Annotated in this window: 43 protein-coding genes and 2 CRISPR repeat arrays (1 of these 45 running past the window's edge); of the genes, 15 read left to right on the top strand and 28 right to left on the bottom strand. The window is 44.3% G+C overall.

The genetic code is table 11. From position 1 onward, the window contains the following. The 12 genes from EXT48_RS21240 to EXT48_RS21185 all read right to left on the bottom strand — a co-directional run. Window positions 1-556 carry the beginning of a sodium:solute symporter family protein gene (locus EXT48_RS21240; protein WP_130165697.1) on the bottom strand. The gene continues 875 nt to the left of window position 1, outside the view, so 556 of the gene's 1,431 nt are visible here — the first part of the coding sequence; its start codon is at window positions 554-556; its stop codon lies off the left edge, out of view. A 37-nt stretch (window positions 557-593) separates the two neighbouring features. Continuing rightward, window positions 594-980, bottom strand: coding sequence for a RidA family protein (locus EXT48_RS21235; RefSeq protein WP_130165696.1), 387 nt, complete (start codon window positions 978-980; stop codon window positions 594-596). A 31-nt stretch (window positions 981-1,011) separates the two neighbouring features. Next, window positions 1,012-2,478, bottom strand: a complete 1,467-nt coding sequence (locus tag EXT48_RS21230) for an amidohydrolase family protein (RefSeq protein ID WP_130165695.1) — start codon at window positions 2,476-2,478, stop codon at window positions 1,012-1,014. Further along, window positions 2,478-3,350, bottom strand: coding sequence for a MurR/RpiR family transcriptional regulator (locus EXT48_RS21225; protein WP_045988986.1), 873 nt, complete (start codon window positions 3,348-3,350; stop codon window positions 2,478-2,480). Before EXT48_RS21225 ends, EXT48_RS21230 begins: the two co-directional genes overlap by 1 nt. 13 nt (window positions 3,351-3,363) lie before the next feature. Beyond that, window positions 3,364-4,590: an amino acid deaminase gene (locus EXT48_RS21220; RefSeq protein WP_130165694.1), complete on the bottom strand. Its 1,227-nt coding sequence runs from the start codon at window positions 4,588-4,590 to the stop codon at window positions 3,364-3,366. Window positions 4,591-4,696: 106 nt separating this feature from the next. Continuing rightward, window positions 4,697-7,915, bottom strand: coding sequence for a TonB-dependent receptor (locus EXT48_RS21215; RefSeq protein WP_130165693.1), 3,219 nt, complete (start codon window positions 7,913-7,915; stop codon window positions 4,697-4,699). A gap of 406 nt (window positions 7,916-8,321) precedes the next feature. Next, window positions 8,322-8,735, bottom strand: a complete 414-nt coding sequence (gene arfB, locus EXT48_RS21210; protein WP_130165692.1) for an alternative ribosome rescue aminoacyl-tRNA hydrolase ArfB — start codon at window positions 8,733-8,735, stop codon at window positions 8,322-8,324. 73 nt (window positions 8,736-8,808) lie between these two features. Further along, window positions 8,809-10,017, bottom strand: coding sequence for an ABC transporter permease (locus EXT48_RS21205; protein ID WP_045988990.1), 1,209 nt, complete (start codon window positions 10,015-10,017; stop codon window positions 8,809-8,811). A gap of 10 nt (window positions 10,018-10,027) precedes the next feature. After that, complete coding sequence (locus tag EXT48_RS21200) at window positions 10,028-11,359, bottom strand: ABC transporter permease (protein WP_130165691.1); 1,332 nt, start codon at window positions 11,357-11,359, stop codon at window positions 10,028-10,030. 9 nt (window positions 11,360-11,368) lie between these two features. Further along, window positions 11,369-12,058 (bottom strand): ABC transporter ATP-binding protein, encoded by a 690-nt coding sequence (locus EXT48_RS21195; RefSeq protein WP_045988992.1) that lies wholly within the window; start codon window positions 12,056-12,058, stop codon window positions 11,369-11,371. A gap of 12 nt (window positions 12,059-12,070) precedes the next feature. Next, window positions 12,071-13,342, bottom strand: a complete 1,272-nt coding sequence (locus tag EXT48_RS21190) for an efflux RND transporter periplasmic adaptor subunit (protein ID WP_130165690.1) — start codon at window positions 13,340-13,342, stop codon at window positions 12,071-12,073. Between the two features lie 245 nt (window positions 13,343-13,587). Then, complete coding sequence (locus EXT48_RS21185) at window positions 13,588-14,391, bottom strand: chromosome partitioning protein ParA (RefSeq protein ID WP_130165689.1); 804 nt, start codon at window positions 14,389-14,391, stop codon at window positions 13,588-13,590. 92 nt (window positions 14,392-14,483) lie between these two features. Between EXT48_RS21185 and EXT48_RS21180 the strand changes: the two genes are divergently transcribed. Next, window positions 14,484-15,383 carry a response regulator gene (locus tag EXT48_RS21180; RefSeq protein WP_130127548.1) on the top strand — a complete coding sequence of 300 codons (900 nt, stop codon included), beginning with the start codon at window positions 14,484-14,486 and terminating at the stop codon, window positions 15,381-15,383. Here the strand turns inward: EXT48_RS21180 and EXT48_RS21175 are convergent. Both EXT48_RS21175 and EXT48_RS21170 read right to left on the bottom strand, forming a co-directional pair. Continuing rightward, entirely contained in the window at window positions 15,375-15,800 is a 426-nt protein-coding gene (locus EXT48_RS21175; RefSeq protein WP_130165688.1) for a hypothetical protein, read from the bottom strand. The two genes, EXT48_RS21180 and EXT48_RS21175, sit on opposite strands and share 9 nt — an antisense overlap. A 134-nt stretch (window positions 15,801-15,934) precedes the next feature. Then, window positions 15,935-16,231: a hypothetical protein gene (locus EXT48_RS21170; protein ID WP_239359790.1), complete on the bottom strand. Its 297-nt coding sequence runs from the start codon at window positions 16,229-16,231 to the stop codon at window positions 15,935-15,937. Between the two features lie 184 nt (window positions 16,232-16,415). On the opposite strand from EXT48_RS21170, the gene nhaR reads away from it, so the two are divergent. Further along, on the top strand, window positions 16,416-17,306 hold the full coding sequence (gene nhaR, locus EXT48_RS21165) for a transcriptional activator NhaR (RefSeq protein ID WP_130165686.1): 891 nt from the start codon (window positions 16,416-16,418) through the stop codon (window positions 17,304-17,306). A 13-nt stretch (window positions 17,307-17,319) separates the two neighbouring features. Here nhaR and EXT48_RS21160 read toward each other — a convergent pair whose 3' ends face one another. Beyond that, window positions 17,320-18,030 (bottom strand): LytTR family DNA-binding domain-containing protein, encoded by a 711-nt coding sequence (locus EXT48_RS21160; protein ID WP_130165685.1) that lies wholly within the window; start codon window positions 18,028-18,030, stop codon window positions 17,320-17,322. Between the two features lie 280 nt (window positions 18,031-18,310). Here EXT48_RS21160 and EXT48_RS21155 point away from each other — a divergent pair, with 280 nt between their 5' ends. From EXT48_RS21155 to EXT48_RS21140, 4 genes are all read left to right on the top strand, one after another. Beyond that, window positions 18,311-21,154, top strand: coding sequence for a TonB-dependent receptor (locus EXT48_RS21155; RefSeq protein ID WP_130165684.1), 2,844 nt, complete (start codon window positions 18,311-18,313; stop codon window positions 21,152-21,154). A gap of 226 nt (window positions 21,155-21,380) precedes the next feature. Further along, the gene (locus EXT48_RS21150; RefSeq protein WP_130165683.1) at window positions 21,381-23,180 is read left to right on the top strand and encodes a tetratricopeptide repeat protein; all 1,800 of its coding nucleotides are present in this window, start codon (window positions 21,381-21,383) and stop codon (window positions 23,178-23,180) included. A 216-nt stretch (window positions 23,181-23,396) separates the two neighbouring features. Next, the gene (locus EXT48_RS21145) at window positions 23,397-24,557 is read left to right on the top strand and encodes an aspartyl/asparaginyl beta-hydroxylase domain-containing protein (protein ID WP_130165682.1); all 1,161 of its coding nucleotides are present in this window, start codon (window positions 23,397-23,399) and stop codon (window positions 24,555-24,557) included. A gap of 203 nt (window positions 24,558-24,760) precedes the next feature. Then, a complete protein-coding gene (locus tag EXT48_RS21140; protein ID WP_099029779.1) occupies window positions 24,761-25,036 on the top strand; it encodes a SelT/SelW/SelH family protein in 276 nt (91 codons plus the stop codon). A 322-nt stretch (window positions 25,037-25,358) separates the two neighbouring features. Further along, window positions 25,359-27,564: direct repeats of the CRISPR family, unit length 26 nt; unit sequence CGGTTTAGCCCCGTGCGTACGGGGAA. A gap of 153 nt (window positions 27,565-27,717) precedes the next feature. Here EXT48_RS21140 and cas2e read toward each other — a convergent pair. The 9 genes from cas2e to EXT48_RS21095 form a co-directional block, all read right to left on the bottom strand. Further along, a complete protein-coding gene (gene cas2e, locus EXT48_RS21135) occupies window positions 27,718-28,026 on the bottom strand; it encodes a type I-E CRISPR-associated endoribonuclease Cas2e (protein WP_130165681.1) in 309 nt (102 codons plus the stop codon). A 200-nt stretch (window positions 28,027-28,226) separates the two neighbouring features. After that, window positions 28,227-28,952, bottom strand: coding sequence for a type I-E CRISPR-associated endonuclease Cas1e (cas1e, locus tag EXT48_RS21130; RefSeq protein ID WP_240703418.1), 726 nt, complete (start codon window positions 28,950-28,952; stop codon window positions 28,227-28,229). Between the two features lie 66 nt (window positions 28,953-29,018). Next, window positions 29,019-29,696 carry a type I-E CRISPR-associated protein Cas6/Cse3/CasE gene (gene cas6e / locus EXT48_RS21125; RefSeq protein ID WP_130165680.1) on the bottom strand — a complete coding sequence of 226 codons (678 nt, stop codon included), beginning with the start codon at window positions 29,694-29,696 and terminating at the stop codon, window positions 29,019-29,021. Next, the gene (cas5e, locus tag EXT48_RS21120) at window positions 29,689-30,360 is read right to left on the bottom strand and encodes a type I-E CRISPR-associated protein Cas5/CasD (RefSeq protein WP_130165679.1); all 672 of its coding nucleotides are present in this window, start codon (window positions 30,358-30,360) and stop codon (window positions 29,689-29,691) included. Before cas5e ends, cas6e begins: the two co-directional genes overlap by 8 nt. After that, a complete protein-coding gene (cas7e, locus tag EXT48_RS21115; RefSeq protein WP_130165678.1) occupies window positions 30,357-31,514 on the bottom strand; it encodes a type I-E CRISPR-associated protein Cas7/Cse4/CasC in 1,158 nt (385 codons plus the stop codon). Before cas7e ends, cas5e begins: the two co-directional genes overlap by 4 nt. A gap of 14 nt (window positions 31,515-31,528) precedes the next feature. Continuing rightward, entirely contained in the window at window positions 31,529-33,607 is a 2,079-nt protein-coding gene (casA, locus tag EXT48_RS21110) for a type I-E CRISPR-associated protein Cse1/CasA (protein ID WP_130165677.1), read from the bottom strand. A 109-nt stretch (window positions 33,608-33,716) separates the two neighbouring features. Next, window positions 33,717-36,593 (bottom strand): CRISPR-associated helicase Cas3', encoded by a 2,877-nt coding sequence (gene cas3 / locus EXT48_RS21105; RefSeq protein ID WP_130165676.1) that lies wholly within the window; start codon window positions 36,591-36,593, stop codon window positions 33,717-33,719. Between the two features lie 515 nt (window positions 36,594-37,108). Then, window positions 37,109-37,942 carry a YafY family protein gene (locus EXT48_RS21100; protein WP_130165675.1) on the bottom strand — a complete coding sequence of 278 codons (834 nt, stop codon included), beginning with the start codon at window positions 37,940-37,942 and terminating at the stop codon, window positions 37,109-37,111. Window positions 37,943-38,395: 453 nt separating this feature from the next. Then, window positions 38,396-40,379: a CRISPR direct-repeat array (repeat unit 29 nt; unit sequence CGGTTTAGCCCCGCGTCTGCGGGGAACAC). A 156-nt stretch (window positions 40,380-40,535) separates the two neighbouring features. Further along, window positions 40,536-41,018 (bottom strand): GNAT family N-acetyltransferase, encoded by a 483-nt coding sequence (locus EXT48_RS21095; RefSeq protein ID WP_130165674.1) that lies wholly within the window; start codon window positions 41,016-41,018, stop codon window positions 40,536-40,538. A 142-nt stretch (window positions 41,019-41,160) separates the two neighbouring features. Here EXT48_RS21095 and EXT48_RS21090 point away from each other — a divergent pair, with 142 nt between their 5' ends. The 4 genes from EXT48_RS21090 (at window position 41,161) to EXT48_RS21075 (ending at window position 44,989) form a co-directional block, all read left to right on the top strand. Next, window positions 41,161-41,688, top strand: coding sequence for a chalcone isomerase family protein (locus EXT48_RS21090; protein WP_130165673.1), 528 nt, complete (start codon window positions 41,161-41,163; stop codon window positions 41,686-41,688). A 95-nt stretch (window positions 41,689-41,783) separates the two neighbouring features. Further along, a complete protein-coding gene (locus EXT48_RS21085; protein ID WP_099029777.1) occupies window positions 41,784-42,314 on the top strand; it encodes a DUF3833 domain-containing protein in 531 nt (176 codons plus the stop codon). Window positions 42,315-42,545: 231 nt separating this feature from the next. Continuing rightward, window positions 42,546-44,687 carry a prolyl oligopeptidase family protein gene (locus EXT48_RS21080; protein WP_130165672.1) on the top strand — a complete coding sequence of 714 codons (2,142 nt, stop codon included), beginning with the start codon at window positions 42,546-42,548 and terminating at the stop codon, window positions 44,685-44,687. Window positions 44,688-44,746: 59 nt separating this feature from the next. Next, window positions 44,747-44,989, top strand: a complete 243-nt coding sequence (locus EXT48_RS21075; RefSeq protein ID WP_130165671.1) for a Rho-binding antiterminator — start codon at window positions 44,747-44,749, stop codon at window positions 44,987-44,989. Here EXT48_RS21075 and EXT48_RS21070 read toward each other — a convergent pair. Both EXT48_RS21070 and EXT48_RS21065 read right to left on the bottom strand, forming a co-directional pair. Continuing rightward, a complete protein-coding gene (locus tag EXT48_RS21070; protein WP_088532757.1) occupies window positions 44,975-45,436 on the bottom strand; it encodes a GNAT family N-acetyltransferase in 462 nt (153 codons plus the stop codon). The two genes, EXT48_RS21075 and EXT48_RS21070, sit on opposite strands and share 15 nt — an antisense overlap. Window positions 45,437-46,122: 686 nt before the next feature. After that, window positions 46,123-47,853, bottom strand: a complete 1,731-nt coding sequence (locus EXT48_RS21065; RefSeq protein WP_130127540.1) for an ABC transporter ATP-binding protein — start codon at window positions 47,851-47,853, stop codon at window positions 46,123-46,125. A gap of 125 nt (window positions 47,854-47,978) precedes the next feature. Here EXT48_RS21065 and EXT48_RS21060 point away from each other — a divergent pair, with 125 nt between their 5' ends. Beyond that, on the top strand, window positions 47,979-48,869 hold the full coding sequence (locus EXT48_RS21060; protein WP_069018700.1) for a TetR/AcrR family transcriptional regulator: 891 nt from the start codon (window positions 47,979-47,981) through the stop codon (window positions 48,867-48,869). Window positions 48,870-49,000: 131 nt separating this feature from the next. Here EXT48_RS21060 and EXT48_RS21055 read toward each other — a convergent pair whose 3' ends face one another. Then, a complete protein-coding gene (locus tag EXT48_RS21055) occupies window positions 49,001-49,381 on the bottom strand; it encodes a nuclear transport factor 2 family protein (protein ID WP_130165670.1) in 381 nt (126 codons plus the stop codon). A 328-nt stretch (window positions 49,382-49,709) separates the two neighbouring features. Between EXT48_RS21055 and EXT48_RS21050 the strand changes: the two genes are divergently transcribed. Then, window positions 49,710-52,454 (top strand): ATP-binding protein, encoded by a 2,745-nt coding sequence (locus EXT48_RS21050; RefSeq protein WP_130165669.1) that lies wholly within the window; start codon window positions 49,710-49,712, stop codon window positions 52,452-52,454. Continuing rightward, entirely contained in the window at window positions 52,451-52,807 is a 357-nt protein-coding gene (locus tag EXT48_RS21045) for an Hpt domain-containing protein (RefSeq protein WP_010603970.1), read from the top strand. Before EXT48_RS21050 ends, EXT48_RS21045 begins: the two co-directional genes overlap by 4 nt. On the opposite strand, the gene EXT48_RS21040 is transcribed toward EXT48_RS21045, so the two are convergent. After that, a complete protein-coding gene (locus EXT48_RS21040) occupies window positions 52,804-53,586 on the bottom strand; it encodes an MBL fold metallo-hydrolase (RefSeq protein WP_130165668.1) in 783 nt (260 codons plus the stop codon). The two genes, EXT48_RS21045 and EXT48_RS21040, sit on opposite strands and share 4 nt — an antisense overlap. A gap of 202 nt (window positions 53,587-53,788) precedes the next feature. Between EXT48_RS21040 and EXT48_RS21035 the strand changes: the two genes are divergently transcribed. Both EXT48_RS21035 and EXT48_RS21030 read left to right on the top strand, forming a co-directional pair. Next, complete coding sequence (locus EXT48_RS21035) at window positions 53,789-54,787, top strand: DUF4097 domain-containing protein (RefSeq protein ID WP_239359803.1); 999 nt, start codon at window positions 53,789-53,791, stop codon at window positions 54,785-54,787. 1,306 nt (window positions 54,788-56,093) lie between these two features. Next, on the top strand, window positions 56,094-57,671 hold a 1,578-nt coding region (locus EXT48_RS21030), incomplete at its 3' end, for a contractile injection system protein, VgrG/Pvc8 family (protein WP_276320169.1).

The raw sequence follows: 57,671 nt of genomic DNA, 5'->3' as shown, positions 1-57,671 counted from the left end.
CGGCCTGAATAGCATCCGTCCAGACTACCGCCGAATATCCACCTAAGGTCACATATACCGCAAGTCCCAGTCCAATAATCAGTTTTGCACTGTTCTCATCTAGCCCAGTAAGCCAGGCTAAATACATGCCCCCGCCAATCAAATGTGCGCCAAGCCAGCCGACACTTGCCGCGTAAATCAATATTGCTAAGAGCTTTTTAACGACTTGATGATTGCCTACATAGCTTGCTAACTCTTCACTCATTGTCGCGAAGCGCTCAGCCCTAACCGGCGCAAACAACCAAGCCAGCAATAAAATACCCAGCGCGCCGCCAATGCCATAAAGCGTGCCCGCCCAACCGTGTTGATAGGCAAAGCCGACCGCTCCCATCGACGAGCCGGTGCCGACCATAGTGGCAACGGTGGTGCCTAGCGTCAGCATCAGCGGTACTTTTCGCCCAGCTAATAAATAGTCGCAATTTGACCGTTGCCACCGAGATGCCAGCCAACTCACCATTATCATGGCAGACAAATACAACAGAAAAATAAGCAAATACACTTGCTGACTATCCGTCATGCTTCTCCTCCTGTGAACATTGTTGTTCGTATAACGTCTATTCGCCTTTGTAACAGGTGACATCGACCTCAACTTTACAGTCCACGACTAAGTCGGCCACCATGCAAATTCGCGCAGGAGGATGCGCTGAAAAATACTCTGCAAAAACCTTATTAAAGGACTGAAAATATCTTGCGTCAGTTAATACCACAGAAACATGCGTAACATGCTCAAGGCCATAACCTGCCTCGGCCATAATCGCGATACAGTTTTCTATGGTCAGACGCGACTGCTCAACAATGCCACCCTCAACCACTTCACCATCTCGCATTGGCGTTTGCCCCGAGACCTTTAACCAACCGCCAGCTTCAACCGCTCGTGCAAAGGGTAAGTGTTGTCCACCAGTACCCGTACCGCCTTCAGCACCTATTCTTCTTATTGTCATGTTAACCTCTTGATGATTTTTTTGATTTTTATTAGTTTTGACGCGTTAAAAATCGTCCTGCTCGGCCGAAATCGACAATGGTGTCTGCATTCGCGCCCTCAACATAGCTGAGCTTGCCATTCACCCAAACCTTCACAATGCCTGAGGCAAGTTGTTTTGGATTACTGTAACTTGCTTGGTCTAGAACCCGATTGGGGTCGAATAACACCAGATCGGCAAAGTAACCAATTTGAATATTGCCACGTTGCCGCAGCTTAAAGCGCGCTGCTGGCAACGCTGTCATTTTGTAGATAGCCAATGCCAACGGCAGCGATTGTTGTTCTCTACAATAATGTCCTAGCACCCGCGGAAATGTCCCCCACAGTCTAGGATGCGGATGCGGATCGCACGGCAAGCCATCAGACCCCACCATGCTGTGTTCATAACTTAAAAATCGCTGCACATCATCTTCCAGCATACAGTGATACACAGCGCCCGCTGGCTGCAAGCGCTTTGCTGCTTCACGCTGAGACACTTGCCATTGCGTAGCAATGTCTGCCAAGCTTTGCTGTGCAAGTTCTGGATGAGACTCCGACCAAGTAATAAAAATGTCCGTCTCCTCCGTCACTTGATTAAGATCTAAGGTGCTTGAACTCGCGGCGTAAGGATAGCAATCGCAGCTCACTAGGTGTGTTTGCCTATGCTGTTCAAAATGCGCTAATACCTCAGACGCTCTGCCCCAATTCTCTCTACCTGCGCATTTTATATGTGAGATAACCAGCGGCAGTTTGGCATGCTCTGCCGTTGCAAAGGCTTCGTCCATGGCTCGGATGACTCCTTGAAATTCTGTACGTAAATGCGTGGTATAGATACCATCAAATGGTGTAACAACCTCGGCCAACGCATTCACTTCAGCTTGACTTGCCCCCTTCGCATTGTAATAAGCAAGGCCAGTACTAAACCCTATCGCCCCCTGCACCATCGCTTGGTGCAGTAAGGTTTTCATCTGTTCAAGCTCTTGCGCATTAGCGGCTTGAGATAAATCCGTCATGACCTGCGCTCTGAGCGTTGTATGACCAACTAACATGGCTAAATTGACACTCGGAGCGGCCTTATTAAAGGCATGTTGATAATCCTGTAGTTCACGATAGGCGAATTCTGATCGCTCCCCGAGTAAGTTAATGGGGTCGAGCGGCGCTTGATTTGTACAGTAAGGCACTGCGCTAATGCCACAATTCCCAGCAATGACGGTGGTGACACCTTGGCTCACTTTGCTCAGCATATGCGGGCCTCGCAACACTTCAAGGTCATCATGGGTATGTACGTCAATAAAACCCGGCGCGAGCACTAAGCCCGTAGCATCGATGCATTGCTGTGCTTGCAAATGGTTGCAGTTGCCAAGCGCAACAATTTTGTCTTTGCTAATCGCAACATCCACCACTTGCGCTTCAGAGCTTGGTTCAAAATACACCGTTGCGCCTTGAATGAGGGTATCAACATAAAGAGATGAGCTCAGCATTAATCCCCCAAAGGAAAGCGTTTATCGGCAGGTGGCATATTGCTGTTTTTATCTCGATGCTGATCTAACTGGGTTTTAAGCCGTCGGAGTTTTTCTCTTGAGCGCTTTTGATTACGGATAGCAACTTCGCTCGACAAAATGTCCACCGCTGCCATCATGGCATAGCGTGCAGCGCTGGGCTTAAATATGTAGTCACTTTCTTGAGTTTTGATGGCTAAGTGGTGATCGGCAATGTCCGCTAAGTCGCTCACTGGACAAATAGCAATAATCTCGGCACCATACTCTTTGGCGATAAGCGCCGCCGCTTTCACATCAGGAGAAACACCACTAAGCGAGAGACAAATCACCACATCCCCTTTATTCACCGTTGCCGCAACCATGCGCATCATCATAGGATCGGAGTGAGCATTACTAAGTACGTCCAAGCGAAATAAGCGATTTTGACATTCTTGTGCCATCAAGCTGCTACCACCACCAACCCCAAAAATTAAGCAATGACGTGTGGCGCAAATCACTTCACTCGCCTGCTCCACAACCGCTTCATCGATGAGTCCCGCATTGAGCGTGAGGATCTCCTGAATAGAGGTATAAACATGAGAAATCTTTTCTTTTTCAATTGGCTCAGGATTTGTAAAACGCTCACCAATTGCGGCTGATTGTGTCAGCTGAAACTTAAGGTCACGTACATTGGTACAGCCTAGGCTGCGCGCTAACCGTGTGATGCTGGCATGACTGACCTGTGCTTTTTCGGCTAACTCACTAATGGATGCGCTTGCGGCAAAGTTAAGCTCAGCCAAAATAAGCCGGGCAACTTTTTCTTCCGCAGGGCTAAAGTGCCCCAAACCTTCCTTAATTTTGCTAATAATGTCCACAGCTTCGCCTCAATTAAAAATAGGTAGAAATGGTTTGGGTGATCACCCAATCTCGCTCGACAACACCAATTTGTCGCCACTTATCAAAGGTCAAGCAAGGATGAGAAGTCGAAAAGCAGATCATATCGCCAACCTGTACCTCGCACCCAGATGCAATACTTACCATAGCATGTTGATCCATGATTGTTTCGACCTTTACCGCGCCGTCTAATGAGCACAGCTGCTTTGACGGCGGAGAGTAAATCAGCTCTGGTGTGGGCATGCCAGCATCAAATGCGACATCCCTTTTACCCATACCAATTATCGCGACACCCGGCTCTGGAGTCGAAAGCACGTAAGCCCATATGCTTAAGCTCGACACCAAACTTTCCCCCAAATCGCAAGCGAGATTGCTCCGTGATAACACAGCTTGCTGCGCATCCTGATAGATCCCGGTATCGTGAATAAGGTAGCAGCCGGGACGGATCACAAATCGAAATTGCTGAGCCTGTTCACTTTTGTTTAGTGTCTTTGTCACAACATCGTACCAAGCAGACCCCGCCCCCGTGATAATAGGTAACGCCTTTGAAAACACGTTTTTTTGTCGTAAATCTTCCGCTGTTTTTATTACTGAACTAACGAATGTGGCGATCCTTTGTTCGGCATTATCACCGTGGATCACGCCTTCATAAAATCCGATGCCTGCTACCTCTAAGCTAGCATATTGTTGGCATACATTGACCAGCTGCACTAACGTTGCAAGATTGCGCCAACCAGCGCGACCGCCTTCAACCCCCACCTCGAGTAAAATAGAAATACGCAGCGACTGCCGGGTAAAAAATGTGCCTAAGGCATGGGCATTTGCAATAGAGTCAACAAAACAATAGAGCTCAACGTCAGTATCAGTTAGCATGTTTGCAACTTGCTTCATATGATATTCGCCAACAAGTTGATTCGCTAAGATCACTCGTTTTGCGCCCGCGACTATGGCCACGGAAACTTGTGGCACAGTCGCTACCGTGACGGCCCATGCGCCATGTTCAAGCTGTAGCTTAAATAGCGCTGGTGACATCGTTGTCTTGCCGTGGGGTGCCAATAATACTTGGCTTTCCTTTGCAAAATTCGCCATCCAATTCGCGTTGTGGCTGATGGCGTCTTGCTTTATCACTGCAACTGGCAAACTTACCTGCTCTGCGAGAATATCCCAGCCGCTACCTTCTAGTTGCAGTGGGTCGCCAGTGCCTTTCGCTAATATTGTCATTGTTTATTCAAATCCTTGAGTTTAAACATTAGTTCCCCACGTCAAAATAGTACATTGACTTACTGCGATTGGTATCAGGCCAAGCTGCACTTGGCCTTTGCTGACATTAGAAAGTCGCACGGACGCTCAATGCAAAACGTCTATCCGTGGTAAAGTTGAGTGCCTGCGTTTTTGTCCCAGCTTGGTCCATCTGATACTTGGTTTTGGTTTCCGTATCCAATAAATTGCTGGCTTCAAAACCCACTTTCCAATGGTCGTTGATGGTGTAATACAAGCTTGCGTCCATCATACCCGACGCCTCTGCATAAGCAGGGACATACTCTTCAGATTCCCTAAGTGTGAGCAAATACTCAGAGCGCCAAGTGTATGCAAGGCGAAAAGAAATGTCCTCGTATTCATACATACCGATGATATTAAAGTTTTGGTCTGAGTAACCTTGTAGCGGCAAACCTCCAAACACTCGGAAGGTATTACGATTATCGGTCAGCGGGTTACCATTTTCATCGAAACCAAGCGTGCCTTTAGAGACTTCATTTGGATCTTCAAGTCCATCTTGATCGATATAGGTAAAGTTAAGTTGCAAACCTAAACCGCTCCATGCTCCCGGTAACATGTCGTAGAATTGAGAGTAGGAAAACTCCATCCCACGAATGGTGCCAGAGCCCGTGTTAGCGGGGCCGTAAGCAGAGACATCATAATCTTCGCCGCCATAAGACACATCAAGATCAAAGGCGCGGCTACGGATTATATTATCTAGCTTTTTGTGGAATAGCCCTACCGTCACGTAACCTGCGGACGCGAAATACCATTCGGTAGTTAAGTCAGTATTGATCGCTTCTTCAGGCTCTAAATATGGATTCCCAGAAAGTGCGGTTAGACTGATATCGTCTAGCCCAACAACGGGGTTAGTTGCCTCGTCATAATCAGCGCCGGGAGTTTGTAGCACGCGAGTGTAATCCAAGTTAAGAATACTGATATTTCTGGCATCAACTAAATTTGGGTAATACAGCGCTTTTGACGCACCAAATCGCACCACTACGTCTTCTGATACACCAAAACTCAAATTTAAGCTCGGAAGCAAAGTGCCGTAATCTGTACCTTCAACGGTACTGAGTTCAGACTCTCCCCCAGCAATGTCGTAATATCGCTTATATTCTGCTTGCTGCATCACATTATTAAGTGATGTCCCCTCTTCACCACGTTTGATGAGGGCGGGTTGCACCAAAGCGCCCGTAGACTCAAGTTGATAGTTTACGTAGCGCAGGCCAACATTGCCCACCACAGGAATGTCTTGAAACTCGAAGTCAAAATCACCACGAATGTAAAATTCAGTACGCTTCTCGTTAGTCGAACTTATATTGTGTGCGGCGAATGGGCCTTCAACGCGATTGGGTTTGTCTTCATAAGGTACATAAGTGCCAGAGCATGTGCCGTTGTTTGCCGCACTGTTGGTGGCATTGTGCCAACCATCACGACAACCTTGGCGCAAAGACTCGGCGTAGTTTTTCACCAGCTCCATGCTTGGGAACAAGAAGTTATTGACCGGCCCCTGTAATACCTGACCATTGTAATAATCTGAAAAATCAACGCGCTCAAATAATTCTGGACGATTTACCGCCGCGGCGGCATTTCGGTCATCTTGGATCCAAGGGGTGCCAATTGCAGACCAGCCCTCGTAAGCGGTATCTCGCACCGTTAGGTCTTTATTTGACATATAAAAACCGGAACTGACACTCGTGAAATGACCGTCTAGCTCATACTTAAAATCCAGTTTAACACTGTCTGATTCTGCCGTGTTGCGCTCAACCTGCTCCATACCGCTGCCCAAAAACAGGTTAGGCACAGGTCCATTCCAATCTTCATTGGGTGACCAACCTGCCGTTAGAATATTGTCACTGAGAAACTCTACTGTCGGCCTTGAGCCACGCATATCGAGGAAATAAGGCGAGACAACGTGGACATGGTTTCCCCGTGTTTGACCCGACATACTGTAGTTTTGCACTTCTTTGTCGGAGTCGATCCGCTGGTAATCAAAATCAACCGTCAATCTATCTATTGGTTTTAACGTTAGTTTAAATGAAGTGTCCTTCACGGTATTTTCGTTGTAATTCCAGCGGCTACGATAAAAGAATGGCGTTTCGGGGCTCACGCCAAGTGCAATACCGGAAGTCACAAAACCATCATCTGTAGTGAGTGGATGGCCACTTTCCGTATTTTCAGTCCAATTTTGTGAAGACCCCATGAAACCTTTAAAGCCTTGAGCTGCTTGTCCTATTTGGCGCTCGTTCCACTCAAGAGATGCTTCTGAGCGAATGTGCTCTAATGTCGCAACTATGGTCTCATCGGCATTTGCCCACTGCAGTGAAGAGGTTAAGCCGGTACGTTCACGGTCATTGGTTGCTGTGCTCATATGGATAGCGACAGGCACATGCCATACACTGCCAGCTGGTTGCCCAGGTAAAGCGGGGCCATCCACAGGCGATGATGGATCAACACCTGTTATGCCACCCCATTGATCCAAGGTAGGAATAAAGGAATCGCCTCGAGAGTGGAAGTTGCCAAGGCCAACACCATCTCCTCGAGTCTGATATTCTGATGAAGAAGCTGCAATTAAAAATCCGAACTTACCTGCACTGGTTTCCCAACTGTCGGAGAACAGCGCTGAAAACGAAGGCGTCACTTCTTCTCTAAAGTCGCCATAATTGGCCTTTGCATTGAACGAGATAAGCCGCTCATCAGAATCGAATGGTTTGCGGGTGATAAGGTTTACCGTGCCAGATATACCGCCTGAAATAAGATCTGCAGTTTGGTTTTTAACCACTTCCACTGCGCCTAGCAATTCAGCAGGAAAGTCTTCATAGCTCAAACCGCCTGACGGATTTGCACTAAAAGCGTCTCTGCCGTTCACCTCAGAGCGAACCCTGTCTAGGCCACGAACCAGCACGCCTGTACCTTCATCAGCATAATGTTTAGGGTCATCGGATGATGCAAATCGCTCAATCGTAACACCCGGCACACGCTGCAGCGCTTCAGTCACCGATTTGTCTGGTAATGCCCCGATATCTGACGCCGTGATCACGTCTTTGACCGTATCAGCGAAGCGCTTAATGTTTTGTGCGCTATTGATACTGCCTCGGATCCCGCGAACTTCAATGACTTCAACCGCTTCGTTCTGTTCCGAGGTTTTGACATCGCTGTCATTTTGACCCACAGTTTCAGCGGCAACCCAAAGTGGAGAAAGCCCAAAAAGTACAGACGAAACCGCAAGGCTCAGTTTGCTTCGTTTAGGGTTATGTTTACCAATATCGGTGACTAGTTTTGACATTTTGTTGTTCCTTTCTTCTTTTTAAAAACCAGTGAAAAAGCCAGCAATGCCATCACTAGCACCACAGCTCAAAAACCTACCACACAGTGATGTGCTCTAAACGCCCCAACACATCAAATGTTACTTACTAACAAAAATACAATATTACCTTGTTACTTTTTAACATTACAGACTAAAAAGCAAACACTTTTTTGCGTAAAATTTGGCTATGTGGACTATGGTTTTGAAATGTAAGGAATTAAAATTAGTTACATCTAATCTAATGTTTAAGAGAAAATATTGACAGTTACGTTTACATATCTGGTTAATGACTTGTTCAAACAGCTTTAAATCGAATGAGTTTTGTATTCAGTTTGCCGTACATTGGCGGGAAAATTAAGAAACTACATTACTAACAACTAAGCACTTACCAGTTCACCGAGCCCCTCAGTGATTTGGTTTGGCCACGTTTGCTCTTTTGATTCAGGCGTTTCTTTTGCGAGCTTTTTGTTGGCTTGGTTGCTCTGCGTGTCTTTTCAACTTTGGTGGCTTCTAAGATCAGTGTTTTTAGCCGCTCCAAGGCATCTTCCTTATTTTGCTCTTGGGTGCGAAAGCTCTGAGCTTTAAGCACAATGACACCCTCTTTGGTCACTCTAGAGTCTTTAAGTGCAAGCAGGCGCGCTTTGTAAAAGTCAGGCAGTGTTGAGCGGTTGATATCAAACCTAAGATGAATGGCACTTGAGACTTTATTAACGTTTTGCCCACCCGCACCTTGGGCGCGAATAGCGGAAATATCGATTTCCCACTCTGCTAGAGTGACATTATTTGAGATTTTAAGCATAGTAATTTCAAGCCTCCGTTCGCCATTTTAGCAAAGTAACGGAAGGCTTGAAATAGCAGTGGTTAGCGTGTAGCTATGCTGTTCGAGTTGCGATAGCTGGTGGCACTCTTGCAGCAGCCACAGCAGGGTAAGTAACCGCCAACTGACCTGCGAGCAACATTACTACCGCACCTGCAATCAAATAATCACTGGGTACACTGGTAAGCCCAAAGTAATTAACCAAATAAATATTCGCAGTGATTGCGATGATTATGCCCAGAGCAATGCCAAGTAAAGACACCACCGCATTTTCAATCATAAAGTAACGTAGAATGTCGGCCTGAGTTGCCCCAAGAGCACGACGAGTACCGATTTGCTTACGACGTTTATAAACGGTGTATCTTGCCTGACCAAAGATCCCCAGCATAGTTACACACGCCAGAGCTGCGATCACCGCTTTTAGCGTTTGGCTCACCGCATAATCTGCTTGTAAATTTTCCGTTTTTATTTGCTCGAAGGATTTAAAGGCATCAAGTTGACGGCCAGGCTTTTTAAGCATTAAGGCTTGAACTTCATCCATTGCAATTTCTCTTTGACCAGACTTTGCTTTTACTACTATGATGCTTTCTTCATAATGTTCTCTAACCGAACTTATTACGGTCATATCGTAAGCGTACCAAAACCGCCAAGGTGACTTCATAGTTTCAACGATACCCACAACCTTTTGCGGTACCGATTCAACATAAATAGTTTCTCCAATCACACTGCGCCAATCGTTAGGACGAATTTTATGTGCCAAGTCCTGCGAAACTAACACGCTGGCTGATTCCGTATGGCCATCAAAATACGTGTGTACTACATCATTATGTTGTAAGTTTCTACCCGCAACCACTCGCAGTCCAAGCGTATCTACAATGGTGTCATCCGAACCATAGTAGCCTGCGTGAGTTATCCTTTCATCTTCCTCAGGGGTTAAACCAACATCTAGTGAACGGCCCCAGTTAGTAAGCGGCATACTCGTGATCGTACTTACACTCTCAACACTGGCTAGTGCACGGATATCGGCAAGGTCGGTATCAAGAGCTGCATTTTTTTCTTCATCGCTGCCTTCAAAATGAGTTCTAAAGCTGAACAACTGGCTCTCGGCTAACCCTGTCGGTTGCACCAATTCTTGCTCTTTAAGTATCATCATATAAATGGCATTAACCAAAATGGTAAATGTAAGCGCAATTTGCAAAACGAGTAGTAGCGGAGAAGTCTTATTTTTGTTTAAGGTTTTTAAAATTGGCAATAAATCTCTCATGGTCACGCTCCTACAGGCTTTTTAGCTGACTAGATGGTTGTACTTTTGCCGCATGTAAAGTCGGTAGCAAACCAAAAGTCACAGCACTCGCCACAGCCAATACAATCGTCATGATGACTATACCTGCGGTCATCTCAAGCATCTCAGCATAAAGATGGCTGTATAATTGCGCAGTGATACTCAAACCAATTTGCGCAAGTAATAGCCCAAGTATCCCTCCCAAGAGCCCAATAATACAGGTCTCAACAGTAAACTGAGTGATAATATCTTGTTTAGAAGCTCCAACCGCTCTACGAAGCCCAACTTCACCAGCTTTACCATGAAACTTTGCGACCATCATTGCCATACAGTTAAGCAGACAAACCGCAAGAAATGCGAATGCAAGCCACACAGCTACATTGCCATCATCTTTGATAATTTTTCTTTCAATTAATTGCTCCTTCACATTAAATAATTGATGTAAAGGCTCTCGTAAAAAGCGACCATACTCTCTTTGTTCCATCGAGTAATTAACCAAAAAGTCCATGTAATTATCACGCTCTGACGCGGAGTTTAATTCAACCCAGTAGGAGACCCATACGCATTCAGATGCTAAAATTGCCGAAAATGAGTCATCAGCGGGTTCTTTCCAGCATTGATAAGACACGTCGGAGCCTGTCCACAACTTATTATTAATTTGCGCTTGGAATGGGACAATAACGTCTCTAGGTTTGTTGAAAGCACGAGTTCTGTAATCAAAAAACTTGGGGATAGGATACCAATCGTCGGTAACACCAACCACTCGGTACTGTAAATCTCCTAAGAGCAATGACTTACCGACGGAGTTTTCTCCATCAAATAACTTATCATTCAGCTCGCTACTGATCACCGCAACTTGCAGCCCATCCTGATCGGCAATCTCATCCCATGCACCACCAAACTTAAACGGCACCTCAAACATGGTGAACATGTCTCGGTATGCACTTCTAATTGAGGTCATTTTTGCTTCAGTGATTGACTGCTCTGTGGTGCGAGTCATCATTTTGAAACTACCAAGAGGTGTTTGATTAACGCCCTGTTTTGCTTTTTGTAGATTGATTGCATCTTGATAGGTAAGAATAAAAGGTGGAACTTCTTTCCCTTGGGAAATATTGAACGGCTTATCTGGGCCGTAGCTATTCAATCGAACATTAAACAAGCGATCACTTTTTGTAGGGATCGGATCTTTTTGTAGCAGATAACTCACTGTATAAGTAGTCATTGCTGCGCCAATTCCAATCGCGATTGTCATAATCATTAACAATGATAAAAAAGGCGTTTTCCGCAATGAGATAAGCGCTAATTTAAGATAATAACTAAACATAACTTATCCTTAAGCAATGGCCTTATCGTAGTTCTTTCTCTCGCTCAACATACCATCACGGATTTCAATAATACGCTGAGCTTTTGCCGCTTGTTGAGCATCATGAGTCACCATCACAATGCTTGTTCCCTGCGCATTGATATCTTTGAGCAGTTCCATAATACCATCGGCCATTTTACTATCTAAGTTGCCCGTTGGCTCATCGGCGAGTAGAAAGGACGGTTTACCAGCAATCGCTCGAGCAATTGCTACCCGTTGCTGCTGACCTCCAGACAGTTGCGATGGGTAATGCGCTTTGCGTGATGCAAGACCCACTTTATTCAACGCATCCATGATCCGTTCGTGACGCTCTTTTGATGATAATTTGCGATAGCGTAAGGGCATGTCGACATTATCGTAAAGATTTAGCTCAGGAATTAAGTTAAAGCTTTGGAAAATAAAGCCGACTTTTTCGTTACGCAGCTTTGACTTGGCTTTATCACTTAACTTTTCAACATTAATACCATCCAGCTCATAACTGCCATCGCAGAAATCCTCTAATAAGCCGGTGATATTTAGAAAGGTCGTTTTGCCTGAGCCTGACGGGCCAATAACGGAGACAAACTCGCCTTGCTCTATTCTCAAGTCAAATGGCTGCAAAGCTTGAGTTTTTATTGTGTCTGTATAGTAAGCTTTTGATAGATGACGCATGGATAGCATGTTGCAGCTCCTTTATTGAATTATTTTCACACTGGGAGCATCTTTAAAGATCCGCGCGTCAGAGGTGATAACCTGATCGCCGATATTAAGCCCCGATAGTACTTCTACTTGTCCAATACTTCTCAGTCCAATCTTTATTGGCGTTTTGACGGCCGTGCCTTCTTTTACTACATAAGCAAACTGTCCATTGTACGCTTCTAAATATTGACCATGTGGTAGGTAGGCGATATTTTCTTTTTGCTCGAGTACAATTCGACTAGTTAACCTTTGGTTTTGCCTTAATCCCTGAATTGTGTCGTCTCTAAATCGGATTTTCCCGGCAACGCGGCCATTTTCAATTTCAGGCGAAATGGCAACGATTTCGCCACTATAAACATCACCATTGAGGTTCACCTCGGCTAACATTCCTAAGGCTAAATCATCTGAATAGCTCTCAGGTATTTGCACCTCTATCTCGTATTTGGAGAGATCGACCACGCTTAATAGTGGCTGATTTTTAGCCACTGAATTTTTTTGCTCGACTACTAAATTACCAACGAGTCCCCCTACTGGTGAGACAATTTTAAGCGCATCGACTTGCCTTTCAAGCTCTGCTACTTTGACTTTTTGTGCTTCAAGTTCAAGCTCTTTGGTCCGAATCTCAAACTTCTGACTTTCTTTTTGCAATTCAACTTCTTTAATTGCCAGGCGGTATTCTCGAAGCGCATTTTCGAGATCATCTTTGGCTTTTTGATAATCAATATCGCTGACAACTTGAGTTTTTAAACCATCTTCAGAGCGACGCATTTCACGCTTAGCAGCATTCAATACAACGGTAGCTTTACCTAAATAATTTTCCTGTGCTAAGTCTTGTTTTTTAGCTTGAATGATTTGTCGCTGAAGTTCAGTATCTAACTGATTTAGCTTAGCTTGATGCTGTGCAAACTCGCTCTTTAACTCCGGACTATCTATTACGGCAAGAGTTTGACCTTCAATAACGCTATCTCCCGATTCGACCAAATAGGTCACAGTCCCTTGAGCAGGGCTATATATTGTCGGACGCCGTGCTGCGACGACTTTTCCCTGAACAGAAATATCGCGAACAAAGTCACCTTGTTTAACTGCTGAAATATGAATTTTATCGCTTGAAACTGCTGTTTGACCACTTGCCCATTGCTCAACAATTGGTGCAAAAAATAAAACAGTAATTAATATCAGAATACTTACTACCGCTATCAATATTTTATTTTTTTTAGGTCTTTCAACCTCAGAGTCTTGAGCACTCGTATCTGAAATATAGGCCATGAAATAATCCTTTTACCACTGCCTTAGTTATTGAGAAATATGCACTTTACAAGTACTTTTCACAGCTATTAGCTCAACTAGCGTTAACGTCACTTGATAGAGTTTGGAACCGAGCAAGTGTATCTTTCTCGCCACTTTTCAAGTGAAGCAAATCTCAAAAGATAAAAAGCAAAACAGGTAATGTGAGTGCCTAAACCTTACACAAACTCAAGACTAATGTCACGAAAAATAAAACACTTTGTTAACTATTTGGTTTGATTCTTGACGACTTCCAAATATCGGCTTTCTATAAATTTTTTCTCTTTGGACAAGTGCTCAAGTGCATCTCGGGTTTGCTCCAACTCTTTTTGAATAGCTTGCAACTTTGGACCATCTTCAACCTCTTGTTCTTGAACCATTAGCTGTTGCAGAGCCTGGCTTTGTTCGGCAATTTGTCTTTTGTATTCATTGATAGTTTGAGACATATCTTGGCGCTCTTTTTCAAAGGTTGCGACCAGTTGCTCTAGCTCTTGCTCGGATGTACCTCCCACAGACTTAGAGGCTTCTAGTTGCTGCTTTAATGTGTCATTTTCTTTTTGTAGTTCCTCTGTAGACTCATATTGGTCATATAGCTTTCTTCTCGTTTGCTTAAGTCGCTCTAAACTTTTCGACAAATCTCCTCGAAGTTTTTTTATTAGCCGATGCGATTTAAGCAACTGACTGTTTAAATCATCCATGCGGGTTTGCTCTTCTGGCGAAATATGATCCTGTGTTGAGCGTTTAACCTCAGCTAGTTGCTGTTCTAAGTGAACTTGTAAGTTAGCCAATTCTTGAATGGTGTGTTGGTTATCTTCGACAAACTTCATTGACTTGTTAATTGCATCGCGACAGTGCTGAAGCAGATATTGTTGCTCTGCGTTGGATGTCCCAGCTCCACCAGCAGTCTTTGCAAACAATCTAAATTCTCGAAGGATTAACAGCAAAATATAAAACCAAAAAACTAATATCAGTAGCCCGATATTCACCGCCATATAGATAAATACATCGACTGGTAGTTTGCCTAGAAACATATTATGCACTCATTATTTTCTTACTTTCATTTTAGTATTGGTTAAAAATCGTGCCTATAATAAATCTATATTTTTCAATAAAGTGGTAATGTGTGAAGATATTGCTCGTGGATGACAGTGCCGCAACACTTGAGATTATTCGTCGCGGTTTAGTACGTTTTAGATATCGTAAGCTGTTGATAAAGAAAGCACAAAGTGCAAAAGAAGCACTAAAGATTATTGGTTCTTGGCATCCAGATATTGTATTGACCGACTGGCATATGCCCGATATTTCAGGACTCGCTCTCGTCAAAGCAATCAAACAAAAACAGCTTGATGTCACCATGGCGATGGTAACGACTGTCGACGATCGTGAGCAAATTAAGCTCGCCCTTGACTATGGTGCCGCGTTTGTACTGTCAAAGCCGTTTGCTGACGACGACCTTCATAACAAAATCATGCCGCTGGTCAAAGCCGCAGAAGAAAGCAGCAAAACGAGAGAAATTCATACGCTACATAAAGGCGTGCCCTTGCCTCAAGTTGGGCAACTTGAAAAGCTAATGAACAAACATATTGATACAGAGTTGAGACTCTATCAGGTGCATCAAATGGAATATAATCCCGATAACCTTCCGTGTGTTATGGTCGCATACGAAGATCCGAGCAGCCAGAAAGTTCGCGCAATCGGAATATTTGATGTGTATTCGGTCTGTGTGCTTGCCGCATCCACAGGGAATTTAACTGATCAAGCTGGGTTTGAAGCGATTCATCAACATCAGATAACAGACGACATGTTAAGCGCCTGCCACTCAGCACTAAACTCTACGTCTTATGCATTTCTAGACGGCATAACCAGAAGGAGCCTTAGAGTAAAAACCCTACAGTTGGTCACTAAGCCTTTTCCTAAGTTAAAACGCTTGTATAAGTCCGCCGCAAACATGCGCATAGATTTATGTTGCCAACGTCCAAATATGGCACAAGGTAAAATATTGTTGGTTGGGTTTTTAAGCTAACGCTTTAAGCAAGATGCCAGGATCAGTTATCCCAGCTTCTTTTAAAGCTTTTTGGATATTTTGTGTTAATTCAATAACTTGATTCTGCATACGTAAAATATATTCAAGTTTTTGTGTAACTAGCTCCGCTTTCATTTCATCTGAATAAGCGTTATTTGCTTTTAGCTCTTCGAGTAATTTTTGCTCTTCTTTTATTTTCTCTCTGAGCTCTTCTAGCTTTTCAACCATTTTTTGAATGTGAGGTGGTAGTGCTGCTTCTTCCTGCTCCTCTCTTACCTCTTCTCCAGATAACTTAGACATATCTTTTTCTGATAGTCTGAGTGGTTTAGATTCTGTCGTTTCTTCAACCTTGGTTTTCTGCTCCATCTGACTCGTGGTTGATTGAGCTGGTGAGTGAATTAAAAAGTTCACGTTCATTGTCTTAGGCCAATATGATTTCCTTTGACCTATATATCGGTAATTTATCGACGATCTTTAAGAAAAATTGCGCGGCTTCCTTGCCGCTGCAAGTGCTTGGGAATGGAATCACTCGGTACTGAAAACTAACCGAGTTAAAAATAATTCTGTTTTAAGATTTGCTTGCAGTTGCTCAATGCCCGATTTAATGCCTGCAACAAAGTTTTACCTTTTGCCTTGACCTTTAACGTTGGTAATCCGGGTAATAAAAGCTCAACTTGGCATAAGGTAAACTTGCCAATCTGCTTGTCCACCTGTTTTTCAATTCGTACATTTATTTTTCGAATATTGTTTGCATAGCCGCACAACGCTTCATTTATTGTTTTAGCAAAAGCCACTTTACTTGACACCGCTATCGGCTCATTTACACCAACAAGGTTCAATTTCATCATTACCTCAGACAATCGCATCACATATAACTTTGTTGAAAACTTAGAATGACTCGAATTAAAAACGCTTACGCTATCCGCTACATTCTCTCAACTTCTACTTGCGCCATGAGATCAAATCTACTAATGTTCAATAAAAGATAAAAGCTGATTATATCTAACTAAAAGAAAGATTTTTACGAACAATATGAACATAAACTTCAATCACCTTTACTATTTTTGGCAAGTAAGCAATGAAGGCAGTATCGCAGGTGCAAGTAAAGTCCTTCATTTGACGCCTCAAACCATCAGCGCGCAGCTATCAAGCTTAGAAGATCGGCTGGGGAAACCTTTATTTATAAGAGAGGGCAGAGGACTCAGGTTGACTGACTTCGGCATTTTGACCAAGCAGTATGCGGACGATATGTTTTCGATTGCCAAAGAATGGTTAGAAACAACACAAGATGGTGCAACAGCCATACATCGCACATTAAAAGTAGGTATCTCAGATGCCATTCCAAAATCCTTAGTATCAAAATGGCTTGCGCCTTTGATAGAAAATGAGCAAGTTGCCAACTTGCACTGTATTGATGGTCAGCAGTCTGAATTATTGGCTCAGATGGCGATGCATAAACTCGATATCGTACTAGCGGACAAACCACTTGATAGTAATCTGCCATTTAAAGTATTTTGTCACGAAATAGGAAAGAGCCAGATTGGCTTTTATGGTTCAATTTCTTGTTGTGAAGAACTTAGGGCAAACTACCCAAAGTCATTACAAGCGCAACCAATCATTCTTCCAGCGAAACACAGCCCAGTAACGAACTCGATTCAATTTTGGCTACAAGAGCAAAATATAGAAATCAAAGTCGCAGGTCATGTGGATGACAGTGCCTTGATGAAGGCATTAGGTCAACAGGGGTTTGGCATTTTTCCTGCCCCACTTTCGATAAAATCAGAATTGCAACGGCACTATGATGTCTGCCTCATTGGCACTATAGAAAGTACGTATCAAAACTATTACGCTTTCACACCCGATAGATTAATTAAAGACTCTATCTTCAGCGAGTTCGTAAATTTTGCCAAGGGAGTAAGCTGACGCTACAGTCAGTTTATGTTGGCTGTAAAAGAGAAGATAAGTTTTGTTTATAACGTCTTGATAGGTGGAGTGAATCTCCGTTTTCTAGAATAACGTCGTAATCTCCATTATCTCTTGTCTTAAGTTCACTGATAGCATTCAAATTAACGAGTGAAGACTTATGGATCCTAGAAAAGCCAAAGGTTTTAAGACTTTTTTCCATTGATGACATCGTGTCCCTATGCAAGATTGAGCGCTGCCGATTGATCATATGAAGCTCGACATAGTTTCCCGCACCACCAACCCAAGCTAAGTCTTCCACTTTTATCACATGAATGTGCCCCGAGTCTTTTACAATCAATCTTTGATTAGGGACATATTCTAATGAAGCTTCTTTAGAGTGCGAGAATGCCAGCTGAAGAATATTGGTGATCAGAGCACCTTCCGTATCTTTACCATCAACACTCATTGTTGTAGAAGCATTTAATTTAACATCTGTCGTTATTTTAATAGTTGGCACAGAGTCAAAATTTCTGGTGATTAATTCTTGCTGTCTCAGGTCAGTATCATGTGAAATATCAATTAACAAACAGTCGATTTCACCCACTTCAATAGTTTCCAAAACATCAACAATATTTTGATAATAAACAAACTGGGAACAAACTGCGACTTCTTTTAACTTTGTACTTATTTCGACGCCAAGCTCAGATAAATAGCTAGGAATAGAGATCGTCACTCTTTTCATTCATCACCTTAAACACATCAATAGGTTAACAAGGATACTAATACTTTGTATCTTATTTCACAATAGTTAACATATTATTGTTATAGATTGTTACTATGTAATCTGCAAATTAAATTTGATCTTTTTTTTCTCGCCTGTCGTCACTGATTCCCATCGCCTTACGTATCTCAACTGGCATATTCCAAGCTTCCGTCATAACTTCGTCGTGATACTAATAAGCCTTTGTGATGAGTTATTAAACTTACCGAGGGTATCTAAAACAAACCTATCAGGGGATATCATGAAACAATTCAAGCGTTCTAAGTTAAGTATGCTTATCACTTCCGCGTGCCTAATCGGTGGAAGTCTAAGTATCCAAGCATCAGCCGAGGAAACAGCTGATGGTGCTAATGAAGAAGTCGAAAGAATTTCTATTACAGGCTCTCGTATTCAGCGTGTCGCATTAACTGCGAAAACACCGGTTATCGAACTAGACGGTTCTGAGTTTGCCATGTCGGGAAACTTAAACGTTGAGCAAAAGCTTGCCGAACTGCCGCTAACAGTTCCTTCTTTCGGCCCAAGCTCAAATAACCCTGGTGACGGTACCGCTCGAGTAGACTTACGTGGTCTTGGCAACGAGCGCACTCTTGTTCTTGTTAATGGTCGCCGCTGGGTACCAGCGACACAAACAGGTGTTGTCGACTTAAACACTATTCCAGCGTCTCTTATTGAAGGTGTAGACATCATTACCGGTGGTGCAGGTGCGGTATACGGTTCTGATGCCCTAGCAGGTGTTGTAAACTTTCGTTTGAAAGACGACTTCGAAGGCGCTGAAATTTCTGCGTTATACGACATCACCGAAGAAGGCGATGGGGAAAAGTTCAACACTGACCTTACCTTGGGTGGAAACTTTGCCGACGGTAAAGGTAACGCTACTGTTTATATCGGTTACGCCAAACGTGAATCAATCTTCCAAGGCGACAGAGACTTTACTAGCGTAACACTCACTGAAGGCGATACAGGTTTAGTACCTGGTGGTTCGTCAGGTATCCCTGGCACTCGTGTATTCGCAGGTCCAACGCTTCCTAACGGTACAACTTTAGGCCGTTTTGGTCCTAACGGTGAAGGCCTACCATATACATCATCAGACGCGTTCAACTATGCCCCTGATAACTACCTGCAATTACCGCAAGAGCGTCTAACACTTAACTCTTTTGCACACTATTACATCAATGATGAAACTCGCTTATATAGCGAATTATCTTTCATCCGCAACGAAGTTCCGCAACAGCTAGCTCCAACTCCTGCATTCGTTAATGGCTTGGTAGTTAACCCTGACAGTCCATTCTTCGGTGCAGATGTTCAAGCTGCAATGAAAGCATTAGTACCTGAACTTGATGCTGAAGGTGAACCAACTGGCAACATGGTTAGTCAACTTGACGCCGATGGTAACTTTACATTCGCTACAATCGGTCGTCGTATGGTTGAAAACGGTCCACGCCAAGCGATTGATACACGTAATGCGATGCGTTTATTGGTCGGTGTAGATGGCTTTATCGGTGACTGGGCATACAATGCTTACTACAGCCGCTCTGAACTAGACCGCTCTAATCTACTTAATAATGACGTTTCTGAAACGCGTTTCAGACAAGCTATTTTAGTTACTGATGACGGTAGCGCATGTCAAGACACATCTGGTGGATGTGCACCATTGAACATATTCGGTGAAGGTAATATTTCACAGGCTGCGATTGATTTTATCAATGTTGGTGCATCTAACGTAACAAACATCAAACAAGAAATCTTCCACATCGATTTTGCTGGTGAGTTACCATTTACCGTACCATCTGCTGACATGCCTATAGGTTTCGTAATTGGTTACGAAAGCCGTTTTGATGATTCAAGCTTCCGCCCTGATGAATTCTTAGCATCTGGTGATGTTTTGGGCTTTAACGCTGGTGAACCAACAGTTGGTAGCTATAGTGTTGATGAAATCTTCACAGAGATTGATATTCCATTAGTAACTGATGCGGCATTTGCTGAAGACATTACACTATGGTTTGCGGGACGTCTTTCTGATTACTCAAACATTGGTAATGCTTCTTCATTTGCAACCACGTTAAACTGGAAAGTAAACGAATACGTTTCGTTCCGAGCTGGTTATCAAGAATCTGTACGTGCGCCTAACATCGCCGAGCTATTCCAGGGCGCTGCAAATGGTTTCCCAAGCGCAACTGATCCATGTAGCGTAGACGGTTTTGAAGAAGGAAAAACTGATAGAGCGCTTTGTGAGGCTCACGGTGTTGCGTCTTCTCAAGTAGGTGTATTTGAACAAGCAAACGCGCAAATCGAAGGTAGCTTCGGTGGTAACCCTGACCTGAAAGAAGAAACATCAGAAACGGTTACTCTAGGTCTTGTTATTACACCGACCGAAAACTTTGACATTACAATCGATTACTTTGATATCACAATTGATGATGCTATCGATGTACTAGGTGGTGGCGTAAACAATATTCTAGATATTTGTTACAACCAACTTAAAGATCCTAACTCAGAGTTCTGTCAAGCAATTACTCGTCGTCCTGACGGTAACGTTGACCTTGTTACAGCGCTTAACGCGAACATCGCGTCGCTAGGCACAAAAGGTTATGACGTTAACTTCAACTGGACCACAGAGCTTGATTTTGGAATTGGTGAGAATGGTTCAACCCTGAACATTAACTCTAAGAATACCATCCTAGATGAGTTCTTTAGAACGCCAAGTGTTGGTTTCACTGAAACAAATTACTGTGAAGGTAAATTCGGTAATACCTGTGGTACGCCACGTCCTGAGTTCCAAAGTAATAACCGCTTTACTTGGACTTCAGGCGACTTAAGCATCACAGCTCTAGCCCGCTACATGAGCGAAGTTGATGACGACTCAGGCACTAACGAAATCGCTCCAATTTCTAAAGCAGAATGGTATCTTGACCTTAGTGCAAGCTACCACTTCACAGATAATGTACAAGCAACATTTGGTATTAAAAATGTGTTAGACACTGAGCCAACGCCATTAGGTGATGCTCAACAACAAGCAAATACATTCCCAGAGTTGTATGACGTAATTGGCCCACGTTACTTCGTGAGTGCTGTGTACACGTTCTAATCAGTTGATACTGAAAGACTAGGGAGCTTCGGCTCCCTTTTCTGTTGTTGCTGTATTAAGTCCTTTATCTACAGTGAGTTACTAAATTTTCCATCGCGTTTACTGAAAAATTGATAGAAACCAGCAAAACTTCAAAATAACAACACTTTACTCGCAACTAAGTCGAGTTTGGCTAAAATAAAAAGTATGCAGCTCAGTCTAATTGACCGTTTAAGAAAAATATAATATGAAGCAAGCGCCCGAAATTACTATTGCAGTTCAAGATGCTTTCAAATTGATCCAACAAAAACAATATCAACAAGCGTTAACTAAGTTACAGCCTTTTACTGACTCGCCTCACCCCGATCTGCATTACCTTTTAGGAATTTGCTATAAATCACTAGCCGAGTGGCAAAGCGCAATAACCTCATTAAGTGATGCAGCTAAACTCGCTCCACTTAAAACTGAAATCTTAACTCATCTAGCCAAATGTTACTGGCTATCGGGTGATTTACACCAAGCAGAGGCCCATTACCTTGCGCTGTATGAAGCTGAGCCCAAAAATCTAGATTTACTTAAAAACTTGTCGCTTCTGTATCTTGAACAAAACCGGCTCGACTTGGCAAGTGAGTGGGCACTCAAAGGACAATCTCTAGATGATTCTGGACAACTCACCAAAATACTCGGGGACGTTGAAAAAACAAGAGGAAACCTCAGTGAGGCGATCAGTTACTATCAACAAGTTCCCCAACACTCTCCGGTTGTCTTTCGGGCAATACACAATTTAGGCCTTTGCTATAAATTACAGGCTAAATTTGACCAAGCAATTCAATGCTTTAAATTTGTGCATCAAAAAGCACCTGAGCACTATGAACCGCTTTACAACCTCGGCGACTGCTTTTTTGCAAATGGTCAATTTGAACAAGCACAACAAGCCTACAATCTGGCATTAAAGCAAGCCCCATACAATCCAATCATACATAAAGCGATTAACGAGCTTTATTGGCAAAGTGGGCAGCATCAGCTTTTTGCTACCAGTTTACTAAACGCGATGGAGTCAGCAAATAACCGCCTAGAACTCATAGAGTGCCTAGCTGAACTTTACTGGAATACCAATCAGTACAGGTTATGTGAGGAATGTATCCAGACGTCAGGTTACGCCGATACTTCCGCTACATTACTCGCGTTAAGAGGGCGTCTGGCGGCCACAAACAATGATCTAAATGCAGCCTTTGAGCATTTCGATAGTGCCAATAAGATAGTCATTAATTACGACAGGATATGTGAGCAAGCAAAATTTGCAATCCAGCTTGGAGAGTTCAGTACCGCACAATCCCTGCTCGAAAAAGTGTTGCAAGCGCAGCCCAAATCACAACTTGCTTTAGCTTGGCTAAGCGTAGTATATCAAGCCACAGATAAACAAAAGCACCAAGCTCTATGCAACCCTGATTTTATTCTGACCACAAACTTAAGTGCTCCGGGCGGCTATCAAGACACTGAAGACTTTCTTAAAGCATTGGAGTCATGCTTACTAACACTTCATCAAGGTAAACAAGCTCCAAGTGAACAGACCTTAGTAAATGGCTCACAAATTTCAGGAGGTTTGCTTAATAGAGATATCGAAATCATCTCTAAAGCGCGAACTCAACTGCTGCGAGATATAGATAAATGCCTTAATAAGTTAGATTTAGATCCAGAGCATCCATTTTTAGCTCATTTACGCAAAGAGAAATGCATTACAGGCTCATGGTCTGTCAAACTGACGGAGCAAGGTTTCCACGTAAGCCATATTCATCCCGCAGGTTGGATTAGTGTAGTTTTATATATCAACACGCCAAATGACGATAGCAATAATGGTGTAATTGAGTTTGGGCGGCCACCACTGGCACCACCCTACGATTTTCCACCATTCAAAACCGTAAAACCCCAACGAGGGCAAATCGTGATTTTCCCCTCTTATTTTTGGCATGGAACACAGCCATTTAACCCTACGGGTAATAACTATCGAATGACTTTGCCATTCGATATTGGCGTTCTTAATAAATAACCTGAGGTTTGGATAAGGAATGTTCAAACTCATTGTTTCTAAAGAACAACTTAGTTTTTCCTTGTCTAGCCAGAGAGTTTTAGGGAAAACAAGGCGAATTTACGCACCAATAGCTGGCTATTGGAAGTGAATTCAACGCAGTTAGCGCTAAAACTGGCTGCTAGAAAGGCATTAATTATCCGCAGCTCAGGTTAAATAGAAAGAGAAACCACTTTAATGACAAACGAAGAGACACAACCTCTCAATATAGATTCACTTTTACAGCCAATTCTCGAATGCGAGCCACAAAATAGTTGGCCACTATTATTATCGAAGCTAATCGATAGCTATCCTCAAAGTGCTGAACTAAGCTATCGGGTTGCTGTAATTTTAGAGCAAATTGGAGCGTTACCTGAAAGTGAAAAGGCCTACTTTCACTGCCTCACTCTGGCACCCAAAAACTACTTAGTGTATCTCTACCTTGGACATTTATTAGAGAAGAAGGGAGAAGACAGTACAGCACTCGTATGTTACACCTTATGTGAAGCACTCACAGGCAGCTTTAAGCGCCTTCAACTCGCCAATAGTACCGCCCCTCAAACACTTGAGCGCTTCCAAAAAGCTTGGCAGTGTATGGAAAAGAACCTTGGTACAGCATCAAGTATTGAGTCGGGTCGCTGGGTGCAATACAGTAGTAAACCTTTTGAAACAGCCCAAGCACCACACCTTTTTTACGTTGCGAATCTAAGTGCTCATCCTATCTGGCCCGCGGAGCAATTTGCATGGTATGAAAGCTTTAACGCTACGATCCCCGACATTATCAAAGAGTTTCACAAGACGTTTAATAGCGCATCTTCACACCTTACGCCTTATTTGTCGGGTAAAGAGTATGAAAGCGCATTTCCAATGCTCGCAAACAGTAACAACTGGCAAGCGTTATCCCTTTTTAAAGAGGGTGTGGAAAACGTTTCAGTGTCAAAGCACTTTCCTATACTCAAAAAGGCCTTAGAGAAAGTACCTTGTTATGGCTTAACAGCATCTCCATACGAAGTGTTTTACTCTAAATTAGCCAAAGGCCAAACCATCACTCCACATTACGGCCTTTCGAACCACAGCTTAACAGTGCATTTAGCCATAGATATTCCCCATGACTGTTACCTAGACGTCAATGGCGAGCGTGCTTCATGGCAAGAGCATCAACTCACCATCTTCGATGACTCCTATTTGCATATGGCACATAATGGCAGCGACCGTGACCGAATTGTACTTATATTCTCAATTTGGCATCCTGATCTAACATCGACTCAATGCCAGGCAATACAATCAGAATTTAAAAATAGACAACGCTGGATTGATAATTTAAACGCAACTTTGGATCAATATAGAAACGATCACTAGAATCCTAATTTTCGTCACGTCTCCCCCCCAACTTACCACAAAAGGGGTTGTTACTATGTGAATAACCCGTAACTTAAAGTCTGACCTTATGATTGAGGTCTCCCTGGATAATTTCGGGGGGTAACCCCCGTTTTTTTCATACTAGCCACACCATAAATCACAGTGCTAAAATCCAACCACAATCTTCAAGTTAATGTAAATTCATGCAAAAACCGATCATTACAATTCATTACTGCGTGCTTTGCCAATGGATGCTGCGAGCTTCTTGGCTTGCACAAGAGCTGCTTTCAACTTTCTCCGACGATTTAAAACAAGTTGCGCTCGCGCCTGCAAGTAAAGGCGTATTCGAAATTTACTACAACGATACGTTAATTTGGTGCCGCAAAGCAGATGATGGCTTTCCAGAAGCCAAGGTGCTCAAAAGAAGAGTGAGAGATTTATTAGATCCTGAGCGTGATTTAGGCCATGTAGATAAGTAACCGGCGAACAAGGGTGGCTATCACTTAATCCGGAGCGTGTATGAGCAAGTCCAAAGTCGCCACCGGTTAACAGCTTCATAAATAAATTCCAGCACATGATCCAGACCTGAATAACTCCGATTTAGTCCCGTTCGTACGGGGGCGAAGTAGGACCGACAAAAATATCTGGAATATTTTTGAACAGCTCTGCTGACCCGAAGGGCGAAAGGCAGGAAGTCTGGAGTCATCATCGTTTCGCAGCCTGCTGAGGTGAGCGCATGGATGCGTGAGGGATGCTGCTTCACGGACGATTTACAGCACATGATTCAGACCTGAAAAACTCAGGTTTAGCCCCGTGCGTACGGGGAACACCAACAATCAGCTCGATGCTTGTCCCCGTCGTTCGGTTTAGCCCCGTGCGTACGGGGAACACTGTTACTTTATCAATGAACGATGCGATAACATCGGTTTAGCCCCGTGCGTACGGGGAACACAGAAAAGAAGGGGATTATTAAGGGGCGTGCCCCGGTTTAGCCCCGTGCGTACGGGGAACACGCTTCTTATATCACACACTGAAGCATTCATTGCGGTTTAGCCCCGTGCGTACGAGGAACACTATTGCTATGCTGCTCAACTAAATCAAGCAACCGGTTTAGCCCCGTGCGTACGGGGAACACCATATCCCATCCAGAGGGCACAGCGTACTTAACGGTTTAGCCCCGTGCGTACGGGGAACACAAATGCATGTATCAGCGATGATTTGGTGAACGCGGTTTAGCCCCGTGCGTACGGGGGAACACCAATGTCAGGGATTTGATAGTGAATGCGTACGGGGAACACTTTCAGCGGAAATTTAAATTTGGACTAGGTATCGGTTTAGCCCCGTGCGTACGGGGAACACTTTAGAGGGATGTTAGTAACAATTTTTCGACGCGGTTTAGCCCCGTGCGTACGGGGAACACCACGAGGTGTGGACAGCAGAGAGTTTGAACGACGGTTTAGCCCCGTGCGTACGGGGAACACTGATCGTTTCCAACCCTTTGTTGATTAGTATTCGGTTTAGCCCCGTGCGTACGGGGAACACACCTCTGATTGACAGGGAACCCAAAGCGTAACCGGTTTAGCCCCGTGCGTACGGGGAACACATGAATTGCTCAAAAATCCAAATAAAAACATCCGGTTTAGCCCCGTGCGTACGGGGAACACAGCCGGTAAGCCAGTACCTAAACCAAGCATGACGGTTTAGCCCCGTGCGTACGGGGAACACAATACAGCGTGGAGGGCCTGTTTGATGAGTGACGGTTTAGCCCCGTGCGTACGGGGAACACAAAGGGTATATGGTCCACTATGTTAGAAATGACGGTTTAGCCCCGTGCGTACGGGGAACACACATAGCTATTCCTCATATTGTATAGTGAAATCGGTTTAGCCCCGTGCGTACGGGGAACACATACACTACCCCACTAACACTCTGACAAATGGCGGTTTAGCCCCGTGCGTACGGGGAACACTGGCCATGCGATGCCTGTTACTGGGCTACGCTCGGTTTAGCCCCGTGCGTACGGGGAACACCAAAACCAGAGGAATTTCTGGCCTAGGGGATACGGTTTAGCCCCGTGCGTACGGGGAACACCAAAACCAGAGGAATTTCTGGCCTAGGGGATATGGTTTAGCCCCGTGCGTACGGGGAACACCTAAACTGTCCATACTTTTTAATTTTAACCATCGGTTTAGCCCCGTGCGTACGGGGAACACTTTATAGAGCTTATTGTTGATTCTTCTATTGCCGGTTTAGCCCCGTGCGTACGGGGAACACCGCCGCCGCTCATCATGCTGGTTATGTCAGCCCGGTTTAGCCCCGTGCGTACGGGGAACACGGACAAATCTTTAAGTCCAGACCAGACACTCTCGGTTTAGCCCCGTGCGTACGGGGAACACGCGCCTGAATGGTCTCAGCGCGTAGCTGTGTGCGGTTTAGCCCCGTGCGTACGGGGAACACGTATGGCGCAACTAGATTGCTGAGGCCGTGGTACGGTTTAGCCCCGTGCGTACGGGGAACACCCTGCTAAGGCTACACCAACGAAATTTTTAGTCGGTTTAGCCCCGTGCGTACGGGGAACACAACGAAGGTGTTAGCGAGTATAAAATATCGGACGGTTTAGCCCCGTGCGTACGGGGAACACATTATCAGAAAACTCAAAACCATATAGCAGGCCGGTTTAGCCCCGTGCGTACGGGGAACACTTCGATTGGTATTGAGATCGTTGTTCTGTTTGCGGTTTAGCCCCGTGCGTACGGGGAACACACCAATTGCGCCAGAGTTGATGCCCCGTGTCACGGTTTAGCCCCGTGCGTACGGGGAACACGAGCACAAAAGTAGCCCAAGATTTGGTGAATACGGTTTAGCCCCGTGCGTACGGGGAACACTGCGCTGGCTATGGCAACCAGCGCCCCGACTACGGTTTAGCCCCGTGCGTACGGGGAACACTCCGTTACATTAAGGATTTTGTCATTAACACGCGGTTTAGCCCCGTGCGTACGGGGAACACTCTAAAATTATATACTTGTTTTTAATAAAGAAAAATCACCTAGTAAAAGTTACCGAAAATTTTAGGTACAAAAGCACCTCTCATTATGAGGTAAAAATCTTAATCTCCAACTTGTTAAAGAGCATTAAATCGAATTAAAAAGTGGGGCGTTCGCTAATCTGCCCCCTGGCTATCATCTACTCTGGGCGTGTACTTCACCAGTCTCAGGCCCTGAAAATCGACTGGCATTCTGGCGTTTTCGCCGTAAGTGATAAAATCAAAACCCGACTCGGTATTAGTTGCCCAAGCCATAACCGCATTGCCGTCTTCCGCCAGCTCACTGACCTGAAACCAGATCATTTCGCGAATGCGTTTACTTACATCCCCCACGTACACACCCGCACGGATTTCCAGTAGCCACACTGCCAAGCGACCTCTTAACCTAGGTGGCACTGCCTCAGTAACAACCATGCACATACTCATAGTGGTCCTCCGCTGCGATGACCTTCGTCACCAATGGATTCAGGTTCAGGGATAGCGGGCGGTTGTGCGTCAGCATAGGGCTCGGGCGGTGTTACCTCTCCGGCGGCTAATACTTCTTCAATCAGCGGGATAAGGCGTGGTAATACCTTGTCTTTACGGAACGCTTCGCGACAGGCGATGCGTACTTCACGATCGGGGAATTATGGTCGCCGTTTGGCAATTTTAAACGCCACAGGCACCACGGTATCGAACTTTATAATGTCTGCAATATCATACACAAACGACAATGGCTTTCCTGTATGCAAAAAGCCAATGGCAGGCGCATAGCCAGCGGCCAGCACTGCGGCTTCGGTGACGCCATACAAGCAAGACGTGGCGGCGCTGATACATTGATTGTTCACATCGCCCTTCGCCCAATCTTTAGGGTCATAACGTCGTCCCTGCCAGCTTACCTGATACTGTTTAGCAAGCAGTTCATAGGTTTTGCGTACACGCGTGCCTTCAATGCCCCGAAGCTGATCAACCGAGCGCCGCTCCGGTGCCGGTTCGCCAAAGCGTAGCTCAAACATTTTGCGCACGACTTTGAGCCGCAGGTTTTCATCCAGCGCCAGCTTGGCCTGATAGAGCAACTTATCGGAGCGTGCACCACCGGGCTGCCCAGCAGAGTATAGCCTGACGCCCGCTTCGCCCACCCAGATAAGCAACGTGCCCGTGGTTGCAGCCAACTTGACCGCCGCATGACTCACCCGGGTGCCCGGTTCCAGCATAATGCACACCACAGAGCCCACTGGAATCAGCATCCGTTCACCGTTTACTTCATCAATCACAACAAATGCGCCGTCGCGCACGTCAATACGCCCCATACCGATAAAAATCATTGAGTTACGATCTTTAATTGGAATAGGTTTTAAAGGAAGAAATGCCATTCCCTGCACTCCCAAATTAAGTAAAAAATTAGGAAAAAGGCGAGTCTCCCCGCCTTACAGATTAGATTACAACGGCTTGATCAACATCAGCCCGCAACCAAAAGCTTTGGATCGACCGATGCCGTTGAATAATGCCTGCTCCAGTTTTTGCACATCGGTGATTTTTGCCACGCCAAAATAATCCAGTGTACTGAGCTGAATTGGCCTAGCCCCGTCTTTTTTAACCACTTTGTGCTGCTTGTAATTGCTAAACTCAATACACTGAGTCAGCAACTCCAGGCCACCCTTTTGCAGCTTTCTGTCTAGCCAGGCTTTTGCCGCTATATCGACTGCTTCATTCACATTACTATTTGCTTTTTGAGCCTGTTTTTTGGCATGCATCAAAACATCGTGACGGCGAGTTTTCTCTCCTTTTGGCGTAATATCTACCGTTGGGTTAGCTCGCAACGAGAACTGAACCAGCCCTGCTTCTTTGAACTGTTCCTGCTGTGTTTGAGTGACTATTTTCCAGCTTTTAATCGCTTCTTTTAACTGACGCTTTGAGCGAATAAATACTGTTGGTACTGGCAGGGCCATATCCACACGAAACATAAAGTCAGCCTGAGTCAGCTCGCTTTCAACAAAACAACGCCATACCCACTGATGCTGCTTGTATAGATCATCGGGATGTAAAAACCCTAAATCTTCTCCATCCTGATCAGGATCAAAATACAATCGGCTTTCATGCCAGAGATTGTCAGACATATAGCACTTCCTCCGTATCCACCAACCCCCAACTGCTTTTAACGCTTCTAAATGTAAAGGCCCTGTGGTTTATCTCAAAGCTCAGTGGCACGTCATGTCGTTGCTCCGTGCCTTCTTGTGCCTCGCTGTCTATGATGTATTTCACCGGTGTTCCGTCTGCCTTTTCATGCTCGGCTTGCATTCTTGGCGCTTGTTGTAGTGCCCGCTCTAAACTCAGCTCAACACGGGCGTTATGCGGATCAACTAAGGGAACGCCCGGCAAATAGGACTTACGCCCTAAAAATTGTGGCCAGACCGGGTTTAACAGAGCATGATGCAGTTTTTTAAGCAAAACCGCGTCGCCTTCAAAGCCTACCCAAAAGGCGGCATCTGCCAGATAAGCACGATGTGACAACTGCGTATCCGGCTTGCCACCGTCAGCCTTTGCCACATTCAGCGCCGTTTGGTAATCAAATGCCAGATCGCCTGGTTTATCTATGCGCACGCCCATTCGCAATGCAGTAAGATCATTCAGAGGCTCATTTCGCTCACGCCCTAGTGATGCACACAGCAAACCGATCACACCACTTTTTGTCGGATCAAGCTGAGTGTTGCGCAGTTCAAAGGCACTTTTTAGCCCCCATGACTGCATTGGTCCGGCTAATCGGATCAACAAAGTACTCATTGACACTCCAAAGCACCTTGCAGTGCATCAAGCATCTGAGCTTCCAGTTGTGCAATGGTGCCACTGTCTTTGTCCTGATACTCTTCCAGATTATCGATATAAGTGCTGCGGCCCTCAAAAATAAAGCCCGATTCACCATACATACCTGCAAGCTTCTTAGCGAACATTTCCAGTTTTTGTGCTGACTGTTGCTCAAGCTCCGCTTCATCAGGCTTGTCTATCATTACTGCCTGAGTAAATGCGTTGCTCAGAGACCAGGGCGCGCCATCTTTGCGCACATTCACTTTGATATAGCTTGGCGGATTCTGCGCCGCAAAACTGTTTTGTTTACCCGAAGGCACCGCCTGAACTAACGCCCGGAAAAATCCTTTTACCGCGCCAGTCACCTGTTCCTTATCCTGTCCAAGATTGGCAGCCAGTTTATCAATATTGATCTGGGCATAGCGGTAATAACAGGCACTGTTAAAGTAAACGCCACCCATCATGCCAGAGCCTTGCTCACCCGCCTGCAACTCGTCGTCCACAGCAGTGAAAAAGTCCATGGCTGGCGTAACAATATTAGTTGAAATTGCATGAGCCACCTGGCACGCCGCATCAACATTGATATTGTTGTTGTCCGCGACCATACGGCCGAATAGTGCGATATCTGCGGCGAAAGCCTGTTGATGCTTACCAAATACTTCACCCACTAGTTTTGCGAGCTTTTTATCTAGCTTATTTTTATCCTCCTGATTTAGCTCATCAAAATTTTCAAGTGCAATATTCTTTAGCGCTTCGACTTCATTCAACCCTAGGTAAAGCAAGTATTCAGTTTTGAACTTATGTTTTTCTTCTTTTTGCACCAACTTCAGCTCAGCAAGTCCAAGTAAATTTTCACAGACTATATTACTTGCATCTTCAGGTTTGCCATTGGCAACCAAGAAATCTCTAATCTTAAAAGCTAGCTTACGAGTGCGTACAGCGCGGTCGCCCTGATGCTCTACAACAGCATCGTTAAATGCCCCATGCGTACGAATTGCGCGCTTCTGACACTGGCTTGAGATCCGCGCCCGTTGTGAACCACCAAACACACAAGATTTAGGCGTATTGGTATCGTCGCGGTTTAAGTTGCTTGGGGCAAAGTTCTGTAATACATGAAATTCGATAAAAGACATAAGGTAACTCCTTTTTAATTTGTCGCGTCTGCTGAGTCTGTAGACTCGTCGGATTGAGTTGGTTTGGCCCAGTAATCTCTGGCCCATTTAAGTTGAATGCGTTTGTCATCGCTATCCCAGTGATAGAGATCTTCCATCAGGGTTCGGTAATCAATGGCAATATCTTTGCTTTTTAGAATTTGTACCATCTGGCGCAGCGTTTGCTTTAACTGCTCACCTTTTGCCTCCAGCAGGCACTCAAAGCGAAAGCTCATGCCGCGGCGCTGATCTTTATCCGCTTGATACCAAATGTGACCAAAACTGCTGTGTTGTGCTTCTTGATACACTTTGGCGTGACTTGCAAATAAACCAGCAATAAAAGCCTGCACTTTGGAGCGTTCATCCTCACTGGAAAGTAATGGCCCTAAGTAAGATATCGCTGTCAGTTGAGAGCCTTTTTGCAGATCCAGAGACTTCCTAAGTGCAGCCAGAATATCTCTTTTAGGGAAATCCGGATTGCCCCACTGATATAACTGCCTGATGATTTCTTGAGTATCCTGACTCCAGTAAACATGACGCTGCCATGTTCTCCCGTGTAATGACTCTTCCAATTGTTGTTTGGCGATACTCAGGCCCTTTTGTGCTCTGACTCCACCATAACACCAGCTATGCGTTGCACCTTCAAATGCAGCAAATGCTGTTTCCTTGCACACTGTACGCCAACTAGATTTAGCCTCTTCACTGTTATTACTTAATGCCCAAATAAATTGTTCAAACGACTCATTGAGTTTAGGCCAGTAAAAACGCGCAGGGTTGATCGACTCAACTTTTGTTGAAATATCTTGTGCCCTAGCACCATCTGGTAACAGATGAGAAGCAAAGGTTCTTACTGCCCCCATAAGCTGGCTATTAATGGCCTCTGCGGTTTCCAGACCTTTAACCAGATGTGCACTGTACTTGTTCTTTTGTACTTGGTCTTTTTCGATCAAATTAATCGCAAGTGGCAAGCGCTCGTCAAACCAACATAAGGGGTTGGCTTTGTTATTATCTAAACCAATTAACTGACAATTAAGATGAAGCTTATCAATTAATTCATTATCTTCCGCAGCAAGCAATTGGATACCAGCGGGCCTTAAATCTGTGGGCTCTATACCCACTTTAGTCGACCTGGCATATTGCAATAAGTTAGCCGTATCTCGCCAATAGGCTCGTTCAAAACTCAACCTAATCGGCAATTTCTTTTGCTCTTTATTGAGACGGTAAGCGAAGTAAGGCTCCTGCTCCATTTCTTTTGGATTAGGTAATCCCTGTGCTATGAACATGCGGGCAACGCTGCCATCTTTTTGGGGCAGTAAACGCACATGACGAGCACGCCAAGTAAGATAATCACTCAGCCCTCGCATTTCACGAGCCTGAGGCTGCTCAGGCTCATTTTGCTCCCATACAGGCAGGTCCGTTTTACGATCGAGCCACTCTTCATTTTTTGGCATATGTAAATTGAGCATCAAAGTTTGGAACAGGTTTTCGCCCTCCACCATTACAACTGCACCGCCAACTAATGGGGCATTGGTCAGGTTTGGGTGCTTACCAAACTGCACCGAACTACCACTCACCCCACCGCCCAAGCTAAAATACTGACAAACAAGTAACTGAAGTGCGGCTTCATTTGCCGGTAGTGAGAACTCATGATTATCAGCAATATGATTGAATAGGGTTTTATTGTTACCGCTCGCCAGATCAGGCGAGAGCTTTTTGACCGATGTTGTTACGCCCTTTTCTTTCGTGAAATTTGCTGTTTGAAAGAAGGGGTTTGATTCTGAAAAAAGGTCAAACCGTTCTGCGCACTCAGCCGAGTCAAGATAGCTGGAGACTTGCTCATCGAACTCTCCAGCTGCAAAAACCTCATCCCACTCGTCCGGTTCCAGATAGCCGTAACTGCGGTACAAAATGGCCAGTAACAAGCGTTGTACCGATGCCACTACAAGCGGCTTTTCGTGTACTATCCGCTTTAGCTTTGGGGCTGCCTCAAGCAAAGATAGTATTGAGTATTCATTGGTTACCCCCTGTAAATCCAGGGCTGGTATCCAGCTTTCAGTTAATAAATCGTATTTCATATTCCCTCACACTCTGTAAGTAAACCAATTATTGCTTACCAATTTCATTAATTTTGGACAAAGCTCCGCAGTGTTACTGCCACTTTTAACAAAACCGGAAACTCCACTTTTAAACTTTTTTTCTATCCACCATAAGCCCCAATCGAGGATCTAACCTAAGTGCTCCCAACCCACTATTGGAGTAAGTTAAGTCTTGACCCAAAACAACAGGAATACAGTTAAACAGTGTTGGCGAACGTCGCCAGGTTTCTTTAGCGACAAAACTAAACGGCCAGCACTCTTCTTGCTCCTTAAAGTGCGTCACCCACTTGGCGTGACTGAGTGATATTTGTGCCTGTTTTAAGCGAGCAATATCTGCTTTTTTAAGCCTTTCTCCAGCTCGCCAATCAATCGCTTCTGATTCTGCATATTCCTTTACCCTCTGTTTAAGCGCTTGCACATTTTGTGTATAGGACGGAAACTCTGTTACCGGAACAAGCACTCCTTCTCCGTTATCAACAAGAAAAATCAATTGAACGCTGACACTGGTTAAACGCGTGCTGAGGACAATGTCATCGTTTTCAATTTCACTATTCGTGTACTTTAATAGAGCCCTGACGCTCGACTTATCCGCATCAAACATCATTTCTTTAGCCAAAGTATATTGCGTCCGCTTATCCAGCCTGAATTCAAATGCCTTGTCGTATTCCTGCTCAAGCCAGGTTATTTGTTGATCAACATCGGCATACACTTTATTGATCCATGTATCCATATCGCTATTAATATGAATGGCAAAGCCACCCCCACTTACTTCCTCATTCCTCTCCCAAAGCAAGCGAGTTGTTACAGCCAGTAGATGTGAGGGGTAGATAAATATTTCACCGTGACCAAACCACTCTCCATAGTCCTCGGGAATTTTATCCATTGAAGGCAGATAGACATTTAGTGTGGGTGTTTTAATAAACTTGGAGCGAACAGCGTTATTGACTTGATGACGCCAAACACGGCCAACTCTTTGCAAAAGCAGATCAATTGGTGCAATTTGGGTAAACATCTCGCATGCATCATAATCCAGACTTTGTTCCAGGACCTGACTCCCTATTAGGATCAAACATTTATCCTTCACTGGTCGGTTAGGGTTGATGCTACGATGATCCGCAGGATGTTTGCCAACCTGATATTCAATCATCTCCTCAATGGACAAACGTGTGGCCAATGGATACTTTGCATGGAAAGTTAGATACTCAACTCGACCATCACTTTCGCTGCAATGTCCTGCAATGAGCCTGGACATTTCCTGAACTTTATCAACAGTATTCAAAATACAAACAAACACGCCACAACCTGCGTTATTGGCCGTCGTTAAAACATCATCTGCCATATTATTGATACACAACTTTGGAGACGTTGAGTGCAGCTTTATCTTGTAGGTTCCGGGTGGGCTGGTTAAGTCTTCTTTTTGACTATCACTCTCAGTTTCTATAATTGTGTGAGACCTTGCCAGAGCACCTGAGCTGTATGTGGTGATCCTTGGATAGGGTTTATCTTCTACTTCAATCTCTGTTTCAGATGCTTGCCCATACGCCTGAACCAGCTCAACCAACATAGTTCGGGGCAAGGTTGCAGAAAGAATGATGACTCTGACATTAAGCTTGGCCATCCAATGCAGCGTATTTTTCAGCAAATCTAGCTGAAAACTCTGTAATGAATGCACCTCGTCCAGTACCAGAACTTTATTTGAGAGCCCAAATAATCTGACAAAGTTATGCTTATAGCGCATTGCAGCCATTAGCAACTGGTCAATAGTCCCCACACAGACACCGGCCAGTAAGCCATGTTTTTTTGGCGTGAACCATTGATTTGCTACCACTGAGGGAGTGGTGTTTTGCTGATGCTGATAGTCGATACTTTTTAATTTTAATGCTTCATATTGCGGCTCAAAATCTGCGTTGCTGTGTTTTAGGTGGGTTTCTATATTCTGATACCCAAGCACATCTTTTTTAAGTAACCTTAAAGTCCGTTTGAATAACTGATTTGCTGTCGCTTGTGATGGCATGGCCACATACAAACCCGAGTGGCCCAGGTGGCGAATGAAATGATCGGCTAAAACCTGCGCCGCTTCTGTTTTACCACTTCCCATACCGCTTTCAATAATCGAGAGCCAGGGCAGCTCGTTGAGCTTGATAAGCTCTAATACCTTTAATTGCAAAGCATTAGGCTTAAAACCAAAAACATCTACGAAATCTGCCTTGTTATTTGAAGCTGTGACATGCTTGATATTTAATAAGCTCACAAGCGCATTGGCAGTATCCATTCTTTGCACAGCATTGTAGTCACTGGCTGTACAATACCTAAACTTTGATTCATCTGAACCAATCCAATCAGCAACCGAACACAGCCCAGCCATATAAGAGTACCAGGCTGGCGTTAAGGTTTGTGCTGCAAGCTGGTTAAATAGATAAAGGTCAATGGAAAAGTAATCGGCTAACCATTCTATCGTATTGCTCTGCACCTCGCTCCATTGCTCATCGCCGCACAAACCACATTGCTTTTTATTCGCTACAAATACACCATGATGACTGGCTACTGCAGAAAATATTACTCTCGCAACACTTTTATCTACTCCATACTGTCCACACAAGTAGTCATGCAAAATAACAAACCCTGAATTGCCATGTTTGGTCTCAGCGTCTCCACACACTTTGAATGTGTTAATGTCGAATAAATCCTTTACCCGGCCCTGCAACTTATACTGAAAACCCGGTGTGATCTTACCAATATCATGCAGGGCAATAAGCAACACTACCATAGCAATCGCGGTATCTTCATCAACGCCTTCAATAGCTAAAAGCGGCTTGAGTAAAATAGCCCGCTCCTGAGCTGCCAGCTTGAGAATAATCGCCCAGGCCACAAAGGCCACATCCAGCATATGGCACACTGCGGGTAAAGTATTTTGTTCGTCGGCCTTGCCCCAGAACTGAAAAATCTCGCTATTAAAATCACACACACTATTACTTCCTTGCTTTTTATACACTCAGCTTACGACGCAAATAAAATGCCGACAATCCTGCAATTGCAACCAGTAAAAAATTTATAGGTCGAGTTGAAAGTTGCCGACTACATACTGGCAACTATGTTTTCTACAGAAATATTTGGCTTACGGTATTCAAGAAGTAGCCTGCGGAGCCAAACACAAAAGCAGTGGCAATTAAACCAAATATAACTTTTGTTTTTGAATCAGAATTACTTAACGCCGTAACTAGTTTTGCAAGGTACCGAAAATTCAATGATATCTCCTTTAGTTCAGTGTGAGTCACCTCAGATGTACAATTTACAGCCAAACAGAAAAAAATCAAGTAGAAATTAACTCACTTAACTTTGCATTATGTGAGAGTGGGATTCTTGTCAAACTCATGTATAATAATGTCTTCCCTTGATTTTAGGGATGAACCGTAGAAGTTAAGACACTTCAGTAGTTCCCCGTTATACGGGGCCGCTGGTCGAATTGCTCGGCCAGCACCTTCAACCATTCCATAACAAACCTCTGACCCTCAGCTCCCGATAGCAAGCCGGTTTCATCACAATTTGCTGCGCTTCCGGGTGTGGATGCTGAACATCCAGCCTCAAAATGCTGATCAGGTAATTGATCAATGTAGCGTTGGTTTTTATCTGCTTTTGGTGGTTGTGCATATCAAAGTCGTGGGCGATAACTTGCTGGGCGTACTCGCTGAGTCTTGGGTCGGGGATAATGGTCAAAGTGACTTCCTGCTGCCAGGCTTCGTCGTCTTTTTTGTACTTTTGTGCTTTGCTGATAAATTCTGGTGAGGCAGAGACGATGCGCGATAATGAGAAATCCCTGAAGCCTCCTGCATGTTCACAGTAGGCTCTCAGGTGGTAACGCAGCCCAGAGTTGATCAAGGTATGAGGGCGGATCACGCGCTCGGTTTCGCCACCTTCTTTTATTGACTGATAGCGAATATCCAGCACGCTTTGTCGCCGACAAGCATTCAGTATGGGCCGCAAAATGGTTGGATTGAGCTTTCTGTGTGGTAATACCAGCGCGGTGATGGTGGAGGAACTCAAGTCGTGGACGTACTGTTCCCCGATGAGACTAGTATACTCAGTAAAATCCTGAGAGATGTAATTAGGTGTAAAGGGGCTTGCCAACACATAAGCTTTCTCAGACTCATTATAACTTGCGGCAATCTGATAACGCTCAATAAAGTCGGTGACATAACGCCGTGCGCTGGGCCTTAAAAGCTTAAATTTGCTCTGGAAAGTACCAGTCTGGATTTCTCCCTGCCAAAACAATACCGCTTCAATATCTCTAAAATACAGCTCTTCCTTAGCCTGCATAAAACACTCTGGTAAAATTTTCGTAAAATAAATGTATCAGAACAAACAAAGTAAGTCATTGACCTGAGACAAACTGACAGAGAGATCACGCTAGCATTTTTTTGATGGTAGATTAATAATCAACTATGGCGGCAGTGTTTCCAATGGGTAACGGTTATATGCAGTTTATATATGATGTGAGTTCGAGTCTCACCCTGCCACCACTTCCAGCCAAGCTGTCCACCGCCTCTTTCCTACTAAAATGTCCTATTGGTTAGCCCCGTGTGTACGAGGGCGAAATAGGACCGACAAAAATATCTGGAATATTTTTGAACAGCTCAGCTGACCCGAAGGGCGAAAGGCAGGAAGTCTGGAGTCATCACCGTTTCGCAGCCTGCTAAGGTGAGCGCATGGATGCGTGAGGGATGCTGCTTCACGGACGAATACAGCACATGATTCAGACCTGAATAACTCAGGTTTAGCCCCGTGCGTACGGGGAACACAAATCGCTAAGTAATAAATCAGGCGTTTCGCTCGGTTTAGCCCCGTGCGTACGGGGAACACGAATATATTTAGTGCGAAATCGATCATTGATACGGTTTAGCCCCGTGCGTACGGGGAACACGCGCTAAAAAACCCCGTTAGCAGTTTAAAGGCCGGTTTAGCCCCGTCCGTACGGGGAACACGTTCAATTGGTGTGTATCAAAAACGCCTAGACCGGTTTAGCCCCGTCCATACGGGGAACACTCAGTCACAGGCAAGTTTATTAGTTTCGTTGGCGGTTTAGCCCCGCGTCTGCGGGGAACACTTACTCCTTAAGTTTAAAGAAAGGAGATTATCCGGTTTAGCCCCGCGTCTGCGGGGAACACCTCGTTAATGGTCACCACTGTCCTATTTGGTACGGTTTAGCCCCGCGTCTGCGGGGAACACTTCCTTTTTTAACATTGAGTGTGTGTTTTATGCGGTTTAGCCCCGCGTCTGCGGGGAACACTGGAATCGTTCGGCGTTGGCCGTTGGGGTGACCGGTTTAGCCCCGCGTCTGCGGGGAACACTGCCGCTATCTTAGCCGGGGTGGGTATATTAACGGTTTAGCCCCGCGTCTGCGGGGAACACACCTTATTTGAAAGATTTAAGTAAAAAAGTATCGGTTTAGCCCCGCGTCTGCGGGGAACACTGACGGGTCGCATGGCGGCGTTGGGTCACACTCGGTTTAGCCCCGCGTCTGCGGGGAACACTTTATGAGAAATTGGCTCGTGTGATTGTTTCGCGGTTTAGCCCCGCGTCTGCGGGGAACACAAAAACTCCGCTAAGTCTCGTACGCTAAAATTCGGTTTAGCCCCGCGTCTGCGGGGAACACACTAACAAATAAACAAAGCGGCATAGATTCAACGGTTTAGCCCCGCGTCTGCGGGGAACACAAAGCTTTGCTATAAAGAGCATGAAGAGCTCGCGGTTTAGCCCCGCGTCTGCGGGGAACACGTGGGTAGATTCATTGACTGTGACTCATCAACCGGTTTAGCCCCGCGTCTGCGGGGAACACTCAGATGACAAACCAACGGTTTGAACGTTCTGCGGTTTAGCCCCGCGTCTGCGGGGAACACGTTCTTCTTCTGCAGTATAAATTTCTGCGTATCGGTTTAGCCCCGCGTCTGCGGGGAACACAAAAAAGCGGCCATTCCACCAGCATCCTGAGTCGGTTTAGCCCCGCGTCTGCGGGGAACACTATTCTACGTTGTTTGCATAGATTCCAGATCCCGGTTTAGCCCCGCGTCTGCGGGGAACACACGTACAAGCATTTGCTCAAAATGCCCTAAGACGGTTTAGCCCCGCGTCTGCGGGGAACACTTAATGATTGCAAAATGTGTGTTTTTCCCAGGCGGTTTAGCCCCGCGTCTGCGGGGAACACGGCTCAAGTCCAGTGCTACATCGCTGCCCACACGGTTTAGCCCCGCGTCTGCGGGGAACACCAATGCCAACTTCCAGCAGCTCAGCCTCTATCCGGTTTAGCCCCGCGTCTGCGGGGAACACTCATGTTGACAGGGTTCACATGTGAACCCTATACGGTTTAGCCCCGCGTCTGCGGGGAACACTCAAATTCACAACAGTAAAGTTAGACATGTTACGGTTTAGCCCCGCGTCTGCGGGGAACACGAAACCACACAAGATGCAGAAGGTAACGAAGTGCGGTTTAGCCCCGCGTCTGCGGGGAACACGTCCTATGTTTGCCTTTCCGGTGGTTGTGGTCACGGTTTAGCCCCGCGTCTGCGGGGAACACACTCATCAGAAGGATTTTTTTGTGATAGACCTCGGTTTAGCCCCGCGTCTGCGGGGAACACGCCCGTCGGCTCGATTGCTTATGATGCTAACTCGGTTTAGCCCCGCGTCTGCGGGGAACACGGCAAACAGCTCGTTGAGCGTGTTCACCAATCCGGTTTAGCCCCGCGTCTGCGGGGAACACTCTAAATATATAGTATTGTTTTTATTAACAAAAATCACACTTACAATGTTCACCAAAAATATTGGGTACAAATTCTACGTATGTTTACTCGGCTCAATTGTTAAAGATCGGGGTTTCTCTTCAAATAATGTATAGCCAACAGGCCAATAAACTTCACTATACTTGCTCAGCAAAATCGATGAGCTCTTGCCCTGATAGGCGATAAATAATCCATTCGTTTTGTGCTTTAGCACCAATACTTTCATAAAAATCGATTGATGGTTTATTCCAGTCAAGCACCACCCACTCAAAGCGACCGCAGTCATTTTGTAGTGCAAGTCTTGCGAGGTACTTCATGATCCCTTTACCTGCGCCAACACCGCGTTTGTCTTGTGACACATATAAGTCTTCAAGATAAAGTCCGTGCTTGCCAAGCCAAGTAGAATAATTAAAGAAATACACTGCGAACCCGATTGCTTCACCATCTAGTTCACAAATAACGCTGTGTGCTCTGGCTTCTTTACCAAACAATTTCTGTTCTATTTCTTCCACGGTATTGAGCACGGCATCTGGCTCTTTCTCATAAATTGCAAGTTCGTTAATAAAATGCAGTATTGTCGCGGCATCAGCTACTTCTGCTGGGCGAATTGAAAGGCTCATAATAGCTCCTGTATGTAGATTTTGGCTAGCTTAGCAAATTGTAAAGGGGGATGACAGCACCTTTCAGACAGCAGCAAAGTGAACAAACTCCCCAGCTCGTTCGTATAAGAAGCTAACTGTTTTTATATAGGAAGAGGTTAGTATGCAAAGGACCATCTTTGCCTTTTTGATGTTGCTATTCAGCACTCAGGGTTTCGCAAGCGCCAGTGATCTTGTATATCAATTTATAGAAAACCCTCAACAGGTCGGTAAAACAAGTCGAATGACCTATTTGTTTTGGGATGTTTATGATGCCAGCCTTTATGCCCCCAAAGGAGCGTACTCTCAAGACCAACCTTTTGTATTGGCACTACATTATTTACGCGCGCTTGATGGCAAAGAGATAGCAAAACGATCACTGAAAGAGATGGAAAAACAAGGGTTTAATAATTCGAGTCAAGGTGAGCGATGGCTGGCAGAAATGGAAAAGATTTTCCCCAATGTCTCTAAAGGGACCGTGCTTTTTGGCGTGAGAACACCCGAAGGAGCTACACAGTTTTACCAAGATAAAAAGCTTATTGGCGAAGTGAAAGATTCGGAATTTACTATCCGTTTTTTCAATATTTGGCTCGGTGAAAAAACATCCGAACCAACCATGCGAGCCGAGCTTCTAGGTCTAAAGCGGAAGTAGCATATGGCTTTTTTCCATTAATTTCATCTTCGCTATTTGGCTCATATATAAAAAGCAATAGCACTCAAAGAGGCCTCTAGCCTAAGGAGAAAACAATGCGCATCACTCTTGCAGTACTCACTCTATTTTTATTATCTGCTTGTAGTTCGGGCATTGACGGTAAAAAATACTCGACACTTAAACCGCAATTTGACCCTTATGAGTTTTTTGTTGGTGACATAAAAGCATGGGGGATAGTCCAAGACAGAGATGGTAACTTAGTGCAACAGTTTACCGTCGATATCAAAGGTTCAATCAATAACCAGTCAGAGCTTGTTTTAGATGAGTCCTTCAACTATCTGCTCGGTGATGGCGTCAAAACACGAGTTTGGACTATTACAAAGGCATCAGGCAACCAGTATTCAGGCCGCGCCGACGATATTCTCAACTCAGCATCGGGTGAAACCTACGGCAATGCGATGAATTGGCAGTATAGAATGGACTTACCCGTTGACGACACCAGCTACGAAGTACACTTTGATGATTGGATGTGGTCGTTTGACCAAACCACTCTTATGAACCGCTCTTATATTGAAAAGTTCGGTATTGTAATGGCTGAAGTCACAATATTTATGCAAAGGCAATAATAATTACGCCAAATCAACTTCAATTTAACCTTCTTACTCGTGTATTTGTCTACAATTTGTAGACAAATACACGAGCTTCACTACAATCCACAGCAATTCTAGTAGCGTAATCATGTCCCACACTGATAAATGCTTAACAAAAAATGCCGTATCGAAAAGTCTTATTGCTGAGTAAGGCGCAAGAAACTGCGGCGAGATAGTAGCTAATAAGAACCAATAGGAATCCCCACAATGATAAAGAAGATACTAGCTGGAGCCATTGCTCTTGCGCTTGTCGGATGTGTTAATACCGAAAATGAACAATCTAATAATGCGGCATTGACGCAATCTGTGAAATATCCAATCACTAAAACAGGCACAGTGGTAGACAACTACTTTGGTACGCAAGTGGCGGATCCATATCGCTGGTTAGAAGACGATAAAAGCGCAGAAACCGCTGCGTGGGTAAAAGCACAAAACGAGACTACTCAAGCATATTTATCGCAGATTCCATATCGTAAAGACATCGAAAAACGCCTCACCGAACTACTTGATTACGAGCGTGTTTCTCAGCCTTTTAAACACGGCAACTATACTTATTTTTACAAAAATGATGGATTGCAAAACCAAAGTGTTTTGTACCGCCAAAAAGAAGGTGGTGAGGCTGAAGTATTTTTAGACCCAAATACCATGAGTGACGATGGCACAACATCGCTTGCAGGATTAAGTTTTAGTAAAGACGCCTCATTGGTGGCTTATCAAATTTCCGAAGGTGGGAGTGACTGGCGTAAAGTGATTGTGCTAAACGCCGAGACTAAAGAGCAGGTCGGTGAAACGCTGGTCGATGTGAAGTTTAGTGGTATCTCTTGGTTTGGTAATGAAGGCTTTTACTACTCAAGCTATGACAAGCCTAAGGGCAGTGAACTTTCTGCAAAAACTGACCAACATAAAGTGTATTATCACAAGATTGGTACACCTCAAGATCAAGATAAGGTCATTTTTGGTGCCACTGATGCGCAAAAACACCGTTATGTTTATGGTGGTGTAACCGACGATAAAAAATACTTAGTGATCTCTGCTGCGGTATCAACATCAGGTAACAAGTTATTTATTCGTGACTTAAGCAAACCAAATAGTGACTGGGTAACGATTTTAGATCATACCAACTCTGATACCAGCGTGATCCACAGTGAAGGCGACACATTGTTCTTAAGCACTAACTTAGATGCGCCGAACCGTCGTATCGTTAAAGTCAGTGCGAAACAGCCACAACCAGAAAACTGGCAAGATGTGATCCCAGAAACCGACAATGTACTATCGGTTTCAACAGGTTCAGGTTATCTATTTGCGACTTACATCAAAGATGCAATTTCATTGGTAAAACAATATGACTTCACAGGTAAGCTGATCCGTGACATTGCGCTTCCAGGTGTAGGCACTGTGAGTGGCTTTAGCGGTGAGGAAGAAGACAAAGTACTTTATTACTCATTCACTAACTACAACACCCCGAGATCTATCTTTGCTTTCGATGCAGAATCAGGGCGTAGCGAGTTATATAGTTCAGATAAAGTAGATTTTGATTCAGATGCTTACGTGTCTAAGCAAGTTTTTTACACCTCAAAAGATGGCACCCGCGTACCGATGATCATCACCCATAAAAAAGGGCTGAAATTGGATGGTAACAACCCGACTCTGTTGTACGGTTATGGTGGATTTAATGTCAGTCTTAAGCCTTATTTTAGCCCTACACGTGCAGCTTGGTTAGAGCTGGGTGGTGTTTACGCGGTAGCAAACTTACGTGGCGGCGGTGAGTATGGTAAAAAATGGCACAAAGCAGGTACTCAAATGCAGAAGCAAAACGTCTTTGATGATTTTATTGCTGCAGGCGAATACTTAGTATCTGAAAATTATACTTCAAGTGAAAAGCTTGCAATTAACGGCGGTTCGAACGGTGGTTTGTTAGTAGGTGCGACGATGTTACAACGTCCAGACCTATTCAAAGTGGCTGTACCTGCGGTAGGGGTACTTGATATGCTGCGTTACCACACGTTTACTGCTGGAGCTGGCTGGGCTTACGACTACGGTACGGCGGAAGACAACAAAGAGATGTTTGAATATCTGAAAGGTTATTCACCTGTACATAACGTAAAGGCTGGCGTAGATTATCCAGCAACCATGATCACAACAGGTGACCATGACGACCGCGTAGTACCTGCACACTCTTACAAGTTTGCAGCTGAGCTACAAAGCAAACACACAGGTGCTAATCCGACGCTTATTCGTATCGAAACCAATGCTGGGCACGGCGCAGGCACACCGATAAGCAAGACAATTGAACAGTATGCCGATATTTATGGCTTTACGCTTTACAATATGGGAATTAAGTCTCTCTAAAGTCAAGTTCGAAAAGCCACCTGAACAAGCAGGTGGCTTTATTCAATAAGGACGTATCTATGATCAGTTGCCAACAGTATGATTATATTGAACTGGCGTGTATAAAACGCCTTGCGGTTACTATTGAGATGAAAGATGGTGACGTTGTGCGTGGCAGGTGCAAAAACACGGCCATAGTCGGCAAACAAGAGTGTTTAGTTTTAGAGCGAGAAAATCAAACTGTCGCTGTGGTGCTTGCAGAGATTGCCTGTATCTCTGCCGATACCGACAATCCCTATTTTACTACGTTAAGATTTCAGTGATAACGCCATAAAGACACTTAACGGGTTGTCACGATACATACCAAAGCGTTCACATCGCTCAAACCCCAAGCTCTCATAAAGACTTATTGCATTAGCTTGCTTAGAGCCGGTTTCCAACCGAATAAGTGGGATCTGCGCTTCACCCGCATAGTGAAGCAAAATTTGCATAATACGTTTAGAAAGCCCTTTACCTCGATAGCTAGGTTTTACGTACAAGCGTTTAATTTCACCGTACAAGGTTTTATCAAACTGCTTTACAATCGCACCGCACGCTACAATGCCCTCTTCATTTTGTAAGCCAACGGCATACACGTTAGGTTGGTTAATTTCTTCTATTGATAAAGACTGTGCACTTGCGATTGGATATAAGCTGTTCATAAGCTTATCGATTTCAGAAAACACCGCGACTACTTGTGGGTCATCTGACTTTAACTGAATTAATTGCATACCTGCCTCTGAGAAGTAAGGCCAATTTGTCCCATGCTCATAAACCGAGCAATATTATTACTATCCTGGCCGACGTCAAACTATACCGAGTTAGAAATAATAAGCAAATTATAGAGGCAAGATGATAGGCTGAATGCCTACGGAAACTTTATGATGGTGTTAGTTCAATATAATAACTATCTGTTTTAAATAAATAAAAGTTAGTAAACCTGAACTGTTACAAAGTGTAAGGTGATGGTGTGAATTAGATACTTTTAGGTAAATACGAATTTTTCATTCTTATTCTGTCTGGCGGACTTCATGCTTTATCGCGCCGCTCTTATGTATTGCTACTTTGGTTTCTACCGACTGTTTGCTCTTACTTGGAAAGCTCAGTAAAGTCAGTAATAACAACACGCTTGTTAGCGCTACAATCAGCGGGATAGAGGTATGCGAACTTGTGTGTGATGCTCTATGGGGCATAAACAAACCTACGAAAATTAATTTGTCTTCCCTAAAAACCAATCCTTTTTAACCAATAACAAAAATAGCACTTAGTTAAATATGATTACTTTCTATCACATCTAAACTTTTAGTGCTATATAATTTTAAAAAAACACCAAAAAGTATCAATACAACCATTTACCAATGACATTACTGTTCATTCACTTTCCACCTATCCAACCGACGGACCCCAACCAAAGTTATTAGCTTGCAGCTTGAAGGCTAAACTGTTTGTTCACTAGGCTTTGGTAAAGTGAAGAATGTTGCATCAGATACTGATGGTTTCCCTGTGATTCAATCTCACCTTTGTTAATGACGATAATATTATCAGCATCCATAACCGTACTGAGCCGATGCGCAGCGATAATTGTAGTACGACCTTTTTTTGCATTTTTAAGGGCAATTTGAATAGCGGCTTCACTTTGTGAATCAAGGCTTGCCGTTGCTTCATCCAACAGCAGCAATGCAGGGTCTTTTAATAGTGCTCGCGCCAATGCAACTCGTTGCCTTTGTCCGCCAGATAGAGTAATGCCACGCTCACCAATTCGAGTATTCAACCCATCAGGTAGTGTCGCTATAAACTCTGCTAAATCGGCCGTGGCGATGGCATGCTGTAATTGTCCATCATCTATTGTTTCATCAGCACCGTAGACCAAGTTTTCGTATAAGGTGCCACACAGCAGCGGGCTCTCTTGCGCAACGTAACCGATTTGCGCTCTCAAATTGGCTCGGTCTAGCTCTTCAACATTAAGCCCTGCAATTTCAATGTAACCACGCCTCACTGGATAAAAGCCCTGCAACAAAGCAAAGAGTGTAGACTTACCAACTCCTGATGGCCCAACAATAGCGGTCGTTTTTCCACTTAAGAATTCACAGCTCAAGCTTTTAAATACTGGTTTATCATCAGTATAACTAAAAGATAAATTTCGAACATAAATTGACTTATCAGTCAGGTTAATCGTATGACCACTTTCATTTTCCGGTGCCGTTGCTAAGATCTCATTAATACGAACGGCCGCTCCTTTTGCTTTATTAAACGCAGCTACCACCATGCTTAACTGCCCCATCGGCAACACGATGTTCAGTAAAAACATAATAAACGCAACAAAAGCGCCCAGAGTCATTGCACTATTGGCAACCCTTGATGCGCCAAATCCTAGTACTAACACTATCGAAGCCATGATCACTAAATTCACCAATGCGCCCATGGTCGCTAAAAGCGTATGTTCTGACATTGCAGTTTTATAGAGTGACTTCAATTCATTGTTATTCTTTTTAGCTTCTATTTTTTCTGCACCTTGTGCTCTTAGTAAGCGGATATTAGCAAACAGCTCGGTTAACCTTCCTAGCATAGAGGCTTCAGTATCTTGTAATGACTTAGACAGATCCGTTAGCCTCACGGAAAACGGTAAGATAATCAGAAAACTAGCCGTCACTGCACCAAGCATTACAAGTGTCATTTGCCAGTCTAAAAACCATAGAATAATAAAAGAGCCAAATAATGAAACCACACCAGATATAAAAGACACAGACTGCTCGCTCACAAGGTTTTCAATAATTTCAGTGTCTTTTACGATACGATTCGCGGGCTCCCCAGCTCTAGTATTATCAAAGAAGGAAACAGGCAAACGAATGAGGTGCTGAAAAAGGTCTCCGCGTAATTTAAGCTTTTGCTCATTGCCAATTTTACCCATGATGTAAGTCATCAGCCCTGTTAGCACAGCGGAAAACACTAACACCATAATTAATATGACTACCTGTTCATTTGAAAAATGACCATTTTCTCCGAGTTCTTCCAGCAACTTTTTCGTTTGCAAAGGCACCAACAAACCTAAAGCACTAGAGATAAGCGTAAATAAAACCAGAGTGGATAGTAATAGGCGGCTTGGCCGCGTGCGCCTGACTAGCTGTATTAAAGATGATGTATTGTTCATAATTATGATGTTCCCGTTGAATAGACAACATAATAATTGACCACATTTTAAATTTAGTCAATTTAAAAATGACCTATTGGTCATTTTTAAATTGACTGTATACTGCAATGTGAACAGGAGGAGCTATGTCTGATAAGCGGAAATTAATACTGGCATGCGCGGAGCAGTTACTTTTAGCAGAGGGCGATAGTGCCTTTAGCATGCAAACCATCGCCAATAAAGTGGGCATTTCGAAAGGTGCTATCTACCTACACTTTAAGTCAAAAGACGAACTACTATTAGCCGTTTTTGAGCGTCAAACAGCGGATCTGCTAGATAAAATAAGAGCAATATTAGAAAGTGATAAATTGACACCAATTGCTAAGCTAAAACAACAAATCCGCTTCCAGCACGAAGATTTAAAGCAGTACCAAGCGATGTTTCAACTCTTATTACAGGAGGAGTCACTGAGCTTTTCAAATAACTTGATCATGTTCTATCAAGAGTTTCGCTTGACGTGGCTTACGCTACAAGAAGGCTTTTTACTTGAAAACTATGGCGAGCAAGTTCGTCCATGGAAAACCGATCTCGCGATGACGCTTGATGGTATTATTGCTAATTATCTTTCGCTGCCCGTGATCGAAGGTATTGATTTCGACACTGAAAAGCTGGTTAATTGGGTGGTGTCATGCATGGACTCAATTTGTACAGCGCTACCAAATCAAACACTGTTGCCGGTGTTAACCGAACAGGATTTTCCGTCCCAAAAAGAGATCGAAGCTAAAAAACGACAACTCCACGAACAAAAAGTCCAACAAGCTTTTTTACAGCTCCAAGAAAAATCCCAAAAGCTAAAGCTTGCACCACAAAAGCGTGAGATCGTAGACCATACAATCGCTCTGTTGGAGGCTCAACTACAAGGTGAAAACCCTGATACCGTATTAATCAGGGCGCTTCTCGCAGGACTTCGAGACTACAGAGGACTAAATACTGAGCGCCAGCTACTCGCGGAAAGACTCAATGTAGAGGCAGTGTAAACCACCGAGTATGTGGTACTCGTATGGTTAGAGGAAAGCAAAATATTGCTTTACACTGCTGACTATTTTTCTTTTAAGAATAAGACTCTCTTAATCAATACATCGACGACTTCATAGGTTGCGATGGCTTTCTACTTTAATTTATATTCCTCACCATCACGCATTAGACAAAACTCTATAACCTCAGTATCTACAACGAAGCGCCCTTGAATCTCTCTGTTACTTATTTTGGCGCTCAGGCAAGTGACCCTACTAAAAAGCTGTGTATAGGTTTTCTTCAGTTTTTCTTTCCCGGAATACGCTATTCCACCAGGAAAGTAGTGAATTTCTACATCATCGTGATACGTTGCGACGAATGCATCGATATCTCGCTTGTTATAGGCCGCTACCTGTTGCTCAACAATCGCGGTGATATTCTCCTCATTAGTCTGGTCTAGCTGTGCATAAGCTTGACCACTATACATAAGTGCGTTGAGTGAGCCTGCGATGACCACAGATAAATAACGTTTCAACTTGGATTCCTTTTATTATTTTTAGCCATACCACCCGTTTTGGGGTACAAAGACATATTACAGTTTATAGACTCGATATAGCAAATCGCTTAGTTTCAACGTGAAGTCGGTCATCGTTTATAGCCGATTATTTCTAGGCCATTCGCTCAGTTCATTATTACAGTGCGCATCGGTATGTCTGTGGGTCTCATGAATACAGTACTAAGACTCAAACTTCTACGATCTACAACCTTTACCCATCTTCCTAAACATCACTAGATTGACTATAAATCCAGCAAGTTAATCATGAACTGCTATATTGTTTTATGAGGATATTATGGGGGATACGATGCTAACTGCGCTTAAAGACAGTATGCCAATTTTGATTGTTACATCTGAATGGTATGTCAGTCATACAACCGCCGTTGCGGAAAAACTGTTCGCACCTGTCGATAACGTCATCAATAAGCATCTTGAAGACTTATTTATCTTTCCTTTATGCGTAGAAGAGCAGCAAAAGACGATTGCTGATGGTTCTTTGGTACAAGTGTCGTTGCGCACATCGCCAAATGTACAATTTTTACTGTCATTTTATGATGTTCGCAGCAACGAAATATTTGTACATATTGCCGAGCTCTCTACGTATTATTGTCAAAATCCTTTGGAAGACGAACAAACTCGAATTTTGCGCCACGCCGTCAACAGCGCAAACCTAGGAGTTTGGTGCTACGACCTCCTTAATAAAACAGCGTATTTCTCTCCTAAATTCAAATCACTGATAGGCCTCCCAGCCTCGGCAGAACTCGACTGGGACACCTTAAAAAGCATGATTTACCACGAAGATCAGCCACTATTTGCCGAGCTACTCGCTCACCATATTGAACAAGGTCTTATGCTGCATTTTGAGTTCCGGCTTGAGGTAAGGGGAACAATTCATTGGTTTGAGTTCAAGGGAGAACAAGTTAAGTATTGTATTCGCACACACAGTGTTTATGGGATTTTAGCTGACTGTACTCACGAAAAAGACATGCTAGTTGCATTACATGATGCAGAAGAAAGCAAAGAACTTGCCATGCAAGCGGGGAAAATAGGCACTTGGCGAGCAATACGAGTGGCGAATCAATGGATCTGGAATTGGGATCATCAAGCGAATGAAATTTTTAAGCTTTCGGAAGACGATATTGGCAATTTGCATCTTTGGGAAGCAAGCCTTCACCCCGACGATAAAGCACGTGTTACTCAAGCGCTAGAAGCGTCGCTAAACTCAGGTGAAACCTTTGAGCAGCGTTATCGCGGCTTGCTCAACGATAAAGACATTGTTGTAGTGTATGCCAAAGGTGTTGTGGGGCTTGATGAACAGGGTCAGCCAGCACGTATTGACGGTGTTGTTATCGATCAAACCGATGTATATATTGCCCAGAAAAAACTCCAGCACATCAATCAAGAATTAGAGCAACGCGTCGCAGAGCGCACCGCCGATCTTGAGGCTGCTATTATTAAAGCTGAGCAGGCCAATCGCACTAAATCAGACTTTTTGTCCATGATGAGCCATGAACTTAGAACCCCCATGAATGGCATTATCGGCTCCTTAGATCTCATGGCGCTATCAGAGCTTGATGAAGACAATCAAGAGCTTTTAGAAACCGCGTCTATTTCAGCCAATAATTTAGTCTCAATATTAAATGATATTTTAGACTTAGCCAAAGTTGAGCAAGGGAAAATGGAGCTTGAGAGCTATCCTTTCTCCCCTTCTAAAATGCTCAATAACATCATCAAAACCTTCGAAGCCCACGCGCGCGACAAATCAGTAAAATTAACGGTGCATGAGGACATAAAACTACCGCTAGAAGTGATTGGCGATGAAAATAGAGTACGGCAAATTATCTTTAACGTTGTCAGCAATGCCATCAAATTTAGCGTTGCAGATCGCGAAGGCGGCGCGAAAGTCACCATCAATGTGCACTGGGCATGTGAAGGCGTAGCCTTATCTCACTTGATATTTAAGATAGAAGACAATGGCATTGGCATTGCACCAGAAGTACAAAAGAAACTGTTTACCCCCTTTACACAAGCCGAACGCTCTATCACGAGAAAATACGGTGGTACGGGGTTAGGGCTTGCAATATGTGGCAAACTTATTGACTTAATGGGCGGCAAGGTCGTCTTAAAAAGCAAATCCGGTGAAGGCTCAACTTTTACCATTACCATTCCTATTTGGCGCCCAAGAACACAACAGCAACCCAATATTCTATTTAATACGCTCTATTGGTTAAGTGATATCCCTTGGCAAAGTTCGTTGGCGCTGACTCAGTTGTACAATGCCTGCACGCATTTTTGCAATGAGCTCAAAGTCATCGAGTCACCCAATGAAATCAAAGAGACAGACGATACCGCACTTATTCGTGTTGTCACAACGCAAGCCGGAGCCTCTGCAGAGCAAATACGATCACCTATTCCAGAGTTAGTATTTCTTGATGAAAAGGCATTTGCTAACTTGAACAGTACAGCGTTAACCACACAAAAACCAAAACCAATTGCACCGCAGACTCAATACGCCATCGGTCAATTACTGAGTAAACTTAAAGCAAGTCAGCAAAGTGACGAGACTGATTTAGGTGAATTAAACGATCTCAGTGAACTAGATGCGCTACTTTCACTAGACGATAAAGTATCTAGCCCTACCGATGATGAATCGGATACTAGTGGTAAGCAGCATATACTCCTTGCCGAGGATAACCCCTTTAACCAAAAACTCATCGTCAAACAGCTTTCTAGACTTGGCGTTTCCTGTGATATCGCCAATAACGGTAAAGAAGCCTTGGCGATGTATAAAAGCCAGCAATATCAGCTTTTGTTGACGGATTGCCATATGCCAGAGATAGATGGCTATGAATTAACTAAGTTAATTCGCGCATTTGAGTCCAGTGAAGAGCGCAGTGCGATTCCAATTGTTGCCGTCACAGGCGCCGCTATGAAAGGGGATAAAGAGCTTTGTTTAGATAGTGGCATGAATGACTATGTTAGCAAACCGGTGCGATTACAAGAGCTTAAAAACACCTTAGGTAAATGGTTAGATATGGACTTTACACAATGAGCAAAACCCTCAACCCTCAGGTGCTTATCGATTTAATCGGTGATGATTTTGCTACGGCGAAAAAGTTTTACACCGATTTTCTAGTGCAATCAAAATCTAGCTGCGCAAAAATTAAAACTGCATACCAAACTCGTGCTTTTCAAGCGTTAAAAGACGAAGCCCATTACCTCAAAACCTCCGCCAAAGCAGTGGGTGCAGAGGTACTAGCTGAACATCTACAGGCGTTAGAATATTCAGCACTTGATAACAACACCACTGAGTGCGCCGAAAAAATAAAAGCGATACACCATGAGATCGGCAGCGAGTTTGTTCGAGAATTAAAAGCCTATTTAACCTCTCAGTCGCAAAATTAAAGCGCAATCGGCTGCTCAGCAAGCACCGCTTTGAGTCCTGCGCGTTCGAACTTCACAACATCTTCTTGATGCTGGTAATGATAGACCCAAATATTTTTAATGATGTCTTCACGATAGCTCATCAACAACTCATTAAGGGAGCAGTGACTGGGATTGTTTGCAAGACCGCAATCATGAAAAATAACCTCGTTGTTACTGACGTGATGATGGAGCAGCTCAGGAATAGCTTTGGTATCACCACTGTAAAACAGGCTACCTGGGAGATGTAGCGAAAAAGCGCTATTGGGCTCATGATGACGAACGGCATAACTATGTATACGTTGCCCACGATGAAGAAAGCTCTCTGAGATTGGAAATAAACGAAAAACCTGCCATACGCCGCAAGTCCCTTCGCTCAGTCCGGTGTAAGCAAGCATATTACACAACCCAACGATTAGCTCTGCTGGAGCATATAACGTAATTTGGTGCTGACTCAATGCAGCCTGAAAGTAAAGCTGCTCCAATCCACTAACATGGTCATAATGAAGGTGGGTGATAAACACAGCATCGGGTAATGACGAAAAATGCTTTTTATAACGCGACACCGTATCAAAGCCACAATCTATCAATAACCAAGGTAGGCCTTTATGGGTCAATACACAGGCAGAGCACCCGAGAGTTGCAGCGCTGGCGGCACTTCCCACTCCCAAAAAAACAGCAGCGTCTGGTTTACAGTGACTGTCAACGAATGATTTCGGATTGACAGCGTGTAGTTCGGTTGTCTTGGTTATGTCTTTCATTGCACTGCCAGAAAAATCAACAAACAATAGCGCCAGACTACATTGTCGGATTTACAGCCATATGACAGTCATATCTGCAATCTTTTGGTTCAGCTCACTATTTGATTTCGCTATTTTGACCACCCTAAGGTTCGCTACCTGCTTAATCTATTGATTTTTTTATAACTTCATTCTGGTATAACTATTGCTGAATGATAACCTTATGTCATCACCACTATGGAAAATAACAACGATGAAAAAGCTCCTCACTAGTTTAGCTGCACTTAGCCTTTTATCTGGCTGTGTCGTACATATCTCTCCAAGCGCAGCCGCAACCAAAACACTCCATAAATCTTTGCAACTCAACGCTTCAGACATCAGCAAACTTGATGCAAATACCACCTCGGGTAATATCCAGATCATTGGATACGATAACCAACAAGAGATCCAAGTGGAAGCTTCAGTGTTAACCACAGAAGCAGAGAACTACCAACTTACACTGGAAAAATCCGGTGACACCGCCATGTTGGTGGCCGACTCAGATACAAGTTCTGGTGTACAATGGTATCGCAATAATAGCCCTAGAATTGACTTAACCATCACCATGCCAAGCCAACTTGCGCTAACACTTGATGACAGTTCGGGGGATATAGCCATCAAAAATATCAAAGGTTTTATCAAACTAGATGATGGCTCTGGCAATATCACCTTAGAAGATATTCAAGGTGCTGAAATTGATGACGGCAGTGGCAATATCCATATCACTAACGTCCAGCAACTTGTTATCGACGATGGTTCTGGCGACATAACTATAAAGGGATTAGTCGATACACTAGAGTTGGAGGATGGCTCGGGTAATATTGATGTGACTGGCGGCACGAATATCAAAATAGAAGATGAGTCTGGCGATCTAACCCTTCGCGGTTTTAGCGGCAACGCTGATATCATCGATGGCTCTGGCTCACTGATTGTTGAAGGCGGACGCAATATTAAAATCGATGATGAATCCGGTAATATTCGAGTTCGTCACGTCCAAGGCGATGTCATTATCGTTGATGGTTCGGGCAATACGGATATCGAAGCAGTTAAGGGCCACGTTCAAATAGAAGACGGTGCTGGAAATATTCGTGTGGTAAATGCCGGCTCTTTGACCATTACCGAATCAGGCTCAGGCTCGGTGAAAATAGATAGGATAGCAGGAACCGTAAAGCTAGATGACTAGGCCTGCTGAATGATTTTAGTGTGGAGCAATATACGATTGCTCCACTGTCGGTAAAGTTCAACATTAACTCGACACAGTGTAAAGTCAGCTCTTCTTCCTGACAGGAGGTGTCGACGCCCATCCATGGGCTACGACTACCTTTCTTTGATGCCCAAAGAATCGTTGCGCAAAAGAAAAGGCACTCCCAACATCACACTGACTCCTCAAGTAAATTGCCAATATGAACGTCACCGCGGTGTAAGGGCAACCCTTGGCCCTGTCACCGCTTTTCACGCATCCATGCGTTGAAATGACGCATTGGCAATTTATTTTCGGGTGTGATGAGGGAGACACAATGCGCTGATAGTTTTGTTTGGTGCTTGCAGGAAAATTAGCTGCTTTTGAGAGAAAAACTAGTGCACACGGCCAATACCACACCAGAAAATATAACTGTTCGGCGAGTGAATCACCTCCCACAAAACTATTTAGACTGTTAATTAGGAGTTCACACCGATCGTTTTTGTGGTGCTTGTAAGCTAATTAGCTACTTTACTGGATAAAACCAGAACTAACAGACAGCGCGATTCCCCCCTCCATCACACCCGAAAAACATAAGGCGATATGCAATGTGCCGACAGGATGTCGGCTAAGTCTTGTCTGGCACAGGGATGTGCCTTACAAGGCGGTTGCACTATATCGGCTTAGGGTTTGAGGATTGAGTGTGATGCTGGGGCGACGTTTTCTTGGTTCGTTCTTTTTCGTCGTTTAAAAAGAATGAACGAGGAGCGCATGGATGCGCTTTGATACGAGCCATGGAGGGTAAGGCTAATATGTCCTCCTGACAGGTGTCGACGCCCATCCATGGGCTACGACTATCTTTTCTTTGCTTGCCCAAAGAAAAGGTAGCAAAAGAAAAGGCACTCCCAACATCACACTGACTCCTCAAGTAAATTGCCAATATGAACGTCACCGCGGTGTAAGGGCCATCCTTGGCCCTGTCACCGCTTTTCACGCATCCATGCGTTGAAATGACGCATTGGCAATTTACTTTCGGGTGTGATGAGGGAGACACAATGCGCTGATAAGTTCTTTTGGTGCTTGTAAGCGACTTAGCTGCTTCAGGAGATAAAATCAGAATTAACAATCAGCGCTACTTTCCTCTCTCCAGCACACCCAATAAACATTCGAACACTGAATAAAAAAATGAGTTAAAAATGCTTGCCTTTTATGTAACAATAGCGCGCAAATAAAAACCAATCGCAGCACACTAGGAAGTCGTACTGTGTATTGGTGGAACGGCTTTAACCAACAACAGTGGACATAAAAAATGCAAACAAGGATTGTGGTGTATGGTACTAACCATCCTGTACATGTCGTCGATTTTGAACTCACGACCTGTATCAATAGCGGCTTTTTACTCAAAGCGAACCTAGAATCCCAATTTGACCTGGCTGATGAATTACTTGTCGGCAATATGCTCACGTTTGAAATTGAGTCACCAGATGCAATATCAACATATTTCACTGGGACTTTGTTTGATATCCAATCTGGTTTTGTGTCTGAGCACACCTGTGGTGCAGAGGTGATTTTAAAGCCTCGCCTTGAGTTACTTAAGCAAACAGAAAAAAGCCAAATCTTTGTACAAGCCAATGTCCAGTCTGTCCTCAATAAGTTGATACAAAAAGCCGGCTATTCACAAGACCGGATAAAATGGCGAGTCACTAAAGATTTACCCACGCTACCGCAGTGCGTACAAGCGCTAGAAAACGACTACACCTTTTTCACCCGACTCTTAGCAAAGTACGGCTTAATTTATTGGTTTGAATGCCATGATTTTATTGAATCGATAGTGATTGCCGAGGGGAATCTTGCAAGCCCCTATATTGAGCGAGGCTTGCTGTCGGTAACGGATAAAGATGGCCTAGTTCACGAACATGAAACCGGCTTTGTTGGGTTTACGCAGTGCCAAAGCCGCCATCGTTTTAGAATGGGTGGCTCACAAGTGCATGTGAATGCCCATCCACCAACCTCGGTCAGCTCGGCGCAGCGCAGCTATTTTGAGCCTGCTGCACACAATCCTGCTGAGCAATTTGAGCGCACCGGCAATCTCGAGCTTGCCTATCAACAAGGTAAAAATGAAGTCACGCTGGTAGGGAACGTAGCCGAAGCCAATGCCGGTTATTCGTTTTCGCTAAATGGTAAATTGGGCACAGCGAAAGGTGGCGATTATACCTGTATTCGCAGTAAACAGGTGTATAAGCAAGGCAGTGCCAATGACCCTAAGCAAGTTGCGTATCATAGCGAGTCGGTGTGTGTACCACGAGGTGAGCCAATACGTATCGCGCCCCCAGAGCATAGCCCAAAACCGATGGTGTTTACCGCCACGGTACGTTCGCTGTCGGGGTCAAAGACTAATCCTCATCTAGATACCCAAGGGCAATATGCCACGCAAGTACATTTTGATAGTCAGGTGACTGAATCAGTAAAGCGCCTCACACAATATGCCTGTCGCGGTCAAAAGCAGCCGACAGGGTTACACTTTCCACTGCTGCCAGACAGTAATGTGCTCATCGGTTGTATGAACAACGACCCAGACCAAAGTTACTTGTTAGGCTTTGCCCTTAATGACACCCAACCATCTGTTGTTACTAGCGCCAATAACGCCCAAAACGTGCTCTGCTCTCGCGGCCAAAACCTATTGATGTTTGATGACACCCCAAATACCCCGCATATTGTGTTGCAAACCCTAGCGGGCAACCAGCACTTGGTGTTACATGGGGATAAAAAGCAGCCTTATATTCACTGGCTTGCGCAACTAGGCGCAATGAATATTTTTGCAGCCAAAGACATACAACTTGGCAGTGTTAAAAGCGCAATTCGACTACTTACCAATAAAACCTTTATT

This window comes from Pseudoalteromonas sp. CO348 (genome assembly GCF_004208845.1).
Taxonomy (GTDB): Bacteria; Pseudomonadota; Gammaproteobacteria; order Enterobacterales; family Alteromonadaceae; genus Pseudoalteromonas; species Pseudoalteromonas maricaloris.
The sequence above is the reverse complement of the archived record's forward strand: the minus strand, read 5'-3'. Positions and strand labels throughout refer to the sequence as shown.

Bases quoted from the DNA above. Each gene is read 5' to 3' on its own strand.
- EXT48_RS21235 (WP_130165696.1), bottom strand. From the start codon at position 980: ATGACAATAAGAAGAATAGGTGCTGAAGGCGGTACGGGTACTGGTGGA.
- EXT48_RS21230 (WP_130165695.1), bottom strand. From the start codon at position 2,478: ATGCTGAGCTCATCTCTTTATGTTGATACCCTCATTCAAGGCGCAACG.
- EXT48_RS21220 (WP_130165694.1), bottom strand. From the start codon at position 4,590: ATGACAATATTAGCGAAAGGCACTGGCGACCCACTGCAACTAGAAGGT.
- EXT48_RS21215 (WP_130165693.1), bottom strand. From the start codon at position 7,915: ATGTCAAAACTAGTCACCGATATTGGTAAACATAACCCTAAACGAAGC.
- arfB (WP_130165692.1), bottom strand. From the start codon at position 8,735: ATGCTTAAAATCTCAAATAATGTCACTCTAGCAGAGTGGGAAATCGAT.
- EXT48_RS21205 (WP_045988990.1), bottom strand. From the start codon at position 10,017: ATGAGAGATTTATTGCCAATTTTAAAAACCTTAAACAAAAATAAGACT.
- EXT48_RS21200 (WP_130165691.1), bottom strand. From the start codon at position 11,359: ATGTTTAGTTATTATCTTAAATTAGCGCTTATCTCATTGCGGAAAACG.
- EXT48_RS21195 (WP_045988992.1), bottom strand. From the start codon at position 12,058: ATGCTATCCATGCGTCATCTATCAAAAGCTTACTATACAGACACAATA.
- EXT48_RS21190 (WP_130165690.1), bottom strand. From the start codon at position 13,342: ATGGCCTATATTTCAGATACGAGTGCTCAAGACTCTGAGGTTGAAAGA.
- EXT48_RS21185 (WP_130165689.1), bottom strand. From the start codon at position 14,391: ATGTTTCTAGGCAAACTACCAGTCGATGTATTTATCTATATGGCGGTG.
- EXT48_RS21175 (WP_130165688.1), bottom strand. From the start codon at position 15,800: ATGAACGTGAACTTTTTAATTCACTCACCAGCTCAATCAACCACGAGT.
- EXT48_RS21170 (WP_239359790.1), bottom strand. From the start codon at position 16,231: ATGATGAAATTGAACCTTGTTGGTGTAAATGAGCCGATAGCGGTGTCA.
- nhaR (WP_130165686.1), top strand. From the start codon at position 16,416: ATGAACATAAACTTCAATCACCTTTACTATTTTTGGCAAGTAAGCAAT.
- EXT48_RS21160 (WP_130165685.1), bottom strand. From the start codon at position 18,030: ATGAAAAGAGTGACGATCTCTATTCCTAGCTATTTATCTGAGCTTGGC.
- EXT48_RS21155 (WP_130165684.1), top strand. From the start codon at position 18,311: ATGAAACAATTCAAGCGTTCTAAGTTAAGTATGCTTATCACTTCCGCG.
- EXT48_RS21150 (WP_130165683.1), top strand. From the start codon at position 21,381: ATGAAGCAAGCGCCCGAAATTACTATTGCAGTTCAAGATGCTTTCAAA.
- EXT48_RS21145 (WP_130165682.1), top strand. From the start codon at position 23,397: ATGACAAACGAAGAGACACAACCTCTCAATATAGATTCACTTTTACAG.
- EXT48_RS21140 (WP_099029779.1), top strand. From the start codon at position 24,761: ATGCAAAAACCGATCATTACAATTCATTACTGCGTGCTTTGCCAATGG.
- cas2e (WP_130165681.1), bottom strand. From the start codon at position 28,026: ATGAGTATGTGCATGGTTGTTACTGAGGCAGTGCCACCTAGGTTAAGA.
- cas1e (WP_240703418.1), bottom strand. From the start codon at position 28,952: ATGGCATTTCTTCCTTTAAAACCTATTCCAATTAAAGATCGTAACTCA.
- cas6e (WP_130165680.1), bottom strand. From the start codon at position 29,696: ATGTCTGACAATCTCTGGCATGAAAGCCGATTGTATTTTGATCCTGAT.
- cas5e (WP_130165679.1), bottom strand. From the start codon at position 30,360: ATGAGTACTTTGTTGATCCGATTAGCCGGACCAATGCAGTCATGGGGG.
- cas7e (WP_130165678.1), bottom strand. From the start codon at position 31,514: ATGTCTTTTATCGAATTTCATGTATTACAGAACTTTGCCCCAAGCAAC.
- casA (WP_130165677.1), bottom strand. From the start codon at position 33,607: ATGAAATACGATTTATTAACTGAAAGCTGGATACCAGCCCTGGATTTA.
- EXT48_RS21100 (WP_130165675.1), bottom strand. From the start codon at position 37,942: ATGCAGGCTAAGGAAGAGCTGTATTTTAGAGATATTGAAGCGGTATTG.
- EXT48_RS21095 (WP_130165674.1), bottom strand. From the start codon at position 41,018: ATGAGCCTTTCAATTCGCCCAGCAGAAGTAGCTGATGCCGCGACAATA.
- EXT48_RS21090 (WP_130165673.1), top strand. From the start codon at position 41,161: ATGCAAAGGACCATCTTTGCCTTTTTGATGTTGCTATTCAGCACTCAG.
- EXT48_RS21085 (WP_099029777.1), top strand. From the start codon at position 41,784: ATGCGCATCACTCTTGCAGTACTCACTCTATTTTTATTATCTGCTTGT.
- EXT48_RS21080 (WP_130165672.1), top strand. From the start codon at position 42,546: ATGATAAAGAAGATACTAGCTGGAGCCATTGCTCTTGCGCTTGTCGGA.
- EXT48_RS21075 (WP_130165671.1), top strand. From the start codon at position 44,747: ATGATCAGTTGCCAACAGTATGATTATATTGAACTGGCGTGTATAAAA.
- EXT48_RS21070 (WP_088532757.1), bottom strand. From the start codon at position 45,436: ATGCAATTAATTCAGTTAAAGTCAGATGACCCACAAGTAGTCGCGGTG.
- EXT48_RS21065 (WP_130127540.1), bottom strand. From the start codon at position 47,853: ATGAACAATACATCATCTTTAATACAGCTAGTCAGGCGCACGCGGCCA.
- EXT48_RS21060 (WP_069018700.1), top strand. From the start codon at position 47,979: ATGTCTGATAAGCGGAAATTAATACTGGCATGCGCGGAGCAGTTACTT.
- EXT48_RS21050 (WP_130165669.1), top strand. From the start codon at position 49,710: ATGCTAACTGCGCTTAAAGACAGTATGCCAATTTTGATTGTTACATCT.
- EXT48_RS21045 (WP_010603970.1), top strand. From the start codon at position 52,451: ATGAGCAAAACCCTCAACCCTCAGGTGCTTATCGATTTAATCGGTGAT.
- EXT48_RS21040 (WP_130165668.1), bottom strand. From the start codon at position 53,586: ATGAAAGACATAACCAAGACAACCGAACTACACGCTGTCAATCCGAAA.
- EXT48_RS21035 (WP_239359803.1), top strand. From the start codon at position 53,789: ATGTCATCACCACTATGGAAAATAACAACGATGAAAAAGCTCCTCACT.